At 75.2% G+C, this 53,925-nt stretch carries 56 protein-coding genes (2 of these 56 running past the window's edge); 29 read left to right on the forward strand and 27 right to left on the reverse strand.

The window, feature by feature from the left end:
* A protein-coding gene (locus tag IE316_RS27285; RefSeq protein ID WP_190207156.1) for a TetR/AcrR family transcriptional regulator crosses the window boundary here: on the reverse strand, positions 1–130 show its 5' end (the start). It extends 419 nt beyond the left edge of the window; only the first 130 of its 549 coding nucleotides appear in the window; its start codon is at positions 128–130; the stop codon falls past the left edge of the window.
* A gap of 210 nt (positions 131–340) precedes the next feature.
* On the opposite strand from IE316_RS27285, the gene IE316_RS27290 reads away from it, so the two are divergent.
* Together IE316_RS27290 and IE316_RS27295 are read left to right on the forward strand one after the other, a co-directional pair.
* Positions 341–664, forward strand: a complete 324-nt coding sequence (locus IE316_RS27290) for a putative quinol monooxygenase (RefSeq protein WP_190207157.1) — start codon at positions 341–343, stop codon at positions 662–664.
* A 71-nt stretch (positions 665–735) separates the two neighbouring features.
* Complete coding sequence (locus IE316_RS27295; RefSeq protein WP_229910578.1) at positions 736–1,707, forward strand: LysR family transcriptional regulator; 972 nt, start codon at positions 736–738, stop codon at positions 1,705–1,707.
* A gap of 156 nt (positions 1,708–1,863) precedes the next feature.
* Here IE316_RS27295 and IE316_RS27300 read toward each other — a convergent pair whose 3' ends face one another.
* The 4 genes from IE316_RS27300 to IE316_RS27315 all read right to left on the reverse strand — a co-directional run bounded on the left by IE316_RS27300 (position 1,864) and on the right by IE316_RS27315 (position 6,832).
* Entirely contained in the window at positions 1,864–3,003 is a 1,140-nt protein-coding gene (locus IE316_RS27300; protein ID WP_190207159.1) for a CPBP family intramembrane glutamic endopeptidase, read from the reverse strand.
* A gap of 228 nt (positions 3,004–3,231) precedes the next feature.
* The gene (locus IE316_RS27305) at positions 3,232–3,906 is read right to left on the reverse strand and encodes a response regulator (protein ID WP_373311316.1); all 675 of its coding nucleotides are present in this window, start codon (positions 3,904–3,906) and stop codon (positions 3,232–3,234) included.
* A 5-nt stretch (positions 3,907–3,911) separates the two neighbouring features.
* Entirely contained in the window at positions 3,912–6,266 is a 2,355-nt protein-coding gene (locus IE316_RS27310; protein WP_190207160.1) for a histidine kinase, read from the reverse strand.
* A 224-nt stretch (positions 6,267–6,490) separates the two neighbouring features.
* On the reverse strand, positions 6,491–6,832 hold the full coding sequence (locus tag IE316_RS27315) for a hypothetical protein (RefSeq protein WP_190207161.1): 342 nt from the start codon (positions 6,830–6,832) through the stop codon (positions 6,491–6,493).
* Positions 6,833–7,286: 454 nt separating this feature from the next.
* Between IE316_RS27315 and dhaK the strand changes: the two genes are divergently transcribed.
* Genes dhaK through IE316_RS27330 form a run of 3 tightly spaced genes read left to right on the forward strand, consistent with a single transcriptional unit; the run spans position 7,287 to position 9,337 of the window.
* Positions 7,287–8,279, forward strand: a complete 993-nt coding sequence (gene dhaK / locus IE316_RS27320; RefSeq protein WP_190207162.1) for a dihydroxyacetone kinase subunit DhaK — start codon at positions 7,287–7,289, stop codon at positions 8,277–8,279.
* Between the two features lie 55 nt (positions 8,280–8,334).
* Positions 8,335–8,934, forward strand: a complete 600-nt coding sequence (gene dhaL / locus IE316_RS27325; protein ID WP_190207163.1) for a dihydroxyacetone kinase subunit DhaL — start codon at positions 8,335–8,337, stop codon at positions 8,932–8,934.
* On the forward strand, positions 8,927–9,337 hold the full coding sequence (locus IE316_RS27330) for a PTS-dependent dihydroxyacetone kinase phosphotransferase subunit DhaM (protein ID WP_190207164.1): 411 nt from the start codon (positions 8,927–8,929) through the stop codon (positions 9,335–9,337). Before dhaL ends, IE316_RS27330 begins: the two co-directional genes overlap by 8 nt.
* Positions 9,338–9,420: 83 nt before the next feature.
* On the opposite strand, the gene IE316_RS27335 is transcribed toward IE316_RS27330, so the two are convergent.
* The gene (locus IE316_RS27335; protein ID WP_190207165.1) at positions 9,421–10,221 is read right to left on the reverse strand and encodes a glycoside hydrolase family 75 protein; all 801 of its coding nucleotides are present in this window, start codon (positions 10,219–10,221) and stop codon (positions 9,421–9,423) included.
* 349 nt (positions 10,222–10,570) lie between these two features.
* Here IE316_RS27335 and IE316_RS27340 point away from each other — a divergent pair, with 349 nt between their 5' ends.
* Together IE316_RS27340 and IE316_RS27345 are read left to right on the forward strand one after the other, a co-directional pair.
* Positions 10,571–11,560, forward strand: coding sequence for a fibronectin type III domain-containing protein (locus tag IE316_RS27340; RefSeq protein ID WP_373311317.1), 990 nt, complete (start codon positions 10,571–10,573; stop codon positions 11,558–11,560).
* A 156-nt stretch (positions 11,561–11,716) separates the two neighbouring features.
* Complete coding sequence (locus IE316_RS27345) at positions 11,717–12,262, forward strand: hypothetical protein (protein ID WP_190207166.1); 546 nt, start codon at positions 11,717–11,719, stop codon at positions 12,260–12,262.
* Here IE316_RS27345 and IE316_RS27350 read toward each other — a convergent pair.
* The 4 genes from IE316_RS27350 to IE316_RS27365 form a co-directional block, all read right to left on the reverse strand.
* Complete coding sequence (locus IE316_RS27350) at positions 12,259–12,810, reverse strand: PadR family transcriptional regulator (protein WP_190207167.1); 552 nt, start codon at positions 12,808–12,810, stop codon at positions 12,259–12,261. The genes IE316_RS27345 and IE316_RS27350 overlap by 4 nt on opposite strands.
* Positions 12,811–12,839: 29 nt before the next feature.
* On the reverse strand, positions 12,840–14,855 hold the full coding sequence (locus tag IE316_RS27355) for an NADPH-dependent 2,4-dienoyl-CoA reductase (protein WP_190207168.1): 2,016 nt from the start codon (positions 14,853–14,855) through the stop codon (positions 12,840–12,842).
* 102 nt (positions 14,856–14,957) lie between these two features.
* Positions 14,958–15,329: a hypothetical protein gene (locus IE316_RS27360; RefSeq protein WP_190207169.1), complete on the reverse strand. Its 372-nt coding sequence runs from the start codon at positions 15,327–15,329 to the stop codon at positions 14,958–14,960.
* Positions 15,330–15,432: 103 nt separating this feature from the next.
* Positions 15,433–16,338, reverse strand: coding sequence for a hypothetical protein (locus IE316_RS27365; RefSeq protein ID WP_190207170.1), 906 nt, complete (start codon positions 16,336–16,338; stop codon positions 15,433–15,435).
* A gap of 252 nt (positions 16,339–16,590) precedes the next feature.
* Here IE316_RS27365 and IE316_RS27370 point away from each other — a divergent pair, with 252 nt between their 5' ends.
* Positions 16,591–18,675, forward strand: coding sequence for a SpoIIE family protein phosphatase (locus IE316_RS27370; protein WP_190207171.1), 2,085 nt, complete (start codon positions 16,591–16,593; stop codon positions 18,673–18,675).
* A 1-nt stretch (position 18,676) separates the two neighbouring features.
* On the opposite strand, the gene IE316_RS27375 is transcribed toward IE316_RS27370, so the two are convergent.
* Entirely contained in the window at positions 18,677–19,474 is a 798-nt protein-coding gene (locus IE316_RS27375) for a putative protein N(5)-glutamine methyltransferase (protein ID WP_190207172.1), read from the reverse strand.
* A 169-nt stretch (positions 19,475–19,643) separates the two neighbouring features.
* Positions 19,644–20,744, reverse strand: a complete 1,101-nt coding sequence (locus IE316_RS27380) for a hypothetical protein (RefSeq protein ID WP_190207173.1) — start codon at positions 20,742–20,744, stop codon at positions 19,644–19,646.
* A gap of 183 nt (positions 20,745–20,927) precedes the next feature.
* Between IE316_RS27380 and IE316_RS27385 the strand changes: the two genes are divergently transcribed.
* From IE316_RS27385 to IE316_RS27405, 5 genes are all read left to right on the forward strand, one after another.
* Complete coding sequence (locus IE316_RS27385; RefSeq protein WP_190207270.1) at positions 20,928–21,332, forward strand: MarR family winged helix-turn-helix transcriptional regulator; 405 nt, start codon at positions 20,928–20,930, stop codon at positions 21,330–21,332.
* 57 nt (positions 21,333–21,389) lie between these two features.
* Complete coding sequence (locus tag IE316_RS27390) at positions 21,390–21,995, forward strand: sulfite oxidase-like oxidoreductase (protein WP_190207174.1); 606 nt, start codon at positions 21,390–21,392, stop codon at positions 21,993–21,995.
* Positions 21,988–22,746, forward strand: coding sequence for a ferredoxin reductase (locus tag IE316_RS27395; RefSeq protein ID WP_190207175.1), 759 nt, complete (start codon positions 21,988–21,990; stop codon positions 22,744–22,746). The genes IE316_RS27390 and IE316_RS27395 overlap by 8 nt, the downstream gene beginning before the upstream one ends.
* A gap of 169 nt (positions 22,747–22,915) precedes the next feature.
* Positions 22,916–23,500, forward strand: coding sequence for an Rv1733c family protein (locus IE316_RS27400; RefSeq protein ID WP_190207176.1), 585 nt, complete (start codon positions 22,916–22,918; stop codon positions 23,498–23,500).
* Positions 23,501–23,737: 237 nt separating this feature from the next.
* Positions 23,738–24,727: an acetylxylan esterase gene (locus IE316_RS27405; RefSeq protein ID WP_190207177.1), complete on the forward strand. Its 990-nt coding sequence runs from the start codon at positions 23,738–23,740 to the stop codon at positions 24,725–24,727.
* Here IE316_RS27405 and IE316_RS27410 read toward each other — a convergent pair.
* A complete protein-coding gene (locus tag IE316_RS27410; RefSeq protein ID WP_190207178.1) occupies positions 24,711–25,430 on the reverse strand; it encodes a class I SAM-dependent methyltransferase in 720 nt (239 codons plus the stop codon). The genes IE316_RS27405 and IE316_RS27410 overlap by 17 nt on opposite strands.
* A gap of 399 nt (positions 25,431–25,829) precedes the next feature.
* On the opposite strand from IE316_RS27410, the gene rho reads away from it, so the two are divergent.
* Both rho and IE316_RS27420 read left to right on the forward strand, forming a co-directional pair.
* Positions 25,830–26,972 carry a transcription termination factor Rho gene (gene rho / locus IE316_RS27415; protein WP_190207179.1) on the forward strand — a complete coding sequence of 381 codons (1,143 nt, stop codon included), beginning with the start codon at positions 25,830–25,832 and terminating at the stop codon, positions 26,970–26,972.
* 83 nt (positions 26,973–27,055) lie between these two features.
* A complete protein-coding gene (locus tag IE316_RS27420; RefSeq protein WP_190207180.1) occupies positions 27,056–28,252 on the forward strand; it encodes a D-alanyl-D-alanine carboxypeptidase family protein in 1,197 nt (398 codons plus the stop codon).
* Positions 28,253–28,381: 129 nt separating this feature from the next.
* On the opposite strand, the gene IE316_RS27425 is transcribed toward IE316_RS27420, so the two are convergent.
* On the reverse strand, positions 28,382–29,296 hold the full coding sequence (locus tag IE316_RS27425; protein WP_190207181.1) for a LysR family transcriptional regulator: 915 nt from the start codon (positions 29,294–29,296) through the stop codon (positions 28,382–28,384).
* A gap of 104 nt (positions 29,297–29,400) precedes the next feature.
* On the opposite strand from IE316_RS27425, the gene IE316_RS27430 reads away from it, so the two are divergent.
* Positions 29,401–30,237, forward strand: coding sequence for an oxidoreductase (locus IE316_RS27430; protein WP_190207182.1), 837 nt, complete (start codon positions 29,401–29,403; stop codon positions 30,235–30,237).
* A gap of 9 nt (positions 30,238–30,246) precedes the next feature.
* On the opposite strand, the gene IE316_RS27435 is transcribed toward IE316_RS27430, so the two are convergent.
* A complete protein-coding gene (locus tag IE316_RS27435) occupies positions 30,247–31,263 on the reverse strand; it encodes an asparaginase (RefSeq protein WP_190207183.1) in 1,017 nt (338 codons plus the stop codon).
* A 31-nt stretch (positions 31,264–31,294) separates the two neighbouring features.
* Entirely contained in the window at positions 31,295–32,059 is a 765-nt protein-coding gene (locus IE316_RS27440; RefSeq protein ID WP_229910569.1) for a FadR/GntR family transcriptional regulator, read from the reverse strand.
* 285 nt (positions 32,060–32,344) lie between these two features.
* Here IE316_RS27440 and IE316_RS27445 point away from each other — a divergent pair, with 285 nt between their 5' ends.
* Positions 32,345–33,391, forward strand: coding sequence for a fatty acid desaturase family protein (locus IE316_RS27445; protein ID WP_190207184.1), 1,047 nt, complete (start codon positions 32,345–32,347; stop codon positions 33,389–33,391).
* A gap of 34 nt (positions 33,392–33,425) precedes the next feature.
* Here the strand turns inward: IE316_RS27445 and crcB are convergent, their stop codons facing one another.
* The 3 genes from crcB to IE316_RS27460 form a co-directional block, all read right to left on the reverse strand.
* Positions 33,426–33,794 carry a fluoride efflux transporter CrcB gene (gene crcB / locus IE316_RS27450; RefSeq protein ID WP_190207185.1) on the reverse strand — a complete coding sequence of 123 codons (369 nt, stop codon included), beginning with the start codon at positions 33,792–33,794 and terminating at the stop codon, positions 33,426–33,428.
* Positions 33,791–34,267, reverse strand: a complete 477-nt coding sequence (locus IE316_RS27455; protein ID WP_190207186.1) for a fluoride efflux transporter FluC — start codon at positions 34,265–34,267, stop codon at positions 33,791–33,793. The genes crcB and IE316_RS27455 overlap by 4 nt, the downstream gene beginning before the upstream one ends.
* A gap of 153 nt (positions 34,268–34,420) precedes the next feature.
* A complete protein-coding gene (locus IE316_RS27460; RefSeq protein WP_190207187.1) occupies positions 34,421–34,711 on the reverse strand; it encodes a helix-turn-helix domain-containing protein in 291 nt (96 codons plus the stop codon).
* 138 nt (positions 34,712–34,849) lie between these two features.
* Between IE316_RS27460 and IE316_RS27465 the strand changes: the two genes are divergently transcribed.
* The gene (locus IE316_RS27465) at positions 34,850–35,263 is read left to right on the forward strand and encodes a MarR family winged helix-turn-helix transcriptional regulator (RefSeq protein WP_190207188.1); all 414 of its coding nucleotides are present in this window, start codon (positions 34,850–34,852) and stop codon (positions 35,261–35,263) included.
* Here IE316_RS27465 and IE316_RS27470 read toward each other — a convergent pair.
* Positions 35,260–35,661 carry an SseB family protein gene (locus IE316_RS27470; protein WP_190207189.1) on the reverse strand — a complete coding sequence of 134 codons (402 nt, stop codon included), beginning with the start codon at positions 35,659–35,661 and terminating at the stop codon, positions 35,260–35,262. The genes IE316_RS27465 and IE316_RS27470 overlap by 4 nt on opposite strands.
* 254 nt (positions 35,662–35,915) lie before the next feature.
* Here IE316_RS27470 and IE316_RS27475 point away from each other — a divergent pair, with 254 nt between their 5' ends.
* From IE316_RS27475 to IE316_RS27490, 4 genes are all read left to right on the forward strand, one after another.
* A complete protein-coding gene (locus IE316_RS27475; protein WP_190207190.1) occupies positions 35,916–37,679 on the forward strand; it encodes a glycoside hydrolase family 35 protein in 1,764 nt (587 codons plus the stop codon).
* A gap of 365 nt (positions 37,680–38,044) precedes the next feature.
* Entirely contained in the window at positions 38,045–39,103 is a 1,059-nt protein-coding gene (locus IE316_RS27480; RefSeq protein WP_190207191.1) for a LacI family DNA-binding transcriptional regulator, read from the forward strand.
* A gap of 108 nt (positions 39,104–39,211) precedes the next feature.
* Entirely contained in the window at positions 39,212–40,657 is a 1,446-nt protein-coding gene (locus tag IE316_RS27485) for a glyceraldehyde-3-phosphate dehydrogenase (protein ID WP_190207192.1), read from the forward strand.
* Positions 40,658–40,744: 87 nt separating this feature from the next.
* Entirely contained in the window at positions 40,745–41,377 is a 633-nt protein-coding gene (locus IE316_RS27490; RefSeq protein WP_190207193.1) for a TetR/AcrR family transcriptional regulator, read from the forward strand.
* 61 nt (positions 41,378–41,438) lie between these two features.
* Here IE316_RS27490 and IE316_RS27495 read toward each other — a convergent pair whose 3' ends face one another.
* On the reverse strand, positions 41,439–42,893 hold the full coding sequence (locus IE316_RS27495) for an MFS transporter (RefSeq protein WP_190207194.1): 1,455 nt from the start codon (positions 42,891–42,893) through the stop codon (positions 41,439–41,441).
* Between the two features lie 215 nt (positions 42,894–43,108).
* Here IE316_RS27495 and IE316_RS27500 point away from each other — a divergent pair, with 215 nt between their 5' ends.
* Complete coding sequence (locus IE316_RS27500; protein ID WP_190207272.1) at positions 43,109–43,549, forward strand: MarR family winged helix-turn-helix transcriptional regulator; 441 nt, start codon at positions 43,109–43,111, stop codon at positions 43,547–43,549.
* Positions 43,550–43,617: 68 nt separating this feature from the next.
* Here IE316_RS27500 and IE316_RS27505 read toward each other — a convergent pair whose 3' ends face one another.
* The gene (locus IE316_RS27505; protein WP_190207195.1) at positions 43,618–44,235 is read right to left on the reverse strand and encodes a TetR/AcrR family transcriptional regulator; all 618 of its coding nucleotides are present in this window, start codon (positions 44,233–44,235) and stop codon (positions 43,618–43,620) included.
* Between the two features lie 115 nt (positions 44,236–44,350).
* Between IE316_RS27505 and IE316_RS27510 the strand changes: the two genes are divergently transcribed.
* Entirely contained in the window at positions 44,351–45,439 is a 1,089-nt protein-coding gene (locus IE316_RS27510) for an aldo/keto reductase (RefSeq protein ID WP_190207196.1), read from the forward strand.
* A 418-nt stretch (positions 45,440–45,857) separates the two neighbouring features.
* Here IE316_RS27510 and IE316_RS27515 read toward each other — a convergent pair whose 3' ends face one another.
* Positions 45,858–46,616: an Atu4866 domain-containing protein gene (locus IE316_RS27515; protein ID WP_190207197.1), complete on the reverse strand. Its 759-nt coding sequence runs from the start codon at positions 46,614–46,616 to the stop codon at positions 45,858–45,860.
* Between the two features lie 150 nt (positions 46,617–46,766).
* The gene (locus IE316_RS27520) at positions 46,767–47,828 is read right to left on the reverse strand and encodes a DUF1996 domain-containing protein (protein ID WP_190207198.1); all 1,062 of its coding nucleotides are present in this window, start codon (positions 47,826–47,828) and stop codon (positions 46,767–46,769) included.
* A 135-nt stretch (positions 47,829–47,963) separates the two neighbouring features.
* Between IE316_RS27520 and IE316_RS27525 the strand changes: the two genes are divergently transcribed.
* From IE316_RS27525 to IE316_RS27535, 3 genes are all read left to right on the forward strand, one after another.
* Positions 47,964–48,332: a MarR family transcriptional regulator gene (locus tag IE316_RS27525; RefSeq protein ID WP_229910570.1), complete on the forward strand. Its 369-nt coding sequence runs from the start codon at positions 47,964–47,966 to the stop codon at positions 48,330–48,332.
* 61 nt (positions 48,333–48,393) lie between these two features.
* Entirely contained in the window at positions 48,394–48,786 is a 393-nt protein-coding gene (locus IE316_RS27530) for a tetratricopeptide repeat protein (RefSeq protein WP_190207200.1), read from the forward strand.
* Positions 48,787–48,798: 12 nt separating this feature from the next.
* The gene (locus tag IE316_RS27535) at positions 48,799–49,443 is read left to right on the forward strand and encodes a peptide deformylase (protein WP_190207201.1); all 645 of its coding nucleotides are present in this window, start codon (positions 48,799–48,801) and stop codon (positions 49,441–49,443) included.
* Positions 49,444–49,495: 52 nt separating this feature from the next.
* Here the strand turns inward: IE316_RS27535 and IE316_RS27540 are convergent, their stop codons facing one another.
* Positions 49,496–50,929 (reverse strand): dihydrolipoyl dehydrogenase family protein, encoded by a 1,434-nt coding sequence (locus IE316_RS27540; RefSeq protein WP_190207202.1) that lies wholly within the window; start codon positions 50,927–50,929, stop codon positions 49,496–49,498.
* A 143-nt stretch (positions 50,930–51,072) separates the two neighbouring features.
* Between IE316_RS27540 and trxA the strand changes: the two genes are divergently transcribed.
* The gene (gene trxA / locus IE316_RS27545) at positions 51,073–51,477 is read left to right on the forward strand and encodes a thioredoxin (RefSeq protein WP_190207203.1); all 405 of its coding nucleotides are present in this window, start codon (positions 51,073–51,075) and stop codon (positions 51,475–51,477) included.
* Positions 51,478–51,593: 116 nt separating this feature from the next.
* Here trxA and IE316_RS27550 read toward each other — a convergent pair whose 3' ends face one another.
* Together IE316_RS27550 and IE316_RS27555 are read right to left on the reverse strand one after the other, a co-directional pair.
* Positions 51,594–52,595: a LacI family DNA-binding transcriptional regulator gene (locus IE316_RS27550; RefSeq protein ID WP_190207204.1), complete on the reverse strand. Its 1,002-nt coding sequence runs from the start codon at positions 52,593–52,595 to the stop codon at positions 51,594–51,596.
* Positions 52,596–52,623: 28 nt separating this feature from the next.
* On the reverse strand, positions 52,624–53,325 hold the full coding sequence (locus IE316_RS27555; protein ID WP_190207205.1) for a TetR/AcrR family transcriptional regulator: 702 nt from the start codon (positions 53,323–53,325) through the stop codon (positions 52,624–52,626).
* A gap of 116 nt (positions 53,326–53,441) precedes the next feature.
* On the opposite strand from IE316_RS27555, the gene IE316_RS27560 reads away from it, so the two are divergent.
* A protein-coding gene (locus tag IE316_RS27560; protein ID WP_190207206.1) for an NAD(P)H-dependent oxidoreductase crosses the window boundary here: on the forward strand, positions 53,442–53,925 show its 5' portion. Its footprint extends 80 nt past the window's final position; 484 of the gene's 564 nt are visible here — the first part of the coding sequence; it begins with the start codon at positions 53,442–53,444; its stop codon lies off the right edge, out of view.

Consider the following 53,925-nt stretch of genomic DNA (forward strand, 5'->3'; position numbering starts at 1 on the left):
CGGCCTTGGCGACGTCCATGGTCGAGGTGCCGTAGTAGCCCCGCACGGCGAAGGTCTTGATCGCCGTACTCATCACGGTGGCCCGGCGCTCGTCGGCCGTGGAGCGCTGCCTTGTCCTCGCGGTACTCATGGAAGTAATCAACCACTTTCATCCGTAGGCTGTCAACTCGCCGGGGCCGTCGCCGGTGTGGACGGCGCGGGCGTCGCGGCTCCTCGTCCCCCGCCCATGCCCGCCGGGCATGGGCGGCCATGCCCGACCGGAACTTCCGCACCGGCGGGGCCGGGTGGTTCGCTGGTGACGCGCCGGACGGGCCGGCGTGGACAGCAAGGGGAACAACCAGTGGAACCTGTGATCGTGGTCGGCACGCTGCGTCTTCGGGCCGACCGGGCGGACGAGGCCCGCGAGGTCATCGCCTCGGTGGTGGAGCACACCCATCGGGAGCCGGGCTGCTTGACGTACGCGGCCCACGAGGTCGCGGGCGAGCCGCTGACCCTGGTCGTCATCGAGAAGTGGGCCTCGCGGCAGCACCTCGACGACCACAACGCGGCGCCCTGGCTCGCCGATGCCTTCGGCCGGGCCGGCGAACTCCTCACCGGCGCCCCCGAGATCCAGGTGCTCACCCCGCTCGGCTACGGCACCGCCGGCAAGGCCGCCCTGCGCTGACCGCCGATCCCTTCGGCCGGACAGCATCCGCCCGGCCCGCGGGGCATGGTTACGCTGCCGGAGTGAGCGACATGGACCTCCGGCAGATCAGGTACTTCCTCGCCGTCGCGCGGGAGCGCAACTTCACGCGGGCCGCGCAGCGGCTGGCGATGACGCAGCCCGCCCTGTCGCGCGCCATCAGGTCATTGGAGCACACGGTGGGCGCCGACCTGTTCGTCCGCACACCGCGCTCCGTCGAACTGACCGACGTGGGACGAGTGCTGGCCGCCGAGGTCACCGGCCTCGACACGCGGGCCGCGAACGCCCTGCGCGAAGCCCGGCGGGCGGCCCGGGACACCGGCCGCCCGCTCCGGCTCGCGGTACGCGGCTGCGACGGGGCGCTGGCGGGCCGGCTCGTCGAGCAGTGCGCGGCCCGCGCCCCCGGCCAGAAGGTGGAACTGGTACTCACGGACCCGGTGGCCCAGCCCGCGGCGGTCCGCTCGGGGGCGTGCGACCTGGCACTGATCCGGGCACCGTTCGACGCCTGGGAGCTGGAGAGCGAGACATGGCTGACGGAGCCCCGCGTCGCCGTCGTCGCCGCGGGCCACCCGCTCGCGGACCGCACCGAGGTGAGCCTGGCCGATCTGGCCGGGGAGCCGGTGGTGATGGGGCCCGTGGCCAGTGAGCGGGAGCGCGCCTACTGGGCCGGGGCCGATCTCGAGGACCGGCCGTGGCGGGAGGGGCCCGCGGTGCGGGACTCCCTGGAGATCCTGGCCGCGGTCGCGTTCGGGCAGGCGATCGCGTTCGTGCCCCGGTCGATGCTGCCGCCGCAGGCCAGCACCGGAGGTGTCGCGGTGCTGCGGGTACGGGACCTGTCGCCCAGTTCCCTGCGGCTCACGTGGCACGAGCCCAGCGTGTCCCGGGCCGTCGCCCACTTCGTCCGGCACGCGCTGGAGGTCTCGGGCACGGTGGCCGCCGAGCACGGCGCGACGACCGGGGAAGCGGTGGATGCCGCGTGCTGCGCGGCCCCGGCGGTCCGCGGTAAAGACCGCGAGGGTGCCTGAGAGGCATGCCGGGCGGGCCGGGCTCCGACCGGCCGATGACGGAAGCGGCGGCTGGGACGTCACCGTCGTCGGCCGCGACGCCGCACGGGGCGCAGCCGCGGCGGCCCGCGTCGACGACGTCGCCGGCCGTGGGCACCGCTGACCGGTCGCCACGGGTCACCGCGACGGGGGCCGGGTGTCCCGGTGGTGGGCGGCCAGGTGCCCGGCCGGTGGCGTGGATCCGTCGTCCGGTGCCGGAGCGGGTGCGGCGCCGTACGGTCCGGCCGACGCCGGCGGGTACGTCCCGGCGGGGCAGGGGTGCGCGCCGGGTGCCGGATTCCGCGGCACGGTGCGGGCGCCGTACGGGTGGGCCGGGAACACCGGGGCCTCGGGCGCGGGAGTAGCGAGGCGCTGCGGAGGGGTGCGGCGCGCGAGCCACAGCACCGCGGCGGCGTAGAGCAGGACCATCACCGTGTCGGCGAGGGCGAGTTGCCAGGGCAGGTCGGCGGCGGTCTCGTCCGAGGCCAGTCCGCCGACGACCGCGGCGGAGAGTCCGAAGCCCATCAGGTTGTTGAGCGCGTGCAGGGCGACCGCGGCCTCGAGCCCGCCGGTACGGATGGTCAGCCACCCCGTCACCAGCCCGAACACCAGCAGGTCGACGAAGCCCCACGGGGTGCCCCAGCCGTGCGCGGCGGCGAACAGCGCCGCCTGCGGCAGCACCGCGACCCACGGCGAGCGCAGGAAACCGCCCACCGTCTGCATCAGCCAGCCCCGGAACACGTACTCCTCCGCGGCCGCCTGGAACGGCACCGACACCGCCAGCACGGCCAGCGAGGCGAGGAACGCCGGCAGCCCCACCCACTCGGCCGGCGCCGAGGGCTCCGCGTCCGCGCCGGGCAGCAGCACCGACGCCACGGCCAGCAGCGCGACCGGCGGCACCGCGACCGCCAGACAGCGCGCCAGCCAGCCCCAGCGCAGCCGCCCGGCCACCGACGACACGGTGCCGGCCGGGCGGCGCCCCACCCAGCGCGTCGCCAGCAGGACCAGGGGCAGCATCAAGGCGATGAACGACAGGTCCCGCACGGTGTTGGGCAGCGGCCCGAAGTCGATCGAACCGTCCGGCAGTTCCGGCCGGCCCGACGCCTTGCCGACGGCGTAGGTCACGGTGTCGACGGAGCCGACGGCGAGTGTCCAGCCGCCGAGCACCAGCAGCAGGCCCGGCACCGGCCGCCACCACCGGTGGCGGCCGGTGATGCGGGCCAGCCGGTGGTACGGGAGGGATGGCGCGGGAGCAGGTGGAGCAGTCGGTGTGATCATGTACACCAGCATTCCGTCACCGATCCTGCGTCACGTCCGCCACCAGCAGGAATGACGTCTCCATCGCTGGTTGCAGACGCTGCCCCGGCTCCGGGCAGCTACGTCGGCATGTGCGCGGGCCGTTCGTCGGTGACTGCCGGGGGCTTCTGCCGATCGTCACCGATGGCCGGCCGAACCGGGCGCGGGCGTGGTCGGTGAGCGTGCGGGCCGGCCGGCTGCCGGCAGGGTTCAGTACGCCGCGGCGGACTGGTCGTCGGCCGTGCCGCGGGGGCGGATCAGGCCCGTCTCGTAGGCGAGGATCGTCGCCTGCACGCGGTCGCGCAGTCGGAGTTTGGTGAGCAGGGCGTTGACATGGGACTTGACCGTGCCGGTGGTCACGCCGAGCCGGTCGCCGATCTCCGCGTTGGTCAGGCCGGAGGCGATCAGCAGCAGTACCTCGTGCTCCCGGGGGGTCAGGCCGGCGAGCTGTCCGGAGATCTCGGGTGGCACCGGCGCTCCGCGGGCGAACTGCCCGATGAGGCGGCGGGTGACGGCCGGGGCGAGGATGCCCTCGCCGGCGGCGACCACACGGATGGCGCTGAGGACGTCCTCGGGCTGGGCGTCCTTGAGCATGAAGCCCGACGATCCGGCGCGCAGCGCCTCGTACACGTAGGCGTCGAGGTCGAAGGTGGTGAGGACCAGGACCTTCGGGGCGTTCGGCAGCGCGGTGATCAGCCGGGTCGCGGTCAGCCCGTCCATGCCGGGCATCCGGATGTCCATCAGCACCACGTCGGGAGCGGTCCGCTCGACGAGCACGACGGCCGCCGCTCCGTCACCCGCCTCGCCGACCACGGTCAGGTCGGGTTCGGCGTCGATGACGGCGGCGAACCCGGCACGCACCACCGCTTGGTCGTCGACGACCATCACGCCTACGGCGATGACGCAGCCTCCTCGGCTGGGGCCAGGGACGGCCCGGCGGGCAGGGACACCCGCAGCGTACCCGCCCGGTCGACGGCCAGCTCTCCCTCCCCCGCCCGCACCTGGACGCGCAGCCGCTCGGCCACCGGGCCCGCGGCGGCCAGCGGGACCCCGGTGACCGTGATGTGCACCCGACCGCGGCGGCGGCGCAGCGTGACCCGGCCCGGGCCGCGGTCGCCCGCGCCGAGCGCCGCCTCCACGACGCGGTACACCGTCAGGGACACCGGCGCCGGCAGGTCCTCGGTGGCGGCGGGCAGGCCGTGCAGCGTCACGCGGCGGCCCGTCGCGCCCAGGGTGCGGCACAGGTGGGTGAGGTCGGCCGCGACCGGCTGCGGGGCGCGCTGCGCCTCCCCTTCGATGTCCCCGGCGCCGCCGCGCAGGCTGCGCAGCAACTCGCGCATCGCCGCGAGCGCCGCTCTGGTCTCGGCGGCGACCTCGTCGAGTCCGCCTCCGTTTTCCGCCAGGACCACCATGCGTGTGGTTCGTTCCAGTACGGTCTCGTGCAGCTCGGCGGCGATCCGGCGGCGTTCGGCGGCAACTGCCAGGGCGGCCTGGCGTACGGAGTGGGTGAGGGCGTTCTCCTCGCGCGCCACCACCCGCAGCCGGCGCCTGCGTACGCCGAGGCCGGTGCCCCACAGCGCGAGCAGTACCGGGCCGGCGGCGCACAGCAGCAGGAACGCGGTCCAGCCGACCGCCACCGGCCCCTCGTGGGGAAGTGCCAGGACCTCGTCGACGACGGCCGTCACGGTCATCGCGGTGACCAGATTCACCGTGGCGGCCAGGACCGCGCCGCACGTGCGCGCGGCGCGGCGGCCGTAGGCGGCGACCGCGTACACCGCCAGGGCCTCGGCCACCAGGGCGCCCGGCAGCAGGCCCACCCAGTCCGCCGGCAGCAGGTCGGCGGCGCAGGCGGCGGGCATCAGCCAGGCGGTCCCGGCCACTCCCCACAGTGCGGCCCAGGGCGCGCGGCGGCGCCACAACAGGGGCAGGGCGTGCGCCGAGAGCACCGTCGCGTACACCGCCGTGCCGGACGCGTGGCCGGGCAGCGCCCCCTCCACGACGGCGGTGAGCACCAGATACAGCGGAACCACCACGGCGGTGAACATCAAGCAGGCGTCCACCAGGCGTTGTTCGCGCCGGAAGTCCCGTTGCCGGGCGGGCCGGTCCGGCGGCACCGGTCCGGTGCTGTCCGGCAGCGTGGCGGCCACCCGCCAGCCGCCGTCGGCCACCGGCTCCGCGGTCAGCCGGCCGCCGACGGCCGCCGCCCGCTCCCGCATGCCCGTGATGCCGTTGCCCGACCCCAGGCCGGCGGCCGCCGGGGCCCGGCCGCCCCCGGCGCGTGGCGCGTCGTTGTCCACGGTCAGGTGCAGAGCGCCGCCGGTACGCCGGATCCTCACCCGCACGGCTGCGCCGGGGGCATACCGCAGCGCATTGGTCAGGGCCTCGCGGACGATGCCGTGGGCGGCCTCGGCCGCCGGGCCCGCGAGGTCGCCGGGCAGGTCGGCGTCGACGGGCCGGCCCAGCAGGCTGAACCCGGCGATCAGTTCCTGCAGGCGCCCGCTCACCGGCTGCGGACCGGGCGGCTGCGTGTCCCGCAGGACGGCGGCCAGCCGGCGCAGCGCGGTGAGCGTCTCCTCGCCGGTGCGCGCGGCGAACGACAGGGCTTCGGTGATGAGTTCGGGCCGTGCGCCGCCCAGCCGGCGGGCCGCGTCGACGGTGACGACCACCGAGGTCAGATGGTGGGCGCTGACGTCGTGCAGTTCCCTGGCGAGGCGGTGCCGTTCGGTGTCGGCGGCCTGCCTCCGCTCCTCCTCGGCCCGCGCCAGCCGCCCGGCCGCCGCCCACCGCCCGCCCAGCCACTGCCGACGTGCCTCGCCCAGCCCCGCGCACGCCACGTACAGCGAGGCCGTGACGCCCAGGTCGGCCAGCAGCGCCGTCGCGGAGCCGCCGCGCAGGGCGCCCGGCAGCCACGCACCCGCGACGGCGGCGCCGACGGCGTACGCCGTGACCCGGCCGCCGCGGCGCAGCGCCACGGAGTACAGCGCGACGAACGCGCACAGGTTGACGAAGGACTCGGGGCCCGCGGTGTTGCCGATCACCGTGCCGGCCACCGTCCCGGCCAGCGCTCCCAGCGGGGCGCGGCGACGGTGTCCCAGCGCGACCAGTTGCAGCGCGACGGCCGTCACCGTGCCCGCGCGCAGCAGCGCTCCGGACGGATCACCGCCCGGCTGCGGCAGCAGGGCGACGATCACCAGGTTGGGGAGCGCGAGGACGGCCGGGAGCAGCCAGTTCCGTAGTGTTTCCATGCCGGGTACGAGCGTAGACGGCCCGCGCGGCGCCGGTTCCCGCCCCAGGTGCGGCAGGTGTCTCCGTATGCGGACGGGGCGGGGGCCCGTGCCGGTGGCGGATGCGGCCGGCGCCCGGAGCCGGGACGGCCGGCGCGCACGACGGTCCGGTCTTCCCTCGTCCCGCTCCCCCGTCACCGTACGGTCCGGTGCAGCGGTCATCTCCGCTCCCCGCCCCGGACGGTTCAGGACGAGGAACGCGGCGCGTCGGCCGGGCGGGCGGTCGCACGGCCGCCGCTGCCCCGCCCGTCCCCGTCGGTGTCCGGCTTGCGCAGCCAGTGGTACACGGGGGCGAGCAAGATGGTCGTGAGCATGACGCACGCGGCCTGGAATGCCCAGCGGAGCCAGCCTTCGGGGGCGTCCTCCACCCGGTTCAGCAGGGTGGAGGAGAAGGGATGGGCCGCCAGGGCGCCGGCCAGCATCAGCCACCAGGGCATGGACCAACGGCCACGGGCGACGACGGCGGCGGTGGCACCGAGGGCCACCACGACAACCGCGGCCATCACCACGGTGAGGTTGACGTGCATCGAGAACCACCTTCCGCCCGGTCGGGCTGTTGGCGAGCGAGGGAGCGTCGGCGACGGGACGGCCTCTCCGTCCCGTGCCCCGTTGCCGGCATGACTTCAGCATCGCGCCCGCCGACGGCCCGTCCGTCGTCCGGCGGCAGGAATCCGGTCTCTATCCCGGGGTGGAGAAGGGTGCGCCGGGTCCCTGGCAGACGGGGCCGACCGGCGTCCTGGGCAACTGCTCGACGGCATCAGCGGAGCACCCTCTTGATGCCTCCGGCATACCGGAGGTGTCGGAGGCGTCGCGCAAGGTCGATACTGCCGATAGCAAGGGTTCCGCCGACCCCGCGTCCTGCCAGTCCGGAGACCTGACGGTCCGTCACCTAAGCCGGCTTCAAGTCGGCATCGGTACCGCCGGAGACCGCTTCCGGCCGTCACGGACCGGCACCATTGACAACACGCACAGGAGATACCAATGAGGATGCTCATCAACGTCCCGGAGACCGTGGTCGCCGACGCGCTGCGGGGGATGGCGGCCGCCCATCCCGGGCTGACCGTGGACGTCGAGAACCGGGTGATCGTACGGCGGGACGCCCCCGTGGCCGGGAAGGTGGCGCTGGTCTCCGGTGGCGGGTCGGGGCACGAGCCGCTGCACGGCGGGTTCGTGGGGCCGGGGATGCTGTCGGCGGCCTGTCCGGGGGAGGTGTTCACCTCGCCGGTGCCGGACCAGATGGTGCGCGCGGCGGCGGCCGTGGACAGCGGTGCCGGGGTGCTGTTCGTGGTGAAGAACTACACCGGTGACGTGCTCAACTTCGACATGGCCGCCGAACTCGCCGAGGACGAGGGCATTCAGGTCGCCAAGGTGCTCGTCGACGACGACGTGGCGGTCTCCGACAGCCTCTACACGGCCGGGCGGCGCGGCACCGGTGCCACCTTGTTCGTGGAGAAGATCGCGGGCGCGGCGGCCGAGGAGGGGCAGCCGCTGGAGCGGGTCGAGGCGGTCGCCCGGAGGGTCAACGGCAGTTCCCGCAGCTTCGGCGTGGCGCTGGGCGCCTGCACCACGCCGGCCAAGGGCAGCCCGACCTTCGACCTGCCCGCCGGCGAGCTGGAACTGGGCATCGGCATCCACGGCGAGCCCGGCCGCGAGCGGCGGCCGATGATGACCGCCGGGGAGATCGCCGAGGCCGCCGTCGACGCGATCCTCGCCGACCTGCGGCCGAACAATCCCGTCCTGCTCCTGGTCAACGGCATGGGCGCGACTCCGCTGCTGGAGCTGTACGGCTTCCACGCCGAGGTGCAGCGGGTGCTGGCCGAGCGGGGCGTCGCGGTCGCCCGGGTGCTGGTCGGCAACTACGTCACCTCGCTGGACATGGCGGGCGCCTCGGTGACGCTGTGCGAGGCGGACGAGGAGCTGCTGCGGCTGTGGGACGCGCCGGTGAGCACGCCGGCACTGCGGTGGGGCATGTGACGTGGGCGACGGACGGGGAAGGGATCGGGACGTACCTACCAGGCAAGGAGAACCAGTGCTCGACGCCGACTTCTTCCGCCGCTGGATGACGGCGACCGCCGCGTCGGTCGACCGGGAGGCGGACCGGCTGACCGACCTCGACTCGCCCATCGGCGACGCCGACCACGGCAGCAACCTCCAGCGCGGGTTCACCGCCGTGCGGGCCACGCTGGAGAAGGAGGGCCCCGGCACGCCGGGAGCCGTACTGGCGCTGGCCGGGCGGCAGTTGATCTCCACGGTCGGCGGGGCCTCGGGGCCGCTGTACGGGACGCTGCTGCGGCGGACCGGCAAGGCGCTCGGGGACGCCGCCGAGGTGAGCGACGAGCAGTTCGCCGAGGCGCTGCGCACCGGCGTGGAGGCGGTGCGCACGCTCGGCGGGGCCGCACCGGGCGACAAGACCATGATCGACGCGCTGGTGCCGGCGGTGGACGCCCTCGGCGAGTCCTTCGCCGCCGCGCGGGACGCCGCACGGGCCGGGGCGGAGGCCACGACGCCCCTCCAGGCCCGCAAGGGGCGGGCCAGTTACCTCGGGGAGCGCAGCGTCGGGCACCAGGATCCCGGTGCCGCCTCGGCCGCGCTGCTGATCGCCGCCCTGGTGGAGGCCGCCGGTGAGTGACACACGGACCGTCGGGATAGTGCTGGTCTCGCACAGCGCCGAGGTGGCCGCCTCGGTGGCCGAGCTGGCCAAGGGGCTCGCGGGCGGCGGTGCGGGGGTGCCCGTGGCCGCGGCGGGCGGCACCGAGGGCGGCGGCTTCGGCACCAGCGCGGAACTGGTGGCGGCCGCCGCCGCGAGCGTGGACCGGGGCGCCGGGGTCGCCGTCCTCACCGACCTCGGCAGCGCGGTCCTCACCGTCAAGGCGCTGCTCGCCGAGGGCGACGAACTCCCGCCGGACACCCGCCTGGTGGACGCCCCGTTCGTCGAGGGGGCGGTGGCCGCGGTGGTCACGGCGTCCACCGGCGCGGACCTCGCCGCGGTGGTGGCGGCGGCGTCGGAGGCGTACTCCTACCGGAAGGTGTGACGCGGGACGGGACCGGGGCGGGGTACGGGACCCGCCCCGGTCCGGTCCCGTCGGGCCGGGGGACGGGTCCGCCCCGTCGGCGATCAGTTCCGGGAGATCAGCCGGCGGGCGAGCCGTTCCCCCGTCCGGGACGCGGCCCGGACGTCGTCGACCGGCTCGGCGCGACTGTCGTCGAAGACGATGTACGTCACCCCGGAGGGCACTCCGCCGGTGCGCGGGTCGGTGCGGATGCCGAGGGACTCGGCCAGGGCGTACGAGCCCTCGCCGATGACCCCGCGCGGCCCGATGTCCCCGACGACCGCGTACCGCACCCGGTCCCGGTACACCACGGCGGCGACCGAGCCGCACCGGACGCCGTGCGCGCGGTGGTCCCAGCGGGTGTCGGGGGCGGGCACGACGATGTACGGGAGGCGTTCGGCGTCCAGCGGGCGGCCGTCGGACCCCGGGCAGGCCGTGGCGGCGGTGAAGTACGGGTCGGTGCGGCGGTTGCAGCGGGCGCCCGGCCGGCCGTCGCAGTCGATGTCCAGGTCCGCCTTCCAGAACACCGCGCCGGTGGTCCCGCAGACCGGGATGTCCGCGGCCGCCTGGGCGTCGGCGCGGAACCGGCCCCGGGAGACCGGCTCGCAGTCGCGCACCGCGGTCAGCAGATCGGCGGCCCGCACCGGTCCGTCCTCCCGGAGCGGGGGGCGCGCGACGGGCCGGGAGGGCACTCGGGCCCCGGGCGGCGCGTGCGAAGGGGCCGTGGCCCTGGACGGCGGCGGCGCGTGCGAGAGGGCCCGGGGCTCGGGCGGTGGCGGGGCGGCCGGGGGTGTCGTGGGGGCGAGCAGGGCCGCGCCGGCCGCGACGAGCGTCAGCGACGGGACACGCGACGGGACACGCACCATGGATCTCTCCTGGCGTCGGCGGAGAACTGACGGGCACTGCGCCCCATCTGCCGCCCCGCCGCCCGCATCCGCATCCCGGGAGGGCCGGACGGCCCAACGGACCCGCCCGCAGGGGGCGGGCGACCCGGGCCGCGAGGCTCCGGGCCGCCCGCGCCGGCGCGGGAACAGCGACGACAGCGGTCCGCGCCGCAGGCCGAACTCCCCCAGCGACTGGGGGACTTGGCCGTCAGGCGAGTCAGCATACGTAACTCCGCCGGATACTCACCAACCACCACCCTCTTGATGTGATCGCGCCACTGGCGCATATTGGTCCGGACCATTGCCGTGAGCCGTCCGGGGAGGCCCCTCCGTGCCAGGTGCATCCGTCTCCGCCGCCGCCCTGCGCCGCCGCGCCGCCCTGCTCTGCGCCGCCGCCGCGCTGGCCGCCTCCTGCGGCCGGGGCGCGGCCGAGGACGCCGGGGAGGGGCCGCTGCCCGGGGCGCCGACCGGGGTCACCGCCGAGGCGGGCAGCGCGCACAGCGTGCACGTGATGTGGAACGCGATCCCGGGCGCCGAGACGTACGAGGTGTACCGGGGCCGTACGAAGGTGAAGGACGTGCCCGGCTCCGAGCGGATGGTCGACGTCACCCGGCTGCGCCCGTCCACCGAGTACGTCTTCACCGTGCGGGCCCGGGACGGCGAGGGGCGCCTGGGGCCGCGCAGCCGGGCGGTGCGGGCGACGACGCCCGCCGTCGTGGCGGCCGACGGCACCGCGCCGACCCGGCCGGGGGACCTGCGCGGGCGGGCGGCCGGGAGCCGGGCGGTGCAGCTCTCCTGGTCCGCGGCGACGGACAACCGGGGTGTGGTGTCGTACGACATCCAGCAGGGCGGCACGAAGATCCACAGTGTGGGCGGCAACCAGACGGCGACGGTGGTGACGGGGCTGCGGCCCGGCACCCGGTACACCTTCACGGTCCGGGCCCGGGACGCGGCCGGCAATCTCTCCCCGGCCGGGGCCGCCGTGCGGATCACCACGCCGGGCCGGGACGACGGGCGGTCCACCGCCCCGACCGGGCTGCGCGCGGGCACCCACCGGGCCGACGGGGCGTACCACATCGACCTGAGCTGGGTCCCGCCGCGCACCGACGGGGTGGTGACCGAGTACCAGGTCCAGTTGGACGGGCGCCCGGCCACTTCCCTCGTCTTCGGCGGCGAGGCGCCGCGCGGGCGGGCCGAGTACAGCTTCTACGCGGGTGAGAAGGCCGGCGTCACGCACCGGGTGAGGCTGCGGGCCAAGCTGCCCGACGGCACCTGGGGCGGCTTCTCGGCGGAGCGCACGGTCACCACGGGCGAGGGCTGAGGCCGGGCGGCCGGGGCCGCGCGTCACCTGGGCGGATGCGCTCGGCATGCGGGGCGGGGCCGGGGCCGGTTGGCTGCCCGTGAGGCGGCACGGGCGTCCCCCGATCCGGCGGCGCCAGGGATGTACCGCCGACCGTGTCGCCGAAAGGGCAGTCACATGCGCATCTTCCAGCCGCTTCTCCGCTCCGGCCCGGTGGTGGCAGCCGCCGCGCTGCCCCTCGCCCTGACCGCCGGGCAGGCCGCCGCCGGGACCGGGATCTCGGTGAGCACCTCCGGGTCCACGGTCTCCGTCACCACCAGCGCCTGCTCGCAGCTCAACGGCAGTTGGGGCACGGCCTCGCTGCTGGGCAGCGGCCAGGCCGACTTCGCCCAGGGCCGCCAGGTGGCCCTGTCGGGCACCACCGCCGGCCAGTCGGCCGCCTGGTCGAACATCAGCCCGGGCACGTACACGGTCATCGTCGTGTGCTCCAACAACAGCACCGCGGGCACCCAGACCGTCATCGTCTCCCGCGCGGTCACGCCGTCCGCGACGGCCCGGCCGCGCGCCACCGCCTCGCCGTCCCGGGGCGTCATGGGCGGTGTCGGCGGGGCGGTGCGGGACTACGGCACGGCGACGCTGATGGCGGGCGGCGCCCTGGTGGGCTCGGGCGTCATCGGCGCCGCCTGGTTCCTGCGCCGCCGCCGCAAGCCGTACCGCTTCTAGAGTCCTTCCGGGGCCGGCATGTCGGGGAAGTCCGTCAGGGCCCGGCGCAGCCACTGGGTCCAGAAGGTCTCCAGGTCGATGCCGGCGCGCAGCACGAGGTGCCGGAGCCGGTCCTCGGGTCCGTCCTTGCCGGGCGGGAAGTCCCGCCGTTCGATCTCCCGGTACTCGGCCAACTGCTGTTCGTGCAGCTCCAGATGGCGGCGGAGGTCGGCCTCCAGGCCGGCGGTGCCGACGACGGCCGCGGCGCGCAGCCGCAGCAGCATCACGTCCCGCATCGGCTTGGGGTCCTGCGCGGCGGCGGTCCAGCGGGCCAGTTCGGCGCGGCCGGCGGGCAGCACCTCGTACGCCTTCTTCTGCCCGCGGGCCGGCTGTTCGGCGGGCAGCGCCCGGATGAGTCCCCCGGTCTCCAGCTTCCCCAGCTCGCGGTAGATCTGCTGGTGCGTCGCCGACCAGAAGTAGCCGATCGACCGGTCGAACCGGCGGGTCAGCTCCAGGCCCGAGGACGGCTTCTCCATCAGGGCGGTGAGGATCGCGTGCGGGAGTGACATGGGGCTCATCCTAGGGACGGCACCGGTGGCTACAGCGCCGCCGCCAGTTCGGTGCCCTGCCGCACGGCGCGCTTGGCGTCGAGTTCGGCGGCCACGTCGGCGCCGCCGATCAGGTGCGCGCTCCGGCCGGCGGCGGTCAGGGCGTCGTACAGGTCCCGGCGGGGCTCCTGGCCGGTGCAGAGCACGATGGTGTCGACCGCCAGGACGGTGGGCCGTCCGTCGACCGTGAGGTGCAGTCCGGCGTCGTCGATCCGGTCGTAGCGGACGCCCGGGACCATGGTGACGCCCCGGTGCTTCAGCTCGGCGCGGTGGATCCACCCGGTGGTCCGGCCGAGCCCGGCGCCGACCTTGGTGGGCTTGCGCTGGAGCAGGTGGACGGTGCGCGGCGGGGCGGGCCGCCGCGGGGCGGCGAGGCCGCCGGGGGCGGCGTAGGCCGTGTCGACGCCCCAGTGGCGGAAGTACGTCTCCGGGTCCTCGTGGGCCTTGTCGCCGCCGTCGGTGAGGTACTCGGCGACGTCGAAGCCGATGCCGCCGGCGCCGAGGATCGCCACCCGGTCGCCGACGGGGGCGCCGTCGCGCAGCACGTCGAGGTAGCCGAGGACGCTGGGGTGGTCGACGCCGGGGATGTCGGGGCGGCGCGGGGTCACGCCGGTGGCGACGACCGTCTCGTCGTAGCCGTCGAGGGCGGCGGCGGTGACGGGGGTGTTGAGGCGGACGTCGACGCCGAGGTCGGCGAGGCGGGTGCGGAAGTAGCGCAGCGTCTCGTCGAACTCCTGCTTGCCGGGGACCTTGCGGGCGACGTTGAGCTGGCCGCCGATCTCGCTCGCGGCGTCGAAGAGGGTGACGTCGTGGCCGCGTTCGGCGGCGCCCACCGCGCAGGCGAGGCCGGCCGGTCCGGCGCCGACCACGGCGACGCGCCTGCGCAGGCGGGTGGGGGCGAGGACGAGTTCGGTCTCGTGGCAGGCGCGGGGGTTGACCAGGCAGGAGGTGATCTTGCCGGCGAAGGTGTGGTCCAGGCACGCCTGGTTGCAGCCGATGCAGGTGTTGATGGCCTCGGGCCGGCCGGCCGCGGCCTTGGCGACGAAGTCGGGGTCGGCGAGCATCGGGCGGGCCATGGACACCAGGTCGGCGGTGCCCTCGGCGAGCAGTTGCTCGGCCAGGTCGGGGGTGTTGATGCGGTTGGTGGCGACGAGCGGGACGGAGACCTCGCCCATCAGCCGCTCGGTCACCCAGGTGTAGGCGCCGCGCGGCACCGAGGTGGCGATGGTGGGGATGCGGGCCTCGTGCCAGCCGATGCCGGTGTTGATGATGGTGGCGCCGGCCCGCTCGACGGCCCGGGCGAGGGCGATCACCTCGTCGAGGGTGGAGCCGCCGGGCACCAGGTCCAGCATGGACAGGCGGTAGACGAGGATGAAGTCCTCGCCGACCGCCTCGCGCACCCGGCGGACGATCTCGACGGGGAAGCGCGTCCGGTTCTCGAAGGACCCGCCCCAGCGGTCGGTGCGGTGGTTGGTGCGGGCGGCGGTGAACTCGTTGATCAGGTAGCCCTCGGAGCCCATGATCTCCACGCCGTCGTACCCGGCGGCGCGGGCCAGGCGGGCGGCGCGGACGTAGTCCTCGACCGTGCGCTCGACCTCGGCGTCGGTCAGCTCGCGGGGCACGTGGGGGCTGATCGGGGCCCGCAGCGGGCTGGGGGCGACCAGGTCCGGGTGGTAGGCGTACCGGCCGAAGTGCAGGATCTGCAGGGCGATCCGGCCGCCCGCGCGGTGCACGGCCTCGGTGACCACGCGGTGCTGCTCGGCCTCCGCCTCGGTGGTGAGCCGGGCGCCGCCCTCGTACGGCCGGCCCTCGTCGTTGGGGGCGATGCCGCCGGTGACGATCAGGCCCACTCCCCCGCGCGCCCGGGCGGCGTAGAACGCGGCCATGCGCGCGAAGCCGCCCTCGGCCTCCTCCAGGCCGACGTGCATCGAACCCATCAGGACCCGGTTGGGCAGCGTGGTGAAGCCCAGGTCCAGCGGGCTCAGCAGGTGGGGGTAGCGGCTCATGGGGGCCCTCCGTGCGCGGTGTCGTGCCTCTGTTGTAGAGGACGCCCGGCACTTTTTGCAACTAGTTGCATAAAGTGCGGTGGCGCACGGCGGGCCCCTGGCTCAGCGGCTCTCCAGTTGGACGTGCAGTTCGCTCTCCTGGTCCCCGGAGGCCGTGCTCAGGTCCCGCACGGTGAACAGGGAGTCCAGGGTGGTGCGCAGCCGCCCGATCGCCCAGTAGCCGCCCTGCGCGTCGGCCTCCACCGAGGCGTCGAGGCGGACCGGGTCGCACGCGCCGCGCGGGTCGCCGGAGATCTCGTAGGTGCCCAGCCACACCGTGGGGCGGACCTCGTGGTACTCCCGGGGCACGTCGTCGGCGCACCGGTCGGACGAGTAGCACGCGCACAGGGCGTCGAAGACGGTCCGGGCGTCTTCCTTGCTGCATCCGCTCAGTTCCAGCGAGACGGATTCCGGGTGCGGTCGCTCGGCGTCCATGGTGATCGCTCCTCTCGGGCCGCGCGGCGGCACCGCGGGCGCTCCGCGGTACCGCGTCCCCCTCCCCCAGAAAAGCACCACCCGGGGCGGAGCACTACCGGGCTCAGCCCCGGGTGAGGCGGTAGGTCTTGCTGTCGGTCAGCACGCACAGGCCCGGGGAGACCACGATGACCCGCAGGGTGCCGGTGCGCCGGTCGTAGTCGACGCCCTCCGCCTCGAAGGCGCCCGAGCAGGCGCTGCGCAGCGGCAGTTGGCGCAGCGCGGTGACCCGGCCGGTGACGTCGGCGGTGCCGTCGGGCGCGGCGGACAGGTCGACCTGGAGGAGCGGCTTGGTGAGGCCGAAGAGGGTGCCCTCCGGGTCGTCGGAGGAGCACACCAGCCGGGTGGCGGTGACGAAGTCGCAGCCCTGCACGTCCCGCACCGGGCGGTCCAGGCGCACGGTGGCGGCCTGCCGCAGGTCGGCCGAGGGCGAGGTGGCGGGGTTGACGCCCGGGGTCGGGAAGACCAGCAGCCGGTCCATGGTGCCCCACTCGCCCGACAGCATCCACTGCCCGTCCGGGGAGATGGCGACCCAGGAGTTGTTCAGCGCCTCGCCGGGGCCCAGCGCGTGCGTGTACTGCGTCCAGGTCCCGTCCGGCGTCTGCACCCGGTAGAGCTTCGCGGCCCCGTCGTCGCGCTGGTAGGGCTCGATGTAGTGGCCGTCGTAGGAGGCGTCGGGGTCGCCGACGTGGTTCCAGCCCCGGACCGACAGGGCGAGGGGGATGGTGCCGATGCCGGTGTACCGGTTGGGGCTGCCGGCCGGGACCTCCACGGACGCCAGCCCCTGGCTCTCGGTCAGCGGGTCGGCCCGGTCCGAGCCCGCCTCTGTCCACACGTCGGCCGCGGCGGCGGCGGGGGCGGCGGGGGCGGCCGAGGCGGGCGGCGCGGCGGCCAGGGCGAGCGCCGCGAGGGCGAGGACGCCGGTGAACAGGGCCTGACAACGTTGCCGGACGGAGGCGTACGGGGGCATGGGGGTGCTCCTCGGTGGGGGTGGCCGGTACGGGACGGGCGGGACGCGTTCGGCGCACAGTGTCCCGGGTTCCGGCAGTCATGTACAGACCAACGCCGGGTGTCGGGGAGCGCGGTCGGCGAGATGCGGAGAAGGTGGAAGGAGACGGCGGTGGCCCCGGTGGAACGGCCCTCCGCGCGGTGGAACGCGGTAGAACGGAGTGGCCGGCCCCGGGCGAGGGTGCCGCGTGGAACGGTCGAAGGCGGGCGTGGGATGAGTGCAGCCGGGTCTGCGTCCGGGGCGTTCCGGGACGACGGGCCGCCACGGGCCCCGGCGCGGCCCGCCGGGCTGCTGGACGTGCTCGGCGTGGCCTCGGTGGTGCTGGACGCCAAGGGCCGGATCGTGCTGTGGAGCCCACGGGCCGAGGAGCTGTTCGGCTGGTCCGCGCGGGAGGCGCTGGGCCGCTACGCCGCCCGGCTGATGGTGGACGAGCAGCACTTCGACCTGGTCACCAGGTTGTTCGCCGAGGTGATGGGGACCGGGCGGAGCTGGGCCGGGGCGTTCCCCGTCCGCTGCAAGGGCGGGCGGACCCGGCTGGTGGAGTTCCGCAACATGCGGCTGCTGGACGACCGGGGCGCGGTCTACGCCCTCGGGCTCGCCGCCGACCACTCGACCGTGCGCCGGCTGGAGCGGGACGTGGCGCTGTCGGCGCGGGTGATCGAGCAGTCGCCGATCGGCCTGGCGGTGCTCGACACCGAGCTGCGGTACGTGTCGGTCAACCCGGCGCTGGAGCGGATCGACGGCCGCCCGGCCGCCGACCACCTGGGGCGGACCGTGCGCGAGGTGCTGTCCGGGCTCGCCTGCGACGATGTGGAGGCCGCCGCGCGCCGGGTGCTGGAGACCGGCCGGCCGGTGGTCGACCTGCCCGCGCTCGGGCGGACCCGCGCCGACCCGGACGAGGAGCACGCCTGGTCGGTGTCGCTGTACCGGCTGGAGGACGCGATCGGCACGGTGCTGGGGGTGGCCCTGTCGGTGGTGGACGTCACCGAGCAGTACCGGGCGGGCGTGGCGGCCGAGACCGCGCGGCGCCGGCTGGCCGTGGTCGCCGACGCCTCCGCGCGCATCGGCACCACCCTGGAACTGGACCGCACCGCGCGGGAGCTGGCCGACGTGGCCGTGCCGGAACTGGCCGACGTGGCCGCCGTGGACCTGCTGGAGGCGGTGGTGCAGGGCCGCCGCAGCACCCTGGGCCCGGCCGAGGCGGCGGCGATCCGGGCCCTGGCCGTGCACGCCGACGAGGTGCCCGAGGCGCTGCTGGCCGCCGACCCGCCCGGGCAGGTCGCCGGGTACGGGCCCGAACGGCTGGTCACCGAGTGCGTGCGCACCGGGCAGCCGGTGCTGCTGCGGCGGGTACGGGAGGAGGACCTGTACCGGATCGCCCGCTCCCCCGAGGCCGCCGGTCTGCTGCGCCGGGCCGGGGTGCACTCGTACCTGGCGGTGCCGCTGATCGCGCGGGGCGAGGTGCTGGGCGCGCTGGACCTGAAGCGGACCCGCAATCCGCAGCCGTTCGGCGAGGACGACCTGCTGCTGGCCCGGGAGCTGGCCGCGCGGGCGGCGGTGCAGATCGACAACGCCCGCTGGTACCGGCACGCCCGGGACAGCGCGCTCACCCTGCAGCGCAGTCTGCTGCCGAGCGTGCCGTCGGTGACCGGCGGCCTGGAGGTGGCCTCCCGCTACCAGCCGGCCGAGGCCACCAGCGAGGTCGGCGGCGACTGGTTCGACGTGATCGAGCTGGAGGGCTGCAAGACCGCGCTCGTCGTGGGTGACGTGATGGGCAGCGGCGTCGCCGCGGCGGCGTCCATGGGGCGACTGCGCACCGCGACGAACACCCTGGCCGCCCTGGACCTGGACCCGGCGCTGCTCCTGGAGCACCTCGACCGCACCGCCGCCGGCCTCGACCAGTCCATCGCGACCTGCGTGTACGCCGTCCACGACCCGCATCTGCGGCAGTGCCGGATCGCCAACGCCGGGCACCTGCCGCCGGTCCGGGTACGGCCGGGCCGGCCGCCGGAACTGCTGGACCTGCCGACCGGGGTGCCGCTCGGGGTGGGCGGGGTGCCCTTCGTGACCACCACCGTGGAGCTGGACCCCGGCGACCGGCTGGTGCTCTACACCGACGGGCTGGTGGAGACCCGCCGGCAGCCCCTGGACGAACGGCTGGGCACCCTGCTGACCCTCCTCCAGGGACCGGACCGGCCCCTGGAGGAGGTCTGCGACCTGCTGCTGCGCACCCTGCACGAACCGGACAACGCCGACGACGTGGCCCTGCTGATCGCCCGCGCCACCCCGCCGGCCTGACTCACTCCCGCACGCCGGTCACCACGTGCGCGTACCGCTCCTCGCAGACCGCGAGCCGGGGCCGCAGCCCCGCCCGGGCGAAGGCGTCCAAGGCCGCCGGGGCCTGGTGCTCGCTGGTCTCGGACAGCAGGCAGCCGCCGGGGGCGAGCCAGTTGGCCGCGTCGGCGGCGACCCGGCGCAGCACGTCCAGGCCGTCCGCCCCGCCGTCCAGGGCGAGGGCGGGTTCGTGGTCGCGGGCCTCCGGGGGCAGCAGGGCGACCTCGCCGGTGGGCACGTACGGCACGTTGGCGGCGAGCACGTCGACCCGGCCGCGCAGCCCGGCCGGGAGGGCGGCGTAGAGGTCACCGGCGTACACCCGGCCGCCGACCGGGGCGAGGTTGCGGCGGGCGCAGCGCACGGCGGCCGGGTCGAGGTCGGCGGCGTGCACCTCGGCCCCGTCCAGCGCGGCGGCCAGCGCGGCGGCCACGGCGCCCGAGCCGCAGCACAGGTCGACGACGACGGCCGCGCCGGGCACCTGGGCGAGGGCCTGCTCCACGAGGAACTCGGTGCGGCGGCGGGGGACGAAGACGCCGGGTTCGACGGCGATGCGCAGGCCCCGGAACCCGGCCCAGCCGAGGACGACTTCCAGGGGCAGGCCGGTGGCCCGGCGGCCGACCAGGGCGGTCACCTCGTCGGAGGTGCGGGCGGTGGCGAGGATCAGTTCCGCCTCCTCCTCGGCGAAGACACAGCCGGCGGCGCGCAGCGCGGCGGCCACGGCCTCGGGGGAGACGGCGGGAGAAGCGGGGGACGGTGAGGACATGCGGGAGAGCCTTCCGGGAACCGAAGGGCGCTCTGGCGGTCACCCGTGGCGGGTGATCCGCGTGCCGTGCGAAGAGAGCGCCCGGGCCGACACAGCGGTGATGGGACCCACCTCCTCGCATCCGACGGCCGGGACGTTCCTCGGCCGTCGGTCACCCTACCCCAGCCGATCAGACGCCGACGGCCTCTTCGGCTTCTTCGTCGGCCTCTTCGTCGGCCCTTTCCCCGGCCCGTACTTCGGCCTGCGCCTCGGTCTGCTCTGCGGCCCGCGCTCCGGTCCGTGCTTCGGCCTTTCGGTCGGCCGCCGGCCCGGTGGCCGCGCGCTCGCGGACGGCGGCGACCGCGACCGCGGCCAGGCCCAGCACCAGCCAGCCCGCGAGCGTCCACAGGGCGCGGGCGAGTCCGTCGCCGTCGAAGTAGAGCAGGGCGCGCAGGCCCTCGACGAAGCCGGCGCCGTTCCAGAAGGCGTGCAGCGAGCCGAAGAAGCCGTTCTGCAGCTCGGGGCGGTACAGGCCGCCGGAGGTGGTGAAGTTGAGCATCACGAACAGCACCATCATGGCGAGCGTGGTCCACCGCTTGAGGAAGGTGTGCAGCCCGACGCCGAGGAACAGGATGCCCGCCGAGTACAGCCAGGCCATGCCGAACAGCGCGCCGAGCGAGTGGTGCGCGAGGTGGAACACCGGCCCGGCGAGCAGCGCGCCGATGCCGCCGACGACGGCCGAGACGCCGAGCGTCAGCAGGGCCCGGACCCGCATCGGCAGGGCGGCGCCCGCGGCGCCGAGCGCGGCCACCGAGGCGTAGGAGCCGATGCTGACGGCGACCAGCAGGAAGAACAGGCCCTGGCCGGTGGGGTCGTCGCCGACCGGGGCGGCCACGTCGGTCACCTTCAGCGGCACACCCTGCCGCTCGGCGAGCGGCGTGAACACCTTCTGCACCGCCAGCGCGCCCATGTCGGACCCGGCGGTGGCCACCACGACCTCCGGCGCCCGCCCGCCGGGGACGTAGGCGCCGGTGATGTCCCGGGACTTCAGCAGCTCGACCGCCGCCGCCCGGGTGGGGACGGTGCGCACGTCGAGGGCGGCACCGGCCTGGTCCTCGACCGTCTGGGCGAGCACCTTGGACCCGGGGCCGGAGCCGACCACGGCGACCGGCAGATGGTGGGGCTCGGGGGTGACGAACGCCCCCATGTAGGCGAGTCCCATGCCGAGACACATCAGCAGGGGGGTGATCAGGTGCGTGAGCACATGACGCAGGGCGGTCTGGGACCTCATGGTCCGAAAGCCTCCGATGATCGACGCGAGGGACACGAACGGCATGGCCGGCCCATGCAAGGTTGGCAAATACAACCATGTCTTCAAGTTGTACTATACAACCAGAAACTCGAGGGAGGTCCCGTGACAGCAGCCGACCGGTCCCGGTCCGAGGAGAGGGCCGTGGAGGCCATCCAGCGCGAGATGACGGTCTTCGCCCGCCGCGCCCGCGCCTCGGCGGGCCGGATGCACCCCGAGCTGTCGCTGGTGTCGTACACGCTGCTCGGGCACCTGGAGGAGCGGGGCGGCTGCCGGGCCACCGATCTGGCCGCCCACTACGCGCTGGACAAGTCCACCGTCAGCCGCCAGGTCGCCGGACTGGAGCGGGCCGGCCTGGTGGAGCGGCGGCCCGACCCGGACGACGCCCGGGTGCAGGTCCTCGACCTGACCGAGGCCGGGCGGCACATCCTGGCGCAGGTCACGGTGAGCCGCCGGGCGGCGTTCCGGGAACGGCTCGCCGACTGGCCGGAGGAGGACCTGGTGCGCTTCGCCGCCTACCTGGAGCGGTACAACGCCTGGCCGGAGCGGCCACCCGGCGACGGGCGCTGACCGCGGCCACGTACCGTGGACGGCGTACACATCGACGACACCCCTGGGCACCACCGCATGAACATCACCCGAGGCTTCACCGGGCGCCCCCGCGCCGCCCGCGAGGGGCTGCCGCCCGGCCAGTACGACGCGGGCGACGACTGGCCCGTGCTCTCCGCCGAGGTCACCCCCGACCTCTCCGCCGCCGACTGGACCTTCCGCGTCGGCGGCCTGGTCACCGCGCCGCGCACCTGGAGCTGGGAGGAGGCGCACCGCCTGCCCGCCGCCGCGTACGAGGGCGACATCCACTGCGTGACCGGCTGGTCCAAGTTCGGCGTGCGGTTCGGCGGCGTGTCGCTGGACGCCTTCCTCGACGCGGCGGGCCCGCTGCCCTCCGCCACCCACGCCGTGGCCCACGCCCACACCGGCTACACCGCGAACCTCCCCCTCGCCGACCTCACCGGCGGGCGCGCCTGGATCGTCTGGGAGTACGGCGGCCGGCCGCTCACCCCCGAGCACGGCGGCCCGGCGCGGCTGGTGGTGCCGCACCTGTACTTCTGGAAGAGCGTCAAGTGGATCGCGGGCCTGGAACTCCTCGACCACGACGAGCCGGGCTTCTGGGAGCGCAACGGCTACCACGCCCGCGGCAACCCCTGGCAGGAGCAGCGGTACTCCGGTGACTGAGACGACCTTCCCCTCCCCCGCCCGGTTCGCGGTGCCCGGCCGGATCGCCGTCAGCGAGCAGGTCGCCGCCCGGTGGCAGACCGCCACCATCACCGGCATCCGGCGCGAGACCCCGCGCGCGGCCACCTTCCGGCTCGCGGTGCCCGAGTGGGCCGGCCATCTGCCCGGCCAGCACCTGATGCTGCGGCTGACCGCCGCGGACGGCTACACCGCCCAGCGGCACTACTCGCTGGCCTCGGCGCCCGACGACTCCGGGCACATCGAGCTGACCCTGGACCATGTGAGCGGCGGCGAGGTCTCCGGCTGGTTCCACACCGTGGCCCGGCCCGGCGACCGGGTCGAGGTGCGCGGCCCGCTGAGCGGCTTCTTCGCCTGGCCGGGCGACCGGCCCGCGCTGCTGCTCGGCGCCGGCTCCGGCGTCGTCCCGCTGATGTCGATGGTCCGCCACCACCGGGCGCGGGGGCTCACCGTGCCGCTGCGGCTGCTGGTGTCCGCGCGCCGCCCCGAGGAACTGATCTACGCGCGGGAGTACGGCGCCGAGACCACGCCCGTGTTCACCCGCGGCGCGCCGGAGGGGACGCCGGTGGGACGGCTGTCCGCCGCGCACCTCGCACCGCTGCTGGCCGACCCGCCGCCGGGGGGCTGGGAGGCGTACGTGTGCGGCTCCAACTCCTTCGCCGAGCACGCCTCGAAGCTGCTGGTCGCCGCCGGCCAGCCGGTGGACCGCATCCGCATCGAGCGCTTCGGCTGAGCCGCCGTACCCGCCGGGGCGGGCGGACCCGCTGAGCGAGGCGGCCCGGACGGGGTACCAGGGCGGTAGGGCACGCGCGGGCGTGCCGCGACGCGGAGGGCACGGCGGCTCCCGGTCCCGCCCGGCCGCCCGACGGGTCCCCGCCCGCGGTGACGGCGAGGAGGTCGAGATGCGAACCCGGGTGCGCAACTGGCGGTGGCGGCGCAATCCGCTGCGGCGCCGGTCGGACGTGGTGGAGGCGTGGACGGTCCTGATCGTCGCCGTCCTGCTGTGCGTGGGGGCGCCCGCGCTGGGCGTCCTCTCCGGGTGGTGGGCGCACGACCAGGCCCGGTCGGTGGCGGCGGAGCAGCGGCAGGAGCGCCGGCAGATACGGGCCGAGGTGATCGGGCGGGCCGCCGGGACACCGCCCTCGGCGCAGGCGGGCGGGGAGTACCTCTACCGGGCCACCGTGCGCTGGACGGAGCCGGACGGGTCGTCCCGGACGACGACGGCCCGGGTCCCGGCCGACACCCGGCCCGGCGCGGCGGTCGACGTGTGGCTCGACGCCCGCGGCCACCAGGTGCCGGCGCCCGCGGACGGCTCCCTGGTGTGGCTGCACGCGGTCGCCTTCGGCGCGTGCGCCACGGCCGGCGCGGCGGTCACCGTACTGCTCGGGCACACCGTCGTACGCCGGGTCGCGCTGCGGCACCGGATGGCCGAGTGGGACCGGGCCTGGGCCCGCACCGAACCCCAGTGGACCCACCGCGGGGCGTGACACCGCCCTCCCGGCGGGCGTGGCACCGTCCCCTTCGGCAGACCTGCCGCCGACGTGACACCACCCGCCCCGGTGACCCGACCACCCGGACCGCCCCCCGGTCCACCGCATCCGCCCCACCAGCGACGTACCGCCCGGGCCGGGAAGTGAGCCGGGCCGGGATCTGGCGATTGCTCCGACCACTCACGTACGGTGTGATCGCTCTCGCGCCGGTCCCTACCCGAAGGCGGTTCCTCGATGGCCCAGTTCGACCTTCCGCTCGACGAACTCCGCGCCTACCGCAGCGCGTCCACCGAGCCCGAGGACTTCGACGCGTTCTGGGCCAAGACCCTCGCGGAGGCCCGCGAGCACGACCTGGACGCCCGGTTCGAACCGGTCGACACGGGCCTGGCCACGATACGGGTGTACGACGTGACCTTCGCCGGGTTCGGCGGCCACCCGGTGAAGGGCTGGCTGCTGCTGCCCGCCGCCGCCGAGGAACCGCTGCCGCTGATCGTGGAGTTCATCGGCTACGGCGGCGGACGCGGCCTGCCGCACGAGCACCTGCTGTGGGCCTCCACCGGCCGGGCCCACTTCGTTATGGACACCCGCGGCCAGGGCAGCGTCTGGGGCGGCGGGGGCGGCACGGCCGACCCGGTCGGCGCCGCGCCCGCCTACCCGGGGTTCATGACCCGGGGCATCGACGCCCCGGAGAACTACTACTACCGCCGGGTCTTCACCGACGCCGTCCGCGCGGTCGAGGCGGCCCGCTCGCACCCGCTGACCGACCCGGCGCGCACCGTCGCCCTCGGCGGCAGCCAGGGCGGCGGCATCACCCTGGCGGTCGGCGGGCTGGTACCGGACCTGGTGGCGGTGGCCCCGGACGTGCCGTTCCTCTGCGACTTCCCGCGCGCCACCACCCTCACCGACCGGCACCCGTACCGGGAGGTCGGCCTGTACCTGAAGACGCACCGGGGCCGGACCGAGCAGACGCTGCGCACCCTGTCGTACTTCGACGGCGTGCACTTCGCGGCCCGCGGCCGGGCGCCCGCGCTGTTCTCGGCGGCACTGGAGGACGAGACCTGCCCGCCCTCGACGGTCTTCGCCGCGTTCAACGCCTGGGCGCACGAGGACAAGGCGATCGAGGTGTACGAGTTCAACGACCACGAGGGCGGCGGCCCGTACCAGGAGGCCGCGAAGGTCCGCTGGCTGGGTCCGCGGCTCCGAGCCGTCAGCGGCGGGCGGTGACCAGCCGGGCGCGGGGGCTGCCGTCGGGACGCCGGCCGAACTCGGGCAGCGGACGGAGGGTCACCTCGAAGCCGGCCCGGGTCAGCTCCCGCCGCACGTCCCCCAGCCGGAAGGTGCGGTAGTACATGACGAACGGGGGCCGCCACAGGGCGTTGCGCACCCGCATCGCCGCGTCGAAGCCCAGCAGCGACCAGTAGCCCGCGGAGCCGGGGCGCGGCGGTGCCGCGAGCGGAAAGGCGAACAGGCCGCCGGGCCGCAGCACGGAGCGCACCTGGGCGAACAGGCCCGGCAGTTCCCGGGGCAGGAAGTGGCCGAACGCCCCGAAGCTCACCACCAGGTCGAAGGCCGGGGCGAACGGCAGGGCGCGGGCGTCCGCGCGGACCCAGGACACCGGCACCCCGGCGGGCCGGACGCGGTCCCGGGCGACCGCCAGCATGCCCGCGCTGAAGTCGACGCCGGTCACCCCGTGCCGGCAGAGCCGGGTCAGCACCCCGGCCCCGGCGCCGGTGCCGCAGCACAGGTCGAGGCCGGTGCCGAACGGGCCGAGCGGCGCCAGGGCGGCGGCGACGGCGTCCAGGACCCGGTCCGGCGTCCGGTACGGGGTGTGGTCGAACTTCGGGGCCAGCAGATCGTAGCCGTGCTCGACCGACGACAGTGCCTGGACGGCGAGTTCGCGCAGCGTGGGGCCTTCGGGACGGAACATCCGGTCAGCGTAGAAGACCGCCGCCGGGCCCGCCCGCCCCGGACCGGCGGAACAACCGCCGGACCGCCGTGGTTGACGTCCGTGAGCGCTCGTACCCGGTGCCGTTCGGCCGTCCGGGTGCTACAGTGCCCTCAGCACGCGTGCACGCCCCTTCGTTCCGGGCGCCGGTGCTTCTTCCTCCGGGGTTCTCCTGCTGGAGTTCTTCCTCCGGAGTTCTTCTCCCGGTTCGCCGGGCCCGTCCGTCCTTCTGGGCGGTCGCGTCGGCTTTCCTCATCACCTCCCGGGCGGGGCCGTCGTTCCCCCGCCGTCGCCGAGGTGCTGTTCCCTCCTTCCGCCGCTGTCAGGCGATCTCCCCTACCGCAGGCCCCCTTACTCACCGTCCGTGAAAGGACCACCACCATGACCACCGCACTCGACCACCCCCCGGTACGGCAGGCCCCGGCCGAGACCGTCAGCGGCGTCCTCGACATCGACGCCGGCGGCAAGGGCCGGCTGCGCTCCCCGCGCCTGCTGCTGCCCACCCCCGCCGACCCGTCCCTCTCCCCCGCGCTGATCCGCCGCCACGGCCTGCGCAAGGGCGACCTCGTCGAGGCCGTCCGCGGCGACCGGCAGCACCTCACCGGTGTCGCCAGGGTCGACGGCCGTACCCCGGACCGGCCCGGCGACCGGCCCGGCTTCGCCGACCTCACCCCGCTCCACCCGCACCGGCGGCTGCGCCTGGAGCACCCGGCGGCCGGTGCCGCCGGACGCCTCATCGACCTGCTCGCCCCCGTCGGCAAGGGCCAGCGCGGCCTGATCGTGGCACCGCCCAAGACCGGCAAGACCGTACTGCTCCAGCAGATCGCCGCCGCCGTGGCCGGCAACCACCCGGAGTGCCGGCTGATGGTGCTGCTGCTCGACGAGCGGCCCGAGGAGGTCACCGACATGCGGCGCTCGGTCCGCGGCGAGGTGTACGCCTCCACCTTCGACCGGACGCCCAAGCAGCACATCGCCCTGGCCGACCTGGTGATCGAGCGGGCCAAACGGCTCGTCGAGGCCGGCGAGGACGTCGTCCTCCTGCTCGACTCCCTCACCCGGCTGTGCCGGGCCCACAACAACGCCGCCGCGGCGGGCGGCCGGACCCTCAGCGGCGGCGTCGACGCCGGGGCGCTGACCGGGCCGAAGCGGTTCTTCGGCGCCGCCCGGCAGACCGAGGAGGGCGGCTCGCTCACCATCCTCGCCACCGCGCTGGTGGAGACCGGCTCCCGGGCCGACGACTTCTTCTTCGAGGAACTCAAGAGCACCGGCAACATGGAACTCCGGCTCAGCCGCGAACCCGCCTCCCGCCGGGTCTTCCCCGCCGTGGACATCGACGCCTCCGGCACCCGCCGCGAGGAACTGCTGCTCCCCGCCCCCGAGTTGGCCGCCGTCACCGGGCTGCGGCGGGCGCTGCGCGGCCGGGACGGGCACCCCGGCCTGGAGACGCTGCTGGAGCGGATGCGGCAGACCCCGGACAACGCGGCCTTCCTGCGGCGCGTCCAGCCCACCCTGCCGGCCGTCTGACGCGGTGCGGCATCCGGGTGCTCGCGCGGGCCGTCCGGCCCCGGCCGAGTGGCGCGCGCCGCCCCCGTTCCTACGTTTGCGGTATGACGATCGGATCTTTTCTGCGCGGTTCCCGGGTGGCCGTGTCGGGGTGCGCGCTCTGCGCGGCGGGGCTGCTGGTGCTCGCGCCTGCCGCCGCGGCGGTGCGCAGCAGACCTCCGGACCCCGGCCCGGCCGCCGGACCACGGGCCGTCGGCCCCCAGCCCGACCTGCTCCACCGGCCCGGCGTCCAGGTCCGGCCGCGCCCCGGGGCACCGGGTCTCCCCGAGGTCTCCGCGCTCTCCTGGGTGGTGGCCGACGCCGGCACCGGCGAGGTGCTCGCCGCCCACGACGCGCACCGCCCGCTGCCCCCGGCCAGCACCCTGAAGACCCTGTTCGCGCTCACCGTGCTGCCCGCGCTGCCGGGCGGTGTCCGGCATCAGGTGGGCCAGGGGGAACTGGCCGCGGTCGGTCCGGGCAGCAGCAGGGTCGGCGTCGCCGAGGGCCGCACCTACCAGGTCGCCGACCTGTGGAACGGGGTGTTCCTCAGCTCCGGCAACGACGCCGTCCACGTGCTGGCCGCGCTCAGCGGAGGCTGGCGCGGCACGGCCGCCCGGATGCAGGCCCGGGCCCGGGCGCTGGGCGCCCTCGACACCCACGTACGGTCGCCGGACGGGTACGACGCGCCGGGCCAGGTGTCGTCCGCGTTCGACCTCGCGGTGTTCGGGCGGGCGGGGCTGCGCAACCCCGACTTCGCGCGGTACTGCGCCCGGGTCGAGGCCCGGTTCCCCGGCGCCGACGGCGGCAGCTACGGCATCGTCAACACCAACCGGCTGCTGACCGGGGCGGACGGGGTGCCGCCGTACCCCGGGGCGATCGGCGTCAAGAACGGGTACACCAGCCGCGCCGGGCACACCCTGGTGGCCGCCGCCCGGCGCGCCGGACGGACCCTGGTGGTGACGGTGATGAACCCCCAGCGGGACGGCGCCTTCGCGGTGTACGAGGAGGCCGGCGCCCTGCTGGACTGGGGCTTCGCCTCGGCGGGCCACGTCGACCCGGTGGGTTCGCTGGACGCCCTGCGCGACCGGCCCCGCCCCGCTCCCCGGCCGGCGGCCGCACCGGCGGCCGCCACCCGGGCCGAGGACGGGCCGGGCTGGCGGGAGACCGGGATGATCGCGGGCGCCGCCGGGCTCGGCGCGGGCGCGATGGCCCTGGTGCTGCGGCTGAGACCGGTACGGCCCGGGGACGGGCCGGTGCGGTGACCCCACGGGCGGACGGCACCCGCCGGACGCGCGGGCGGACCCGGCGGGACGGCCGGCCGCGGCACGGCGCCGCGAGGGGTGCGCGCGGGCGGACCCGGCCGGCGCGGCGGGCCGCGGTGCGGCGGTGGCTCAGGGGTGCCCGCGGGTCGCCCCGGTCGCCTGGGCGCACGCGCGGACGTAGTCGCGTACCAGGGGGTGGTCGTCGTCGGCGCGCCAGGCCAGGGCCAGCCGGCAGGGGGTGACGCCGTCGACCTCGCGGGTGACGACCCCGTCGAAGGTGATCAGCGGGGCGTTGCCGGTCGCCACCAGGACCACGCCGAGACCCGCCGCGAGCGCCTCGTACGTCTCCTCCGTGCTCGCCACCTCCGCGCCGACGACCACCGGTCTGCCGCCGCGGGCGTCGGTCGCCAGCCAGTGGTCGCGCAGCGGTCCGGCACCGGCGGGCAGGGCGAGGAACGGCTCGTCGAGCAGGTCGGCGAAGTCGATCCGGTCCCGGGCGGCCAGCGGATGGCCGGCGGCCAGGGCGACCAGACGGGGTTCCTCGGCGACCACCAGCCACCGGTAGCGCTCCGGGTCGGGCAGCGGCAGCCAGACGAACGCCACGTCGGACGTGCCGTCGGCGAGCCCGGCGGTCGCGTCCTGCCAGGGCACCTGCCGGAGCCGGAGGCTCGCGCCGGGGCGGGCGGCGGTGAACCGGGAGCGGATCGCGGGCAGCACGCCCCCGCGCCCGGGGCTGGTGCTCATGCCCACGACCAGGACGGCCGCGCGGTCGGCCACCACCCGGGCCACCGCGTCCCGGGCCGCTTCCCACTCGGCGAGCAGCCGCCGGGCGTACGGCAGCAGCGCGGCCCCGGCCTCGCTGAGCCGCACCTCGCGCCGGTCCCGTTCGAACAGCACGGTCCCGAGCTGCCGTTCCAGCGTCCGGATCTGCTTGCTCAGCGCGGGCTGCGAGACGTAGAGCCGCTCGGCGGCCCGGGTGAAGTGCAACTCCTCGGCCACCGCGGCGAAATACCTCAGCTCCCGCACATGAACGTCCATAGCCATCGGCTATCACGGTGGGTCTTGGACGGGCAACGGAGTTACCGGGCACGGTGGTCGGCACACGGACCCGCCCGGCACGGCGGGTCACCGGCACAGGGGAGACGTACATGAACAGGGTCTGGCTGGTCACCGGGGCGAGCAGCGGCTTCGGCCGGGCGATCACCGAGGCGGCCGTGGCGGCGGGCGACATCGTGGTCGCCGCCGCCCGCCGCACCGCGCCGCTCGACGACCTGGTCGCCGCCCACCCCGACCAGGTGGAGGCGCTCGCGCTGGACGTCACCGACATCGCCGCCGCCGAGGCCGCGGTGGACCGGGTGGCGGCCCGGCACGGCCGGATCGACGTGCTGGTCAACAACGCCGGGCGGGGCATGGTCGGGGCGGTCGAGGAGACCACCGACGCCGAGCTGAGGGACCTGATGGACCTGCACTTCTTCGGTCCGGCCGCGCTCACCCGGGCCGCGCTGCCGCACATGCGCCGGCGGGGTTCGGGCGCCGTCGTGCAGCTCACCAGCATGGGCGGGCGGTTCGCGTTCGCCGGGGTCGGCGCGTACTGCGCCGGCAAGTTCGCCCTGGAGGGGCTGTCGGAGGCGCTGGCCGCCGAGGTCGCCCCGCACGGCATCCGGGTGCTGATCGTCGAGCCCGGCGCCTTCCGCACCGGCTTCGCCGGCCCCTCGGCCCTGGCCCGCACGGCGACCGTCCTGGACGCCTACGAGGACACCGTGGGGCCGGTGCGCACCGGGCTGCCGGAGACCGCCGGTCGGGAGCCCGGCGACCCGGCCAAGGCCGCCGCGGCCGTCCTGACCGCGCTGGACGCCGAGGAGCCGCCGCTGCGGCTGCCGCTGGGCAACGACGCCGCCGACGCGATCGGCGACCACCTGGAGCGGGCCGGTGCGGAGCTGCGGGCCTGGGAGAAGGTGGCCCGCTCCACCGACTTCGACGAGTGACCCGGCCGGTCAGGCTGCGGCCGGCGCCCCGGGGTCCAGGGCGGGCACCGGGCGGATGCCGCCGACCGGGCGGCCGCCGCCGAGCACGGTCTCGCCCGCGAACGCGGTGAGCGCCTCCGGGTCCACGCCGGCGTGCGCGAGGGCCGCCGCGGCGACCGGGACGCGGGCCCGGTTCGCGCCGTCGGCGATCTTCACGGCGACGGCCCGGCCGTCGGGCAGCGCGGCGACCTGGACGCCCTCGAAGCCGTCCTTGGCCAGCAGCCCGGGCACCGCCCGCATCAGCGCGGCGACGTCCCGCCCGGCGCCGGAGGCCATCTCGGCGTGGGCGCGCATCGCGTCGGCGACCCGGGCGCCGGGGGTGCCGGGCGCGGCGGTGGTGAGGCGGGCGGCGGCGCGGGCCAGGCCGTGCAGGGAGACGGAGAACAGCGGGGCGCCGCAGCCGTCGACGGTGACCCGGGCGACGCGTTGCCCGGTGAGGTCCTCGACGGTGTCGGCGATCGCCCGCTGCAAGGGGTGGCCGGGGTCGAGGTAGTCGTCCAGGGACCAGCCGTTGACCTGGCAGGTGTAGAGCATCGCGGCGTGCTTGCCGGAGCAGTTCTGGGCGAGCCGGGACGGCGCGCGGCCCGCGCGCACCCAGGTGTCCCGGACCACCGGGTCGTACGGCAGGTCGGGCACGTTGCGCAGGTGCTCCTCGCCGAGTCCGGCCAGGGCGAGGATGCGGCGGGCGCCGTCGAGGTGGCGTTCCTCGCCGGAGTGGCTGGCGGCGGCGAGGGAGAGCAGCTCGCCGTCGAGCGGCAGTCCGGCCGCGACCATGGCGGCGGCCTGGAGCGGCTTGAGCGCGGAGCGCGGGTAGAACGCGGCCTCGGTGTCGCCGAGCCGGAGGGTGACCTCGCCGCCGGGGCCGAGGACGACGACGGAGCCATAGTGGACGCCTTCGGTGACCCCGCCGCGTACCAGGTGGGCGACGGGGGCGTGCTGGGGTTCGCGGATCGGCGGCGCGTCCGCGCGAGAGGTGCTGTAGTACATCACTGCCTGCTGGTCGTGGGCCGTACGCGGGTCACGCGTCGGGCCCGGGGGTGGTGGCCGGCCGGGCGGCGCGGGTGGGCGCCGCGGCGGGTCCGTCCGTACGCGGGGTGCGCACGAGGTCGGTGAGGGTGGCCTCGACGCGGTCGAGGTGGTGGGCCATGGCCCGTTCCGCGTCGGGGGCGCGGCCGTCGGTCAGCGCCCGCAGGACGGCCCGGTGCTCGGCGTCGGCCTGCTCGCGGCGTCCGCCCCGTTCGTTGAGGAAGGCGGACTGGCGGGCCAGCGCGTCGCGGATCTCCTCGATGACCCGGCGGAAGACCGGGTTCTGGGCGGCCTCGGCCAGCCCGAGGTGGAAGACGGTGTCCAGCGCGGCCCAGGCGGCGGGGTCGGCCTCCTGGTCCATGCGGTCCAGCAGACCGGTCAGACGGGCGAGGTCCTCGGGAGTGCGGCGCCGGGCGGCGTACCCGGCGACCGGGATCTCGATGTGCCGGCGGACCTCCATCAGGTGGCCTGCGGTGTAGTCGCCGAAGGTGGGGCCCTGCACGGCGTCGGCGACCACGAAGGTGCCCTTGCCGGTGCGGGAGACGGTCAGGCCCATGGTCTGCAGCGCCCGCAGCGCCTCGCGCAGCACCGGACGGGAGACCTCCAAGGTGCGGCAGAGCTCGGCCTCGGAGGGCAGCTTGTCGCCGATGCCGTACGTGCCGCGCTCGATGGCGCCGCGCAGGTGGCCGAGCACGGCCTCCATGGCGCTGACGCGGCGCGGGCCCGCGACGGCTGTCTGGCTGTCTGACAGGTTCACGGAGCGATGGTCCGGGGGGCGGGCCGGACCTGTCAAGCCGAGGTCGCCGCCGGGCACCCTCGGCTGGTACCGGCCACGTCCCGGAGGACCGCTTCCGGGCGCCCCCGGTTGGGTGTCGGCGCCATCCCGGCGGGCCGCCTCCGGCTGGTGCCGGCCATACCCCGGGGGCCCGCCTCCGGGTCTCCCCGGTGGTGCTGGCCACACCCCCGTACGGGGGCCACCTCCCCACGGCTCCGGGTGCCAACATCATTCTGCGCCGGGAATTCCGTTCCCATACTGGAGCGCATGGCCCCTTCCATAGTGCTCACCGAGAAATCGTCCGCCCGCGAACGGGAAAGGGGGAGCGATTTCTCCGAACTCTCCCGCCGTATCACCGAGGCGGGACTGCTGCGCCGCCGCCCGCTGTATTACACCGTGCGTTTCGGTACGGTGGCGCTCGCCCTGGCCGGGAGTGTGGCCGCGTTCGTCGCGCTGGGCGACAGTTGGGGCCAGTTGTTCGTCGCGCTGGCGCTGGCGGTGGTCTTCGGCCAGCTCGGCCTGGCCGCCCACGACCTGGCGCACCGGCAGGTGTTCACCCGGCGCCGGCCCAGCGAGATCGGCGGCCTGTTCACGGCCGACCTGCTGCTGGGCATGAGCTACGGCTGGTGGATGAACAAGCACACCCGGCACCACGCCAACCCCAACCACGAGGAGAAGGACCCGGACGTCTCCCCCGACATCCTGGTCTGGTCACGGCGGCAGGCCCGCCAGGCGGCGGGAATTCCGCGGTTCGTCGGAAAACACCAGGCCGCGTTGTTCTTCCCGCTGCTCACCCTGGAGGGCCTGAATCTGAGTTTCAACAGTTTCAAGGCGCTGCGCGGTACGGCGGTGAAACGGCCGGTGCTGGAGGGGACGCTGCTCGTCGCCCATTTCGCGCTCTATTTCGGCGGCCTTTTCACGGTCCTGTCCCCCGGCAAGGCGCTGGCGTTCCTCGCCGTCCACCAGGGCCTGTTCGGGATCTACCTCGGCTCGGTCTTCGCCCCCAACCACAAGGGGATGCCGATGATCGAGGAGGGCACCCGGCTGGACTTCCTGCGCCGCCAGGTCCTCACCTCCCGCAATGTGCGGGGCGGCGTGCTGCTCGACGCGTTCATGGGCGGCCTCAACTACCAGATCGAGCACCACCTCTTCCCGAGCATGCCGACCCCCGCCCTCGGCCGGGCCCAGGCGATCACCGAGCGGTACTGCGCCGAGCTGGGCGTCCCGTACCACCAGACCGGGCTGCTGGCCTCGCACCGGGAGGCGCTGCGTCACCTGCGCAGCGTCGGGGAGCCGCTGCGCCGGGAGGGCTGAGGCGGCCACCGCGGCCGGGCGGGGCGGCCCCGGTTCACAGCAGGCCGCCCAGCGCCCAAGCGGCGCACGCCGCGCCCAGCCCGGCCGCCACGCTCGCCGCCACATTGGCGGCGGCCCGCAGCCGGGCTCCGCCCTCCGCGAGCCGCAGCGTCTCGTAGGAGAACGTCGAGTACGTGGTGAGGGCCCCGCACAGACCGGTGCCGATCAGCAACTGGAGTCGGGACCCGGCGGCGCCCCCGACCGCGGCCCCGGTCAGCAGGCCGAGCACGAGGGAACCCGCCACGTTGACCGTGAAGGTGCCCCACGGGAACGCCGGGCCGAACCGGGCCTGGACCGCACGGTCAGTGAGGTAGCGCAGCGGGGCGCCGACCATGGCGCCCACGACGACGAGCAGCCAGTTCACGCGCGGGCCCCGCCCTTCGATCCGGTGGCCGGCGCCAGCCGGTGCCGCCCGCGCAGTGCCCGGCGGGCCGCCGCCGCGGCCAGCCACACGGCGGTGAGCGCCGCGAGGGGCGTCGCCGCCAGGTAGGCCAGCGCGGTGCCGGGATGGCCGGTGCCGAGCAGGTGCCGGATGTCGACGGCGTAGGTCGAGAAGGTGGTGAACCCGCCGAGCACACCGGTGCCGAAGAAGGGCCGCACCAGCCGGTGCGGCGACCACACCTCGGTGACGGCCACCATGAACGCCCCGATGACGGCGCAGCCGACGACGTTGACCAGCAGGACCGTCCAGGGAAAGCCGTCCGGCCCGGTGGGCCACCACAGGGTGGCCGCGTACCGGGCGGCGGCACCGAGTCCGCCGCCGGCCGCCACGGCCGCCACGACCGGCGCCTGGCCGGCCCGGACCGGCCGTGCCTCGGGGCGGTGGGGGGCTGTCATCGCGGTACGTCGTCTCCTGCTCGCCGGGCCCGGTCGTGCCCGTCCACTGCCCCGTTCACACGGTGAGGCCCCCGCCGCCGCGCCGCGTGTACCGGGCACGGGCGGGGCTCAGCGTAACTCCGCCGCAGCGCCCCGGGCACACCGAGGGGCCGGCTACCAGCCCTTCTCGAACATGCGGGCCACCTCGGCGATGCGCACCTCGTCCCGCCGGTAGTAGGTCCGCCGGCGGACCCGGCTGGTGCGCAGCAGGCCGAGGGCGGCCAGGAAGCGGAGGTGGGACGCGGCGACCCGGCGGGGGACGCCGAGCCGGGCGGCGACCGCACCGGCGTCGACACCGTGCTCGACGAGGTCGGCGGGGCGGCGGCCGGGCGGGAAGTGCGCGGCCGGGTCCTTCAGCCACTCCAGGATGTCCCGGCGCGCCGCGTCGACGGGGGTTCTCAGCATCCCGCCCTCCCTCCCCGGGACCCCTGCCGGACGCTCCCACTGTCCCGCAGGCCCGGCCGCCCTGTCCGGCGAACCGTTCCTCCGGGCACGGCCGTTCGGCCCGTCGGCGGGTGGCGGGGGCGGTGTTACCGTGCACGTATGGCAGCCATTACGGCCGAGGCGCGGCTCGCGCGGCGGTGGCGGGAGATCCTTACGGTGCACGCCCGTACGACGTGCGAGATCGACCGGGTCCTGCACCCGTACGGGCTCGGCGCCAGCGACTTCGAGGTGCTCGACCTCCTCGCCTCCGACGTGCCCGGGCCGGACGGCCGGTGCCGGGTGCACAGTCTGGCGGACCGGGTCCACCTGACCCAGAGCGCCCTGTCCCGGCTGATCGCCCGGCTGGAGAAGGACGGCCTGGTCGAGCGGTCCGTCTGCGCGGAGGACCGCCGCGGCGTCCGGGTCGCCCTCACTGCCCGGGGCCGCGAGCTGCACGCCCGGGCCCTGCCGCTCCAGCGGGCGGTCCTGGCCCGGATGCTGGGCGACGGGGAGGCCGGGCCGGGCGCGTCCTAGGGTCGCGCGAGCAGGGTGCGGACGCCCTCCGAGGTGAGGGTGAGGCGGTGGTCGGAACTGGCGTCGATGGAGAGCGAGAGCTCCTCGGCGGGCCACTGCGCGGCGAGGGCGCCCAGCGGCACCAGCCGGTAGCGGGAGACGAACGGCAGCAGGCCAGCCATCTCCGCCTCCGAGGTGAACACCGGCACGACGTGCCGGCCCCCCGGCTGCTCCAGCACGGGCAGCGCCACCGTCGCCGGGTGGGCGGCCTCCTCCTCGTCGGCGTCGTCGGGCACCGGTACCAGTACATCGCTGCTGGCCAGCGTGTCGAGCGCCACCGCGTCCTCGGTGTTCTCGGTGAGCGCGTCCAGCGCCCGCTGCGCGGGAGTCGCGGAGTAGTTGTTCGCGGGTGTGTCCATGATGGGTTTCCCTGATAGCGGCCGGGTTGCGCGGCGCCCGGGACCTGATCGGTACGGGCGCGGTTCCGGCTCGCGTACCCGATGGCGAGGGGCGCAATCCTGTTCGGGCGCCGGGGTGCGGTGGCGGAGTCCGCCGACGAGGGATCGGGGGTTGACCGGGGCGCCGCCCGTCCGGTCTGATGTTACCGGTAACACGGCCCGGGATCGCTGGTACCGGAGCCGCGCGGCGCCCCGCCCCTCCGAAGGGAACCCCGATGCCCGCCCTGACGACGACGTCCGACGGATTCCACCTGCACGGCGAGCCGTTCCGCATCATCTCCGGCGCGCTGCACTACTTCCGGGTCCACCCCGGCCAGTGGGCCGACCGGCTCCGCAAGGCCCGCCTGATGGGGCTCAACACGGTGGAGACGTACGTCCCCTGGAACCTCCACCAGCCCTCCCCCGGCGCCCCGCTGGACCTCGACGGCATCCTCGACCTGCCGCGCTTCCTGCGGACGGCCGGCGAGGAGGGCCTGAAGGTGCTGCTGCGTCCGGGGCCGTACATCTGCGCCGAGTGGGACGGCGGCGGGCTGCCCGGGTGGCTCACCGCCGACCGGGACATCGCGCTGCGCAGCGGCGACCCGCGCTTCACCGCCGCCGTCGACCGCTATCTCGACCTGCTGCTGCCCCCGCTGCTCCCGTACTTCGCCGCCGCCGGCGGACCCGTCGTCGCGGTGCAGGTGGAGAACGAGTACGGGGCGTACGGCGCCGACACGGCGTATCTGGAACACCTGGCGCAGGCGCTGCGGGCGCGGGGCGTCGAGGAGTTGCTGTTCACCTGCGACCAGGCCGACCCGGCGCACCTGGCCGCCGGGAGCCTGCCGGGGGTGCTCGCCACCGGGACGTTCGGCAGCCGGGTCGAGGAGTCGCTGCGCACGCTCCGCGCCCACCGGGGCGAGGGGCCGCTGATGTGCACCGAGTTCTGGGTCGGCTGGTTCGACCACTGGGGCGGGCCGCACCACACCCGGGACGCGGCCGACGCCGCCGCCGACCTCGACCGGCTGCTGTCCGCCGGGGCCTCGGTCAACCTGTACATGTTCCACGGCGGCACCAACTTCGGCCTCACCAACGGCGCCAACCACCAGCACGCCTACGCGCCCACCGTCACCTCGTACGACTACGACGCCCCGCTCACCGAGTGCGGCGATCCGGGGCCGAAGTACCACGCCCTGCGCGAGGTCATCGCCCGCCACTCCCCCGTGCCGGACGAGCCGGTCCCGGCACCGGGGCCCAAACTGCCGCGCACGGAGGTCGCGTTGGGGCGGCGGGCGCCGCTGCTGCCGTACGCCGTGGCATCGGTGCCGGCGGTGCGCGGCGCGGACCCGCTGCCGATGCACGCCCTCGGGCAGGCGTCCGGTCTGGTCCTGTACCGCACCTCGGTGCCGGCCGGCGGCGACGGGCTGCTGCGCTTCACCGGCGGGGTCGGCGACCGGGCCCAGGTGTTCGTCGACGGCGCCCCGGTGGGCGTACTGGAGCGCGAGCGCGGCGAGGAGACCCTGCCCGTGCGCCTCCCGGGCCCCGGCGCCGCGCTGGAGGTGCTCGTGGAGAACCTGGGCGGCGTCAACTACGGGCCGCGCATCGGGGACCCCAAGGGCCTGCTCGGCCCGGTCGCCTTCGACGGTACGGCCCTGCGCGACTGGGAGTGCCGGCCGCTGCCGCTGGACGGCCTGGACGGGGTGCCGTTCGCCGCGTCGGGGACCGGTCCGGCGGCCGGGCCGGCGTTCCACCACGGCACGTTCGAGGTCGGCACCCCGGCCGACGCCTTCCTGGCGCTGCCGGGCTGGACCAAGGGGCTGGCCTGGGTCAACGGCTTCGCCCTCGGCCGCTACTGGAACCGGGGCCCGCAGCGCACGCTGTACGTCCCGGCGCCGGTGCTGCGGCCGGGCGCGAACGACCTGGTCCTGCTGGAACTGCACGGCACGACGGCCGCCCGCGCGGCGTTCACCGGCGAACCGGACCTGGGGCCGCCGCGGGCCTGACCCCGGCGGCCCGCGCGTTTGCGGGCCCTGCCCGAGAGGGCGGAAGACACCTGCCTCCGGCGGCCCGTACGCTTCTCGGCCCTGCCCGAAGGGGCGGGAGACATTCGCCCCCGGCGGGTCGTACGCCTCTCGGCCCTGCCCGAAGGGGCGGAAGACATCCGCCCCCGGCGGCCCGTACGCCTCCCGGCCCTGCCCGAAGAGGCGGAAGACACCCGCCCCCGGCGGCCCGTACGCCTCTCGGCCCCACCCGAAGGGGCGGAAGACATCCGCCCCCGGCGCCCCGCGCGGCCGGTCGGCCTATGCTGGCGTCCTCCGAGCGGCACGGGGTCGCCGTGCCGCCGTGCCGATGCCGAGGATCCGGTCGTATGAGCCCAAGCGCCGCCGAGGGCGGGGCGCGGCGCAGCCGGCGCAGTTTCGCCGGGGCGCGTCCCGTGATGGAGGACGTGGCGCGCCGGGCCGGTGTCTCCAAGCAGACCGTCTCCCGGGTGCTGAACGACCACCCGGCGGTGCGCGCGGAGACCCGGGCGGCGGTGCTGGAGGCGATGCGGGAACTGGGCTACCGGCCCAGCCGCAGCGCGCGGTCGCTGGCCAGCGGGCGGACCCGGATGCTGGGCGTCCTCTCCTTCGACGCCGGGCGGTACGGGCCGGCGGCGATGCTGACGGCGATCGACGCCGCCGCGCGGGAGGCCGGGTACCTGGTGAGCTCCATCGCGCTGGGCACGGCCGACCGGGACACGGTGGTGGAGGCGGTGGACCGGCTCTCCGCCGAGGGCGCGGACGGAGTGATCGCCATCGCGCCGCAGCGCTGGGTGGGCCGGGCGCTGGCGGAGACCGCCCTCGGGACGCCGGTGGTCGTGCTGGACGACGCCCCGGCGGACGGCGCCCCGCTGGTCACCGGCGATTCGCGCAGCGGGGCCCGGCAGGCCACCGAGCACCTCCTCGCCCTCGGGCACCGCACGGTCTCCCAGGTGGCGGGGCCGGCCGGCTGGACCTCCGCCGACCAGCGGCTGGCCGCCTGGCGGGGCGCCCTGGAGGCGGCCGGCGCCCAGGTGCCGGAGCCGCTCTTCGGGGACTGGAGCGCGGAGTCCGGGTACGAGCTGGGCCGGCGGCTGGCGCGGTCCGCGGAGGTGACGGCGGTGTTCGCCGCCAACGACCAGATGGCGCTCGGGGTGCTGCACGCCCTGCACGAGGCGGGCCGGCCGGTCCCGGACGAGGTCAGCGTGGTCGGCTACGACGACATCCCGGAGGCGGCGCACTTCCTGCCCCCGCTGACCACCGTACGCACCGACTTCGCCGAGATCGGCACCCGATCCCTGCGGTGGCTGCTGCACCGGATCGACGGGGCCGAGCCGCCGCCGTCCGACGCCCTGGTCCCGGCCGAACTCGTCGTCCGCCGCAGCAGCGGACCCCCGCCCGGCCGGTAGCACCGGGCCCCGGCGGACGCTCATCCGATCACCCCTCCCCCCACTTGATCGATCAGACCGTGTCATGTGTTTAACATATGAGCGCCGCCTAGCTCGAAAGATGGAACCGTGACTGTCAACGACGACTCGTTCACCGACTGGAAGAACCGCGAGGAGATCGCGGAATCGATGATCCCGATGATCGGGAGACTGCACCGGGAGCGGGACGTGACGGTCCTGCTGCACAGCCGCTCCCTGGTGAACAAGTCGGTGGTCAGCATCCTCAAGACGCACCGCTTCGCCCGGCAGATCGCCGGCGCGGAGCTGTCGGTGACCGAGACGCTGCCCTTCCTGGAGGCGCTCACCGCCCTCGACCTCGGTCCGTCGCAGATCGACATCGGCATGCTCGCCGCGACCTACAAGGACGACGACCGCGGGCTGTCCGTGGCCGAGTTCACCGCCGAGGCCGTCGCCGGGGCCCTCGGCGACGGCCGGATCGAGCGCCGGGAGCCGCGCGATGTCGTCCTCTACGGCTTCGGACGCATCGGCCGGCTGCTGGCCCGGCTGCTGATCGAGAAGGCCGGGTCCGGCAACGGACTGCGGCTGCGGGCCATCGTGGTCCGCGACAGCGGCGGCGGCGACCTGGTGAAACGGGCCTCGCTGCTGCGCCGCGACTCCATCCACGGCCAGTTCCAGGGCACGATCACCGTCGACGAGGCGAACAGCACGATCGTCGCCAACGGCAACGCGATCAGGGTGATCTACTCCGACGACCCGACGACGGTGGACTACACCGCGTACGGGATCAAGGACGCCATCCTCATCGACAACACCGGCCGCTGGCGCGACCGCGAGGGCCTCGCCAAGCACCTGCGCCCCGGCATCGACAAGGTGGTGCTGACCGCGCCGGGCAAGGGCGACGTGCCCAACATCGTGCACGGCGTCAACCACGACACCGTCAAGCCGGACGAGCGGATCATCTCCTGCGCCTCCTGCACCACCAACGCCATCGTCCCGCCGCTGAAGGCGATGGCCGACGAGTACGGTGTGGTGCGCGGCCATGTGGAGACCGTCCACTCGTTCACCAACGACCAGAACCTGCTGGACAATTACCACAAGAGCGACCGGCGCGGCCGGTCGGCGCCGCTGAACATGGTCATCACCGAGACCGGCGCCGCCTCCGCGGTCGCCAAGGCGCTGCCCGACCTCAAGGCGCGGATCACCGGCAGTTCGATCCGGGTGCCGGTGCCGGACGTCTCCATCGCCATCCTCAACCTCCAGCTCGCCCGGGAGACCACCCGCGAGGAGGTCCTCGACCACCTCCGGGAGGTGTCGCTGACCTCGCCGCTGAAGCGCCAGATCGACTTCATCACCGCCCCCGACGCGGTCTCCAGCGACTTCATCGGCTCCCGCCACGCCTCGATCGTCGACGCGGGCGCCACCAAGGTCGAGGGCGACAACGCCATCCTGTACCTCTGGTACGACAACGAGTTCGGCTACTCCTGCCAGGTCGTCCGGGTCGTCCAGCACGTCTCGGGCGTGGAGTACCCGACGTTCCCGGCCACCGCGGTCTGACCGGCCGGGCCCCGGCGTCATGGGCGGCGCCACCGTGGGAAGATGGTGGCGCCGCCCGTCCCTGTCGCATCCGGTGAGGTCGACGCCGTGTCCAAGCCCGTGGTCCGCGAACCGCTGCGGAGCCATGCGCGCTCCAACCGGGCCCGCATCCTGGCCACCGCCCGGCAGGAACTCGGCCGGAACCCGGACGCCACCCTGGAGGAGATCGCCCGGGCGGCCGGTGTGGTGCGCCGCACCGTCTTCGGCCACTTCCCCGGCCGCGCGGCGCTGCTGGAGGCGCTGGCCGAGGAGGCGTCCGAGACGCTGCGCGGTGTGGTGGCCCGGCAGACCGGCACGGACGAGGCGCCCGAGCGGGCGCTGGCCCGGTTCGTCCTCGCCATCTGGCCGGTCGGCGACCGCTACCGGCTGCTGCTCTCCCTGGCCCGGCAGGACCTCGGTGTGGAGCGGGTCTCCGATGTGCTGACCCCGGCCCGCGAGGCGGCGGCCGCCATCCTGGAACGGGGGCAGCGCACGGGCGTCTTCCAGGGCGGACTGCCGCCCGCCGTGCTCAGCTCCGCCCTGGAGGCGCTGACCCTCTCCCTGCTGGACAGTGTCAACGCCGGCATCTGGACCGACGACGGCACCGGCACCGCCGTCGCCCACCTGGTGGCGGCCGGGGTCCCGGAGCGCACGGCGACGGACGTGGTCGCCGCCGTCGCCTCCGAGGACCCCGCGCGCTGACGCGGGGGCGGGCTCCGGGTCCCGTCAGGCCGGTGGTCCGTGCGGGGGCACGGCCGGTCGTTCAGGCGCGGGCCGGGGCCTCGCCGGCCGGGGCCCGATCGTCCTCGGCGGCGCCGCCCGCGGCGCGTACGGCGGGGATCAGCAGGGCGGTCGCGGCCGACAGCAGGGCCACCCCGCAGCCGATCAGCAGACCGGTGCGGAAGCCGTCCTCGGAGGCGAGGGTGTGGCCGCCGAGGGTGATGGTCATCTGCGCCAGGACGACACCGATGACCGCGGAGCCGATGGTGGTGCCGAGGGAGCGCATCAGGGCGTTGAAGCCGTTGGCCGCGGCGGTCTCGGAGAGCGGCACCGCGCTCATGATCAGGGCGGGCATCGCGCCGTAGGCGAGGGCGACCCCGCTGTTGATGACGATGCCGGAGACCATCAGGCCCCAGGCGGTGCCCATCAGCGGCAGGGCGACCCCGTATCCGGCGGCGATCACCAGCGCGCCGCAGATCAGGGTGAACTTCGGGCCCCGGGCGTTGATCAGCTTCCCGCCCAGCGGGGAGACGATCATCATCATCACGCCGCCGGGCGCCAGGTACAGGCCGGCCGCCAGCATCGACTGGCCGAGCCCGTAGCCGGTGGCCTCGGGGAACTGGAGCAGTTGCGGGGCTATCAGCATGAACGCGTACATGCCGACGCCGATGAGGACCGAGGAGGCGTTGGTGAACAGCACCCGGGGGCGGGCGGTGGTGCGCAGGTCGACCAGGGGTTCGCGGGTGCGCAGTTCGTAGGCGCCCCAGACGGCGAGGGCGACCACGGCGAGGGCGAACAGGCCGAGCGTGGTGCCCGAGCTCCAGCCCCAGTCGCCGCCCTTGGAGATCGCCAGCAGCAGGGAGACCAGGCCGATGGCGAGGCCGATCGCGCCGGGGGCGTCGAAGCGCTGGCCCCTGGCGCCGGCCGGCACGTCCGGGACGACGAAGAAGATCAGCGCGCCGATCAGCAGGGCGAGCCCCGCCGAACCCCAGAACAGCGCCCGCCAGTCGGCGTACTGGGCGACGGCGGCGGCCAGCGGCAGACCGATCGCGCCGCCGATCCCCATGGAGGCGCTGACCAGGGCGATGGAGCCGCTGAGCTTCTCGGCCGGGACGACGTCGCGGAGCAGCGCGATGCCGAGCGGCACCATGCCCATGCCCATGCCCTGGAGCCCGCGTCCGACGATCATCGGTACGACGGAGGAGGCGAGGGCGCACACCACCGAGCCGGCCACCAGCGGGACGGCGCAGGCCAGCAGCATCCGCCGCTTGCCGACGAGGTCGCCGAGCCGTCCGGAGACCGGCACGCACACCCCGGCGACGAGCAGGGTGACGGTGACGACCCAGGCCGCGTTGGACGGCGTGGTGTCCAGGATCTGCGGCAGCTCGGCGATCAGCGGGGTCACCAGGGTCTGCATGACGGCGGCGACGGTGCCGGCCAGCGCGAGGGTGGCGACGACACCTCCTGGGCGGGCGGGCGTCGGCTGGGGGCCGTCCATGACGGAGCTCCTCTGTGAGACATCGGCGGAGGGGCGCCTCGGCCGAGGTCGCCTTTGTGCAGCATACACATCTCATGTATCAGCCATATGCCATGCACGATGCATATGATGAAGTGGAACCAGCGCGCAGGGGGCGCGCCAGCCGGTCGCACGCGACGAGAAGAGGGCACGTGAACAGCGCGGACAGGGCCACGGCGCGGGTGGAGTTCGAGCAGATGCTGCTGAGCCGCTATCTGCACCTGCACAAGAGCAAGGGGCGCCGCACCGGCGCCGTCCTGGACCGCAGCGCGTACATCCTGCTGAGCCGCATCCGCGTGCAGGGCCCGATGTCCATCGGTCAGCTCGGCGAGGCGTTCGGGCTGGACGCCTCCACGCTGAACCGGCAGACCGCGGCGGCCATGCGGGCCGGCCTGGTCGAGCGCATCCCCGATCCGGACGGGGGCATGGCCCGCAAGTTCCGCATCACGGAGGAGGGCGAGCGGCGGCTCGACGAGGAGCGCACCGGCCTCGTCGAGAGCCTGGACCGCATCATGGCCGACTGGCCGGAGGAGGACATCGCGGCCTTCGCCGACTACCTCCAGCGCTTCAACTCCGACATCGAGCGCCTCCACGGCCTGCCCTGGCCGCGCCCCCGGGCGGTCGAACCCCGCCCCTGAGCCGGGGGGGCTCCGACCCCTGGGCGTACCGGTCAGCCCTCGGGAACATGCGCTCCCGCGTGCGCCGATCAGCCCTCGCGTACGTACGCTCCCGCACGCGCCGCGGCGGCGGCGGCCTCGGCGGCCCGGTCGGCGGCGGCCTCGTCCAGGGGCAGGCCGCTGGTGAGCAGGCGGTAGTAGAGGGGTGCGGAGACCGCGCGGATCACCTCGTGCGCGTCCGTGCCCGCGGGCAGCTCGCCCCGCTCGACAGCTTGCCGCACGCAGGGCGCCCACTCCTCGACGCGGGTCTCGTAGAAGCGGTGCAGCGCCTCCGCCGTCCTCGGTTCGCAGACGGCCGCCGCGATCACGGCCTTGAACAGTGCCCCCTGGCGGGGGTCGGCGAGGGTGCGCCGGACCAGGCGGGCGTTGGCCTTCAGGTCGCCGAGCAGGGTGCCGGTCTCGGTGCGGGGCAGCGACTGCTCGGCCATGTCCACCAGCAGGTCGGCCACCAGGCCGGTGACGGTCCCCCAGCGGCGGTAGACGGTGGTCCGGCCCACCTCGGCGCGGCGCGCGACATCGGCGAGGTCGAGGCCGGCGAAGCCGTGTTCGGCGAGGGCGTCCCCGGCCGCCCGCAGCACCGCCGCCCGCACCCGCGCGGTCCGTCCGCCCGGCCGCACGGTCCCCGGTTCGCCCTGCTCCGACTCCATAACGGGACTCCAGTTCCATTAGATGCTCGACACTGCTACCGTGAGGCCACATCCTAACGGAACAGAAGTCCCGTTAGGCGTAGTCAGTTCCCGTCGCACGGATCGAGGAGCAGCCATGGAGTACAGGCGACTGGGCGCGTCCGGACTGAAGGTCCCCGCGCTGAGCTTCGGCGCCGGCACCTTCGGCGGACAGGGCCCGCTGTTCGGCGCCTGGGGCACCACCGACGTACGCGAGGCCCGCCGTCTGGTGGACATCTGCCTGGACGCCGGGATCACCCTGTTCGACACCGCCGACGTGTACTCCGGCGGCGCGTCCGAGGAGGTGCTGGGCGAGGCCCTCAAGGGCCGCCGGGACCGGGCGCTCATCTCCACCAAGGCCGGGCTGCCGACGGGTGACGGACCGGGCGACGCGGGCACCTCCCGGGCCCGGCTGATCGCCGCGTGCGAGGCGGCGCTGCGCCGGCTCGGCACCGATCACATCGACCTGTTCCAGTTGCACGCCTTCGACGCCGGCACCCCCGTCGAGGAGGTGCTGTCCGCCCTGGACGACCTGGTCCGCGCCGGGAAGGTCCGCTACCTCGGCATCTCCAACTTCTCCGGCTGGCAGGCGATGAAGTCCCTCGCCCTCGCGGAGAAGCACGGCCGCGCCCGCTATGTGGCGCACCAGGTGTACTACTCCCTGGTCGGCCGGGACTACGAGTGGGAGCTGCTGCCCCTCGGGCTCGACCAGGGCCTCGGCGCCCTGGTGTGGAGCCCGCTCGGCTGGGGCCGGCTCACCGGCCGGATCGGCCGCGGCCGGCCCGTACCGGCGGGCAGCCGGCTGCACCGGACCGCCGACTACGGGCCGCCGGTCGAGGACGAGCACCTCTACCGGGTGGTGGACGCACTGGAGGAGACCGCGCGGGAGACCGGCCGGGCGGTGCCGCAGATCGCCCTCAACTGGCTGCTCCAGCGGCCCACCGTCTCCTCCGTCATCATCGGCGCCCGCAACGAGGAGCAGCTCCGGCAGAACCTGGGCGCGGTCGGCTGGTCGCTCACCGGGGAGCAGATGGCCCGGCTCGACGCGGCGAGCGCCCGGACGGCGCCCTACCCGTACTTCCCGTACCAGCGGCAGGAGGGCTTCGCCCGGCTGAACCCACCGGTGGTCGGTGCCGCCTGCCCCGGGGACGCGGCGGGGACGCCGGTCCCCGTGCGTACGTCGTGACGACGGACCGCATCCGGCTTCACTCGTGTGGGGGCGGGGACGGCGCGGCTCCCCTGGACGCCGTCCCCACCCCGAGCCGTCCTCGCCGTCCACCCCGGAACGCGCGGGAGTGCGCCCCGGGCTCGAACGGGACGGCGAGAACGGATGGCCGGAGCTGCGTCGGCGGCGAAGCGGCTCCGACCCGCTCACAGCGGTCGGTACTGTCACGACCCGGGGGCTGGGGGTCACGAGGCGCGGGGCGGCACGCCGTTGCCGGCCGCGCCCGCGAAAGCGCCTCTCCGACACACAGCATAGGCCCAACCGGGCCCCGACCGGCAGTCCATCCTGCCCGAACTGCCTCTCCGCCCCGGCCTGTTCGATGCCCGTGCCGCCGAACGAGCCGTCCGTACCGGCCCGTTCGGCCGGCCCGCCGGGTCGGTCAGCCGAGCTTCATCACGTAGTGCGCGTGGTGCAGTTCGTCGCCGCGGAACTCGCCGAAGGCCCAGAAGCCCAGGTCGTCCAGGTAGTCGATGCGGTCCCCGTCGATCCAGTAGCGGCCCTGGTAGGCGTGCGGGCGGCCGCCTCGGGTCTCGTCGTAGCGGCCGTCGGCGGTGAGTTCCTGGTGGAGGAAGTCCGTACGGTCGATCCAGACGCCGACCCGGGGATCGCCGGTCAGGTCCTGGGCGGCGGGGATGCCGGGCTCGGGGGCGCGGTCCCGGCCCGGGGCGTCCGCGCCCGCCCACAGCACGGGCCGGCCGGCCGCGACCAGCGCCCGTACCCGCTCCGGGCGGGTGAACAGGGTGGCCAGCGCGCCCGGCACGTCCGGGGCGAGGGCGTCGGGCAGCACGAGCAGGTCGGCCGCGTTGCCGGGGGTCAGCGTCGCCACGTACTGGCCGCGCCGGCCCCGGCCGCCGGTCAGCGCGACGGCGTCCACGACCGCCGGGACGACGGTCGTCCCGGTGCAGTCGACGACGATCGCGCCGTCGTCCTGCGCCGCGGTCACCAGGCCGGGGCCGACCCCGACGATCACGGAACCGACCAGCAGCACATCGGCGCCGGTCAGTGTGCCGATGAGGGGGTCCATGGTGAGGACCCGGGCGTTGGTGAACAGGACGGGGCGCCCGGCGTGTCCGGGGGAGGTGATCTCCTCGAAGGCCGCCGCGTTCCACTGCGCGTCGTCCGTCACGGGTGCGGTCATCGTTGGCTCCTTCACATCATCCGCAGCTCCGATCGGCTGCCGGTCCCCACCCTCGCCGCGCGCCGCCAATGCAACCAGGCCGGGCATCACCTGGGTGTCCGGCACCCAGGCTCCCCCGGGCGCGGGTGTCGCCGCCGGGCTGCTGACGGGTCAGGGCAGCCGGTAGTCGGGGCCCAGTGCCGCCCCCTCGCGCGGACGGGCCCGGTCGTATCCCCGGGCGTCGCACTGCAGGCCGCCCACCACACAGTGCTCGACGAGGGCCTTCAGGGTCGGCTCGTGCCACGCGTTGAAGAAGGCGTAGTGGAACGAGTATCCGCGCCCGCCGGCCAGCCTGACCCGGGACATGTCACCGTCGACCGGCCAGGCCATCCCGAACTCGAGCATCGGCAGGGCCACGGGGTGACTCGCCGGGCAGACCCCGGCGCCGGTGCCCGGTGCGACGACGGGGTAGGCCATGTGACTCTGGTGGTCGGGGGTGTCGAGGTACCGCCCGTCCCAGCAACTCGGCGCCCGCACACGGAGGGTGAGCTGCGTACCGGCCGGGCAGGTCCGGGGGATGTCGACGTTGTGGGAGCTGTCGCCGCACTCCCACCCCGCGACCCAGCCCCCGTGGCCGCGGAAGTCCTCGGCGCTCTGCAGCGGGCTGCCGACGACGAAGCGCAGCCCCTTGGGGAAGGGCCGGACGCTGGTGTAGTCGGTGACGCCCGCCTTGTAGGAGAGGGCCTGGGGGCCGGCCGGCAGGATCTTCTCGTCGCCGTCGTAGAGGGAGGGCATCCAGTACGCCGAGGAATCGCCCGGTGTCCGGCAGGTGGTGGCGCCGCCGTACAGCGACGCCGTGGTGCTGTGCGCGTCGGTCGACGTGTTGCCCAGGAAGGTGTGGTCGCGGGAGCTGCCGGGCTGTGCCGGGTAGGTGACCGGGTCGTCCGGGGCGGTGTGCGAGACCGCGCAGTTGGCCTGGAACTCGTGGAACCGGCGGGGGGCCGGTTCCCGGCCGGACGGGGTCACGCCCGTCACCGGCGGGACGACCGGGATGTATCCGTCCCCGTCCGGGTCGTCACCGGAGGGCACCGCGGCGGCCGTCATGGTGTGCCCGGCGGGCCCGTCCCCGGTGGACCGGCCGGTGGCGGCCGTGATCGTCCCGACGCCGAACACCATGGTCACGAGGGCGATGCAGACCAGTAACGCGGAGAAGGCTCTGGACCGTCGTTCCATGGCGGCCTCCCGTTGGCACAGCGAAGGAGAGGAACGACGCCGGCGGCGCGCCGGGCGTGCGGAGCAGCGGAGAGCGCTTTTCCAAGGAGCCTGACGGCCGGGCGTGGACCTGTCAACGCCTCCCCCCTGCAGACCGTGCTCGACCGGCACGGTCTGGCCTTCCTGCACTCCGTCACCCTCCGGCCGGTCGCCGTCGCCGGGGCACCCGTCGCACGCGAGGCGCTGGTCGCCGACGTGTGCCACTCCCTCAAGACGGACGCGGCGGAGGTGGAGGGCGGGGTCGGCGAACTGATCGCCAAGGGTCTCGTCACCGAGGACGGGTCCGGTGCGGTGCGGATGACCGGCCCCGGGCGGGAGCTGTACGACCGGATCACGGCCGAGACCGGTGAGGTGTCCGCGCGTCTGTACGCCGGTGTCCCGGCGGCGGACCTGGCGGTGGCCGGGCGGGTCCTGGCGCTGGTCACCGAGCGGGCCGACGCCGAGCCGGCCGCGCCGGCGGGCTGAGCCGGGGCCGGTGGAATGCGCGGGCCCCCCGGGTGGTTGTGGGGGCCGAAGGAGGTCCCGCGTGAACACGACGTACTACGACCACGGAGCCCCCGCCGAGCGCTGGGAGCGGGCGCGGATGTTCTTCGACGCGAAGGACTACGCGGCCGCGGCACGCGTGCTGGAGGGGCTGGTCGCGGAAGTGCCCGAGCAGACCGGGCCCCGGCTGCTGCTGGCCCGCGCCTACTACCACTCGGCCCAACTGGGGCGTGCGGAGGGTGAGTTGCGGGTCATCGTGGAGCGTGACCCGGTGGAGCACTACGCCCGGCTGATGCTGGGCCGCACGCTGGAGCGGCAGGGGCGCGGCGAGGAGGCCGAGACCCATCTGCGGATCGCCGCCGCCCTCGCGGGCGATGTGGCGGAGCTCCCGGCGACGGGGTCCGCGCCGCCGGCCCCCGCACCGGCGGGCCCGTGACATCCTGGCCCGATGGGAACTCCTGCTGAACGCGCCCCTCTTGCCGAGCGGGTCGAGGAACTGCTGTCCGTCGAGGGCCCGTTGCCGATCGTCGCGGCCGGTGATCCGGTGCTGCGGCGCGGGACTGAGCCGTTCGACGGGCAGTTGGAGCCCGCGCTGCTGGCCCGGTTCGTCGAGGCGCTGCGGATCACCATGCACGCGGCGCCCGGGGTCGGGCTGGCGGCCCCCCAGGTGGGGATCGCGCTGCGGATCGCGGTGATCGAGGACCCGGCGCCCGTACCGGAGGAGGTACGGGTGGCGCGGGGGCGGGTGCCGCAGCCGTTCCGGGTGCTGGTCAATCCGGCGTATGAGCCGGTCGGCGAGGACCGGGCCGCGTTCTTCGAGGGGTGCCTGAGCGTGCCGGGCTGGCAGGCGGTGGTGGCGCGGCCCGCGTCCGTGCGGCTGACCGGGGCGGACGAGCGGGGCCGGCCGCTGGACGAGGTGGTCACCGGCTGGCCCGCGCGGATCGTGCAGCACGAGACGGACCACCTCGACGGCACGCTCTACCTGGACCGGGCGGAGCCGCGGTCGCTGTCGTCCAACGCGGCGATGGCCGAGTACTGGAACGCGCCCACCCCGCACGAGGCGGCGGCGGCCCTGGGCTTCGAGCTGCCCTAGCCGCCGCCCCCGTCCCCCGTCCCGGCGGCGGAAGCGGCCCGTGCCGGGCGGGTCAGTTGTCCCGGTACGCCTCCAGCAGGCGGAGCCAGACCTCGCTGATCGTCGGGTAGGACGGCACCGCGTGCCACAGGCGGTCGACGGGGACCTGGCCGACGACGGCGACGGTCGCGGAGTGGATCAGCTCGCCGACGCCGGGGCCGACGAAGGTGACCCCGCGGACGATCTCGTCCTCCAGGCCGACGACCATGCGGGCGCGCCCCTTGTAGCCGTCGCGGTAGAGGCCCGCTCCGGCCACCGTCGACAGGTCCACGTCGACGGCGCGGACCCGGTGCCCGGCCTGTTCGGCCTCGGCCAGGGAGAGGCCCACCGAGGCGGCCTCGGGGTCGGTGAAGACCACCTGGGGGACGGCGGCGTGGTCGGCGGTGGCGGCGTGCGCGCCCCACGGGCCGGACTCCAGGCCGGTGTCGCCGGCGGCGCGGGCGGCGATCGCGGCGCCCGCGATCCGCGCCTGGTACTTGCCCTGGTGGGTGAGGAGGGCGCGGTGGTTGACGTCGCCGACGGCGTACAGCCAGTCGTGGCCGGTGACGCGGAGGCTGTCGTCGGTCCGCAGCCAGGAGCCCGGCTCCAGGCCGACGGTGTCCAGGCCGAGGTCGTCGGTGCGCGGGGCGCGGCCGGTGGCGAAGAGGATCTCGTCGGCCTCGATCCGGTCGCCGGTGTCGGTGACGGCGACGACGGTGCCGTGCTCGCGGGTGACGGAGGCGACGGAGGTGCCGGTGCGGATGTCGGCGCCGGCCTCGGTGAGGGCCTCGGCGACCAGTTCGCCGGCGAACGGCTCCATGCGGTTGAGCAGGCCCTTGCCGCGGACCAGGAGGGTGACCCGGGAGCCGAGGGCCCCCCAGGCGGTGGCCATCTCCACGGCGACCACCCCGCCGCCGACCACGATCAGCCGGCCCGGGACGCTCTTGGCGCTGGTGGCCTCCCTGCTCGTCCACGGGCGCACGTCGGCGAGGCCCGGCAGGCCGGGCAGCGCGGCGCGGGTGCCGGTGCACACGGCGACCGCGTGCCGGGCGGTCAGGACGCGGCGGGTGCCGTCGGCCCCGGTGACCTCCACGGTGCGCTCACCGGCCAGCCTGCCCTGCCCGCGGTAGAGGTCGGCGCCGATGGACTCCACCCACTGGACCTGGCCGTCGTCCTTCCAGTCGGAGGTGTAGTAGTCGCGGTGGGCGAGGACCGCCGCGGCGTCGAGGGGGCCCTGGACCGCGCGGCTCAGCCCGGGGGTGCGGCGGGCGTCGGCCCGGGCGATGACCGGGCGCAGCAGTGCCTTGCTGGGCATGCACGCCCAGTACGAGCATTCGCCGCCGACCAGTTCGCTCTCCACGATCGCGGTGGTCAGGCCGGCCGCGCGGGTCCGGTCGGCGACGTTCTCGCCGACCGGGCCCGCGCCGATCACCACGACGTCGTACGGGAGGGTTTCGGTTTCCGTCATGGGGTCAGTCTGGTGGGTGGTGTGCGGCACCCGCCACAGGGGTACGCGCGCGGAACAGCCCGGGTACACCCGCGGAATACCCGCCCGGTCGGCCGTGTTGTGCGGACGGCTCTCCCCCGACATCAGGAAGCAGGGATCACCCCATGAGCAGCACCGTTGAGCTCACCAAGGAGAACTTCGACCAGACGGTCACGGACAACGAGTTCGTCCTGATCGACTTCTGGGCGGAGTGGTGCGGTCCGTGCCGACAGTTCGCGCCGGTCTACGAGAAGGCGGCGGAGGCCAACCCCGACCTGGTGTTCGGCAAGGTGGACACGGAGGCGCAGCCCGAGCTGGCCGCGGCCTTCGGCATCCAGTCGATCCCCACGCTGATGATCGTGCGGGACCAGGTGGCCGTGTTCGCCCAGCCGGGCGCGCTGCCGGAGGCCGCGCTGACGGACGTCATCGGACAGGCCCGGAAGCTGGACATGGACGAGGTGCGCAAGCAGATCGCCGAGCAGCAGACCCAGCAGCCCCAGCAGGACGACGCCGGTCAGGCCGCGCAGTAACCGGTACGCGACCGCGCGGTGACCGGTAGCCGACCGCGCGGTGACCGGTACGCGGCCGGCGGGGCCGCACGAGTGAGAGCGGTGGGCCCGGTCCCGGCACTGTGCCGGGGCCGGGCTCAGCTCGATTCGCGGTGCACCACGCGCGCCCCCAGCACCCGGTGCCGTTCGGGCGGCGCGGCCGGGTCGCGGACCGCGCGGTCGACCAGGGCGGCCAGCTCGCGGCCGGCGGGCAGCTCGATGTGGACCGTGCTCAGCCGGGGCCGCAGCAGCCTGCCCAGCATCAGGTCGTCGGCGCCGATCACCGCCGTGTCCTCGGGGATGCGCACGCCCTCGTCCTGCAGGGCCCGGGACAGCAGCATGGCGTACTCGTCGTTGTAGGCGAACACCGCGTCGAGGCCGAGGCCGCTCCAGCGGGCCGCGAGCCGGGCCGCGGCCGGCTCCTCGTAGGCGAGGGGCAGGGCGGTCACGGTGGCGTCGGTGCCGGCGAGGGCGCGGCGGGCGCCGTCGAGGCGGGGCGCGGAGAACAGCGCCAGGCCGGGTTCCTCGGGGACGACGACGCCGATGCGGCGCCGGCCGCGCTCGTACAGGTGCCGGGCGGCGTGGTGGCCGACGGCCGCGTGGTCCATGAGCAGGGCGTGCGCGCCCTCGACGGCCTCCGGGCCGAGGGTCACCACGGCGCGGGCGCCGGCCCGCTTGAGGACCCGTACGCCCTCGGGGCCGAGGCCGGGCGCGGGGACCAGGACGGCGACCGGCCGCAGCTCGGCCCAGGCGCGGGCGGCGGTGTCGCCGTGCGGGCCGGCGGTGCCGTGCTGGACGACGGTGTAGTCCAGGCGGCCGAGGGCGCCCTGGAGGTCGCTGAGGAACTGCCCGTAGAGCGGTCCGGCGGGGAAGGCGGGCGCGGGCATCAGGACCGTACGGCTGTGCCCGGCGCGCAGGCTGCGGGCGGCGGCGTGCGGGACGTAGCCGAGTTCCTCCGCGGCCTCGTGGACCCGGCGCCGGGTGGCCTCGCTGATCCGGACGGCACCGGCCTTGTTCAGCACGTAGGAGACGGTCGCGCGGGAGACGCCGGCCAGCCTGGCGACGTCGGCGCTGGTGGGCGTTCTGGGTATCTGCACCATGACGTACGGCATCTTGGCAGACGCCCGACTACCGTACGGAAGGCGCCCCTTGGCCCTCCGGAGCGCTGCCGGTCACCCGCGTCACCAGGTCCAGCCACGCCTGCTCCAGGCGGTCCGGGGGCATCCCGCACTGCCGGGTGAGGTGGTGGATCAGCGCGGGGTCCAGGGACGCCATCAGGGTGTGGGCGAGCAGCTCGCTGTCGGCGTCCGGGACCGCCTGGCGCAGCAGCAGGGCGAGGTGGCCGCGGAGGAAGCGCCCCGGCGCGGCGACGAACCGCCGCTCGGCGCTGGGCTCGGCGGCCAGTTGCAGTTCCAGGTCCTCGGCCGCGCGGCGCAGCCAGGCGGTGCCGAAGGCCCGCAGCCGCTCCACGGGGGGTGCCCCGGGGCCGAGGGGGGGCGGTCCGGTGAGCAGCGCGGCCTGGAACTTGCGCTCGGAGTGGTCGAGCAGGGCCATCAGCAGCCCGGTGCGGTCGCGGAAGCGGCGGAAGACCGTCCCCTTGCCCACCTCGGCGGCCGCCGCCACGGCCTCCATGGTGAGACCGGCCGCGCCGTGCTCCGCCACCAGGCGCGCGGCGGCGTCCAGCAGCTTGGCCCGGTTGCGGGCGGCGTCGGCGCGCAGGCAGGGCTCGTCCGCCGGGTCCGGGGCGTCGAGGTGCAGCAACTGGCGGGCGTCGACGGGGCTCTCGAGGGACTCCTGGGGCTGCGGGAAGGGCGGGAGGGCGGCGGACATGAAGCCAGCGTAAAGCATGGGAACAAAACTGGACCGCGGTCCGCTTAGGGTGGTAGAAGTTTAAACGGACCACGGTCCGCTTGCCCCCGGCAGTCTTTTCTCACCCTGGAGTTCCCATGTCTGTCCGCATTCTCGCTCTCGTCGGCAGCCTTCGCGCCGGTTCGCACAACCGTCAGCTCGCCGAGGCCGCCGTGAAGCTCGCGCCGGAGGGCGCCGAGGTGAACGTGTACGAGGGGCTGGCCGAGATCCCGTTCTACAACGAGGACATCGACGTCGAGGGCAGCGTGCCGGCCGCCGCCGCCAGGCTCCGTGAGGCCGCCCAGGCCGCCGACGCCTTCCTGCTCTTCTCGCCCGAGTACAACGGCACCATCCCGGCCGTCCTGAAGAACGCCATCGACTGGCTGTCCCGCCCGTACGGCGCCGGTGCCTTCGGCGGCAAGCCGGTCGCCGTGATCGGTACCGCGTTCGGCCAGTACGGCGGTGTGTGGGCGCAGGACGACACCCGCAAGGCCGTGGGCATCGCCGGCGGCAAGGTGATCGAGGACCTGAAGCTGTCGATCCCCGGTTCGGTGACCCGCTTCGCCGAGACCCACCCGGCGG

The sequence above is a fragment of the Streptomyces fumanus genome, from assembly GCF_014655295.1.
Classification (GTDB): domain Bacteria; phylum Actinomycetota; class Actinomycetes; order Streptomycetales; family Streptomycetaceae; genus Streptomyces; species Streptomyces fumanus.

Coding starts and splice junctions, on each gene's coding strand:
- IE316_RS27295 (WP_229910578.1), top strand. CDS start 736: ATGGACCTCCGGCAGATCAGGTACTTCCTCGCCGTCGCGCGGGAGCGC.
- IE316_RS27300 (WP_190207159.1), bottom strand. CDS start 3,003: ATGATCACACCGACTGCTCCACCTGCTCCCGCGCCATCCCTCCCGTAC.
- IE316_RS27305 (WP_373311316.1), bottom strand. CDS start 3,906: ATGGTCGTCGACGACCAAGCGGTGGTGCGTGCCGGGTTCGCCGCCGTC.
- IE316_RS27310 (WP_190207160.1), bottom strand. CDS start 6,266: ATGGAAACACTACGGAACTGGCTGCTCCCGGCCGTCCTCGCGCTCCCC.
- IE316_RS27315 (WP_190207161.1), bottom strand. CDS start 6,832: ATGCACGTCAACCTCACCGTGGTGATGGCCGCGGTTGTCGTGGTGGCC.
- dhaK (WP_190207162.1), top strand. CDS start 7,287: ATGAGGATGCTCATCAACGTCCCGGAGACCGTGGTCGCCGACGCGCTG.
- IE316_RS27335 (WP_190207165.1), bottom strand. CDS start 10,221: ATGGTGCGTGTCCCGTCGCGTGTCCCGTCGCTGACGCTCGTCGCGGCC.
- IE316_RS27345 (WP_190207166.1), top strand. CDS start 11,717: ATGCGCATCTTCCAGCCGCTTCTCCGCTCCGGCCCGGTGGTGGCAGCC.
- IE316_RS27350 (WP_190207167.1), bottom strand. CDS start 12,810: ATGTCACTCCCGCACGCGATCCTCACCGCCCTGATGGAGAAGCCGTCC.
- IE316_RS27355 (WP_190207168.1), bottom strand. CDS start 14,855: ATGAGCCGCTACCCCCACCTGCTGAGCCCGCTGGACCTGGGCTTCACC.
- IE316_RS27360 (WP_190207169.1), bottom strand. CDS start 15,329: ATGGACGCCGAGCGACCGCACCCGGAATCCGTCTCGCTGGAACTGAGC.
- IE316_RS27365 (WP_190207170.1), bottom strand. CDS start 16,338: ATGCCCCCGTACGCCTCCGTCCGGCAACGTTGTCAGGCCCTGTTCACC.
- IE316_RS27370 (WP_190207171.1), top strand. CDS start 16,591: ATGAGTGCAGCCGGGTCTGCGTCCGGGGCGTTCCGGGACGACGGGCCG.
- IE316_RS27375 (WP_190207172.1), bottom strand. CDS start 19,474: ATGTCCTCACCGTCCCCCGCTTCTCCCGCCGTCTCCCCCGAGGCCGTG.
- IE316_RS27380 (WP_190207173.1), bottom strand. CDS start 20,744: ATGAGGTCCCAGACCGCCCTGCGTCATGTGCTCACGCACCTGATCACC.
- IE316_RS27385 (WP_190207270.1), top strand. CDS start 20,928: ATGACGGTCTTCGCCCGCCGCGCCCGCGCCTCGGCGGGCCGGATGCAC.
- IE316_RS27390 (WP_190207174.1), top strand. CDS start 21,390: ATGAACATCACCCGAGGCTTCACCGGGCGCCCCCGCGCCGCCCGCGAG.
- IE316_RS27400 (WP_190207176.1), top strand. CDS start 22,916: ATGCGAACCCGGGTGCGCAACTGGCGGTGGCGGCGCAATCCGCTGCGG.
- IE316_RS27405 (WP_190207177.1), top strand. CDS start 23,738: ATGGCCCAGTTCGACCTTCCGCTCGACGAACTCCGCGCCTACCGCAGC.
- IE316_RS27410 (WP_190207178.1), bottom strand. CDS start 25,430: ATGTTCCGTCCCGAAGGCCCCACGCTGCGCGAACTCGCCGTCCAGGCA.
- rho (WP_190207179.1), top strand. CDS start 25,830: ATGACCACCGCACTCGACCACCCCCCGGTACGGCAGGCCCCGGCCGAG.
- IE316_RS27420 (WP_190207180.1), top strand. CDS start 27,056: ATGACGATCGGATCTTTTCTGCGCGGTTCCCGGGTGGCCGTGTCGGGG.
- IE316_RS27425 (WP_190207181.1), bottom strand. CDS start 29,296: ATGGCTATGGACGTTCATGTGCGGGAGCTGAGGTATTTCGCCGCGGTG.
- IE316_RS27430 (WP_190207182.1), top strand. CDS start 29,401: ATGAACAGGGTCTGGCTGGTCACCGGGGCGAGCAGCGGCTTCGGCCGG.
- IE316_RS27435 (WP_190207183.1), bottom strand. CDS start 31,263: ATGTACTACAGCACCTCTCGCGCGGACGCGCCGCCGATCCGCGAACCC.
- IE316_RS27445 (WP_190207184.1), top strand. CDS start 32,345: ATGGCCCCTTCCATAGTGCTCACCGAGAAATCGTCCGCCCGCGAACGG.
- IE316_RS27455 (WP_190207186.1), bottom strand. CDS start 34,267: ATGACAGCCCCCCACCGCCCCGAGGCACGGCCGGTCCGGGCCGGCCAG.
- IE316_RS27460 (WP_190207187.1), bottom strand. CDS start 34,711: ATGCTGAGAACCCCCGTCGACGCGGCGCGCCGGGACATCCTGGAGTGG.
- IE316_RS27465 (WP_190207188.1), top strand. CDS start 34,850: ATGGCAGCCATTACGGCCGAGGCGCGGCTCGCGCGGCGGTGGCGGGAG.
- IE316_RS27470 (WP_190207189.1), bottom strand. CDS start 35,661: ATGGACACACCCGCGAACAACTACTCCGCGACTCCCGCGCAGCGGGCG.
- IE316_RS27475 (WP_190207190.1), top strand. CDS start 35,916: ATGCCCGCCCTGACGACGACGTCCGACGGATTCCACCTGCACGGCGAG.
- IE316_RS27480 (WP_190207191.1), top strand. CDS start 38,045: ATGAGCCCAAGCGCCGCCGAGGGCGGGGCGCGGCGCAGCCGGCGCAGT.
- IE316_RS27495 (WP_190207194.1), bottom strand. CDS start 42,893: ATGGACGGCCCCCAGCCGACGCCCGCCCGCCCAGGAGGTGTCGTCGCC.
- IE316_RS27500 (WP_190207272.1), top strand. CDS start 43,109: ATGCTGCTGAGCCGCTATCTGCACCTGCACAAGAGCAAGGGGCGCCGC.
- IE316_RS27505 (WP_190207195.1), bottom strand. CDS start 44,235: ATGGAGTCGGAGCAGGGCGAACCGGGGACCGTGCGGCCGGGCGGACGG.
- IE316_RS27510 (WP_190207196.1), top strand. CDS start 44,351: ATGGAGTACAGGCGACTGGGCGCGTCCGGACTGAAGGTCCCCGCGCTG.
- IE316_RS27515 (WP_190207197.1), bottom strand. CDS start 46,616: ATGACCGCACCCGTGACGGACGACGCGCAGTGGAACGCGGCGGCCTTC.
- IE316_RS27520 (WP_190207198.1), bottom strand. CDS start 47,828: ATGGAACGACGGTCCAGAGCCTTCTCCGCGTTACTGGTCTGCATCGCC.
- IE316_RS27535 (WP_190207201.1), top strand. CDS start 48,799: ATGGGAACTCCTGCTGAACGCGCCCCTCTTGCCGAGCGGGTCGAGGAA.
- IE316_RS27540 (WP_190207202.1), bottom strand. CDS start 50,929: ATGACGGAAACCGAAACCCTCCCGTACGACGTCGTGGTGATCGGCGCG.
- trxA (WP_190207203.1), top strand. CDS start 51,073: ATGAGCAGCACCGTTGAGCTCACCAAGGAGAACTTCGACCAGACGGTC.
- IE316_RS27550 (WP_190207204.1), bottom strand. CDS start 52,595: ATGGTGCAGATACCCAGAACGCCCACCAGCGCCGACGTCGCCAGGCTG.
- IE316_RS27555 (WP_190207205.1), bottom strand. CDS start 53,325: ATGTCCGCCGCCCTCCCGCCCTTCCCGCAGCCCCAGGAGTCCCTCGAG.